Genomic DNA, 57,671 nt, shown 5'->3' on the forward strand with positions numbered 1-57,671 from the left:
CAGTGTGGACGAATCCCCTGCCGGAAGCCCGTCCAGGTGAAGATCGGCCTGGCCCGCGAAAGCGAAAGCGTTCATCTCCGCCTGCTTGTGCAGGGCGCCTTTGACGGCAGCCTTGGCAGCTTCGCGGTCCGAACAGCCGGATATGAGAACGGCGGGAATGGCAATGGCTATAGAAAGTGAAATGAGTGCTTTGAACATGATGGGAATCCCCTTCCTTTTCTACCTTTTCTATTATATCTATTCAGGTTCTATTTGTCTTTATCCCTACAATTTTCCTGGAGGCGAGAAAATGAGCGGATTTAACGGTCATAGGGGCATTCCTTCGGGAACCGGAGAAACTGCGGCGGATGCCGGTCATCCGGAAATCGTCGCGATTTTGAAAAGAAAAATAGAAGAAGAGGGACCTCTTCCTTTTCGGGATTATATGACGATTTGTCTGTATCACCCGGAGTTTGGATATTACCGCCGCGAAGAACCCAAAATCGGGCGGGACGGGGATTTTTACACGAGCTCCAATCTGGGAAGCATGATGGGAGAGATCATCGCCGGCGAGCTGCTGGCTTTTGCCGAGAGCGTGCCGTCCGGCAGTCCCGTCGAATTCGTCGAATTCGGCGGAGGCACGGGCCGGCTGGCCCGGCAGGCGCTGGACGCGCTGCGCAGCCGCAGCCCGGGGCAGTACGCGTCCGTTTCGATCACGGCGATCGAATCGAGCGCGTACCACCGCGCCCTGCAGCGGGAGACGCTGCGGGAGCATGCGGACCGCCTCCGGTTCCTGACGGAGGCGGAGTGGCTTGCCGAGCCGGCCGGCGGCGGAGTGTTCGCCGTCGCCAACGAGCTGGCGGATGCGATGCCGGTGCACCGCGTCCGCTGCCGGGACGGCCGGCTCGAGCTCGGTGCGGTCGGATGGGACGACCGCACGGGTTTTACCGAGCGGTGGCTGCCGCTCGGAGAAGACCACCCGGCCGCGCTGCATCTCGGCCGCGAGGGGATCCGCCTGGCCCACGGGCAGCAGGCGGAAGTGAATCTTGGCGCGGGGGAGTGGATCACCCGCGCCGCGCGGCGCATCCGCAGCGGACGGATGCTGCTGGTGGACTACGGCGATACCGCCGGAGAGCTCTATGCGTCCCATCGGATGAACGGGACGCTGATGTGCTACCGGCGGCATGTCGCCGATGACAATCCTTACGCCGCCGCGGGGCGTAAGGATATAACCGCGCACGTCGATTTCACGGCGTGCATGCGCGCGGCCCAGGCGGCGGGATGGACCGTCGCCCGATACGAGACGCAGCGCGAGTTCCTCGTGCGCGGCGGCATCCTCGGCCGGCTCGTGGAGCATGCCGGCCGAGATCCGTTCAGCCCGGAAGCGAAGGCGAACCGGGCGATCCGGCAGCTGCTCATCAGCGACGGGATGAGCGAGCTGTTCAAGGTGCTGACGCTTGAACGCGAAGAAAGCTGAATCCGCGATTGAAGTACGCGGAAGCCGATTTTCCCGGCGCCCGTTGCGGTGTCTTGATGCGGTAATCATCCGGCAGTTTTTGCTCGATCCCTTCGGAGTCAGACAATCGCCTACCGGAACGCCGGTCATGCCGGGTAGCCGTGACAAGCAAGGCTTTTGAGCCGGGAAATGAATGAGAAGGATATCCTATGACCGAGGCAGAGATAGATGAATGAGCCGATATGGGGAAATCAGGGAATTCCCGTTTCGATCATACATGTCATGGTTCTTGGGGCCCGGTTCTATGTGATGGTACGGAATGTACGCATACCAGCTTATTTTAAGGAGCAAATACCGGTTTAGCGGTGAACGGATGTAGGTGTCTCCAGCCCAACGAAAAAAAAGGTGATCCGCGAGTTCAATCGCGAATCACCTTTTTTGCTCAAGCGCCGTATGTAATTAGAGAGGCATTTTGAACACGGACCAGTACGTGAATCCGGTAAACGAAATAACCATATAGCCCCAGAACAATACGATGTAAGTACGTTCCGACAGCTTCAGATAGCCAAGTAGTACGAATACGACGGTTTGAAAAAAGAACAGCATGGACATGGGATACATTTCTCCCGCCAGACTCATCAGGGCGATCACCAGAGTCCAGAAACCCAGAACTCGGAACATGCGATCCATGAAAACTTCCCCCTCTCCTACCACGATGCGAAATAATCTAATCTTCATTATACCCAGCATACCCTGTAGTGTAAACATCCAATCGTCTGCCTTTGTTAAAAAGTTGTGACAAGCATTGCCAATTCCGGGCGAAGCTCCCTCGGTTGTCTCTTAACCGGTCTTCTTTTTAGGTATGAGTGTCATAAAAATTGGAAATACCAAATAGTATCAAATAGATTCTATGAAATCTGCCAGGGGCATAGAGATATTACGAGCGGAACCGTTCACGGATAAATCTCCTGCCCGGCTTATGAACGGTCCGGCCGATTGGGCATGAAAGTCGAATGCGCGGTAGGACGTGATCTATTTTGGACAATAGGTTAGGAGGATTGTAAAACATGACGGCAATCAGGCAGGATGCTTGGAGCGACGAAGATGATTTGATGCTCGCGGAGGTAACGCTGCGCCATATCCGGGAAGGCAGCACTCAACTCGCCGCGTTTGAAGAAGTGGGGGAGCGTATCGGGCGGACGGCCGCGGCATGCGGGTTCCGGTGGAACAGCTTCGTACGCAAGAAATACGAGGCTGCCATTTCCATTGCGAAATCCCAGCGGCAGAAAAGAGCGCAGCTGAAGAAGCATGCGGCCGTTTCTACTATTTCCGGGGGAGCCTCGCTAGCCGTTCTGGACATCTCGGACCCGTCGGGCCGTGAAGTGACGGAAGAGGCGCTTTCCATTGATGCGGTAATCCGGTTCCTGCGGCAGTGGAAGCAGACTTATCAGGATCTGATGCGCCATATCAAGCAGATGGAGCGCTCTTTGAACGACAAGGAAGAGGAGCTTTCCAAATACCGCAGAGAGAACGAGCAGCTCAACAAGCAGGTCAATGAAGTTGAAACCGATTATCGGGTTGTCAACGATGATTATAAGGCACTTATCCAAATTATGGACCGTGCCCGGAAAATGGCCTTTTTAGTAGAAGAAGAGGAAGAGAGCAAGCCGAGGTTCAAGATGGACGCAAACGGTAATTTAGAGAGAATAGATTAAAGATCTTCCTGGGAATCCTTCCGGTATACTGCCGGGGGGATATATTTTTTTGAAGCGTCAAGAAGGATTACGCCGTCCTTGGGGTGAATGGCTGAAAAATGGCGAATTATGCAAGCAAGGAATAAGGGGCCGAATGCAAAATAAGATAAAGGAGTGGGGGCCATGCGGGTAGAAGTCGTCGGAGGCGGCTCGCTGGGACTGCTGTTTGCGGCCAAACTGGCGGCAACCGGCTGCCGGGTAAAGCTGGTTACAAGGAGCAGGGAACAGGCGGAAGCCGTAAACAAGAAAGGAATCCGTGTGGAGGGCTGTACGGAGCTAACGGCTGAAGTCCCCGCACTTGCTTTTCCGGATGCCGTGAGCGGTTTGAATTCCGCGGATCGATCCGAAGCAAGGTTTATTCTCCTGGCAGTCAAACAGACGGCGTTTACGGAAGAATTGGCGTCTTATCTGATTTCTTCCATGGAGAAAGGCGTGGGGCTTGTTTCGCTTCAAAACGGGATCGGCCACTGGGAGAAGCTGGACAGCGAGAAAGCCCGTCCCTTCATGATCCAGGCGGTGACCACGGAGGGGGCAAGACGTTTGTCGCATTCGGAAGTGGCGCATACGGGCCGCGGCTGGACGCGGATCGGCCATATCCATGCCAAGGATACGGAACCGTATACAGAGAAGGTTCCGCAAATAAATTTGAAAACGGTTCAAGATTGTTTAAAGCAAGCAGGATTTGACGTTTTTGTGTCGAAGTGTATAGAGCGCCATATATGGAGCAAGCTTTTGATCAATGCGGTGATTAATCCGCTGACGGCTCTGCTCCGGATTCCTAACGGGAAGCTGCCTGAGACTTCGGACTCACTGTTGCTGATGAGGAAACTCTTCGAGGAAGGAAGGGACTTGGCGCTTACACAGCACGTAACGGTTGAAGAATCTTTATGGGACGAAATCCTGGAAGTTTGCCGGAAGACGGCTGTCAACCGATCTTCGATGCTGCAGGATATCGCGGCGGGCAGGATGACGGAAATTGAGGCGATCACGGGTGGTCTGCTCGCAAAAGCGGAGCGGGCCGGGATGTCTATGCCCACTCATGAAACCGTATACCGGCTGATTAAAGCTGCGGAGCAAAGTGGGTGACGATGGGATTGGATTCATTCATAGACGGATTGTCCAGCATATATGCGGTACTTGCTATGCTCCCTTTTCTTTCCTTTGTGCTGATATGGATAATCGTATATATTGTAACCAAAGAAAAGAAAAAATCTACCCGGATTACTATGGATCTCACGACCTTCCTGCTGCTCGGATCCGTCGCATCGCTGTGGAATTCTTTGTTCTCCAGCTCGTTCGGATTATGGTTTCTTCTGCTGGTCATTCTTATCGTTTTCGGTCTTATAGGCGGATACCAGAACGACAGGAAAGGGAAAATGGAACTGGGGAAATCGCTGCGCATCGTATGGCGGCTCAGTTTTATGGGACTTTCTCTTCTGTATGTCATGTTTATGGTGGTTCGCATGGGGACGGCTGTTCTCGGATAGCGGTCTCCCTTTTGTCGACATGAATTGACCGCAGTTCAACTAATTGCCGAATTAACGCTCTAAAGCAGTGCTGGCGCAGGTTAGGCGCGGTTCGGAAGTCTCAAATACTCGAACCTATGTAGAAAATTACAAGTAGATTTTATTGACCTTTGGTTGTATAATAGGTAATTAGTAACAGTTTAGCCTTTACAGCATTTTAACATTTTTGCAAGAGAAAGTTCTTTTTTATAAAAAGATTCTGGACTTCCTGACAAACTGTGTTATAAAATGTAACATGTAAGGGCGAAAGGCCGATATTGTCGCTTTAGCTCGGAGAAGTGCCTCGATTAGGGGAAGCGGTGTCATTGGAAAATTCGAAATTTTCCGTCAAACACCTTTAACCATAAGATTTATTATTAAAGGGAGGAATAATTACCGTATGAAAGCTAAAAAGTGGGTTTCCACAGCGGTTGCACTGACGCTTGTCGGCAGTATCGCAGCAGGTTGTGGCAGTGACGACAAGGCAGCAACGGGGGACAAAGGCGGTACAGACAAAGCAAATGCCGCTAAGCAAGAACTTCGCATTAACTTCAATGCTGAGCCACCGGTTCTAGACAGCTCCAAAGGTACTACAAATGCAGCATTTACGATGCTGAACGCACTGAATGAAGGCCTCTACCGTCTCGATAAAGACGGCAAACCGCAGCCTGGACTTGCAGCTGCCAAACCGGAAATTTCCAAAGACGGTCTCGTTTACACCATTAAGCTCCGTGACGCGAAATGGGCAGACGGCCAACCGGTTAAAGCAAACGATTTCGTTTATTCCTTCCAACGTACTCTCGATCCGAGCACTAAAGCGCAATACAACTTCATGACTGCCTGGATTAAAGGCGGAAATGACATCATCAAAGCAAAGCCTGAGGAAGTTGAAGCTAAGAAAAAAGCTCTAGGCGTTAAAGCGATTGATGAGAAAACACTCGAAATTACACTGGAAAAGCCAGTTACCTTCTTCGAAGATCTCCTTGCTTTCCCGATTTTCTTCCCGCAACGTGAAGATCTGGTTACCAAAAACGGTGAAAAATACGGCGGCGACGCTGACAAAATTATCGGTGCTGGTCCGTTCGTTCTGAAACAATGGAACCACGACCAAAACCTCGTATTCGAGAAAAACCCGAACTACTGGGATGCTGCCAACGTAAAACTGGAGAAACTGACGGTTAACATCGTGACGGAACCGAGCACTTCATTAAATTTGTATGAAACTGAAGAAACAGATGTTACTAATTTGAATGGTGATCAATTCAAAGCTAAATCCCAAACGGACAAAGAAAACATCAAAGTGAAAAACGAACTGACTTCGATGTATTTCATGTTCAACGAGAAAAACAAAGTATTGGCTAACGCGAACATTCGTAAAGCTCTGACCTTTGCTGTTGACCGTCAAGCATTTGTTGACACGATCCTTCCAAACGGAACAACTCCAGCAAGAGGACTTGTAGCGGATGGTACGCAGGACGGCAACAAGAACGAATTCCGTAAAACAGCCGGCGAAACGCTTCCGAAGGCAGATCCGGCCAAAGCGAAAGAGTACCTGGCAGCCGGTCTGAAAGAACTCGGCATTGACAAACTGCCTGAGCTGAAGCTCCTCGGCGACGAGCAGGGTTCCGGGAAGAAGACCATTGAGTTTCTGATGGGCGAGTGGGAGAAGAACCTCGGCTACAAAGCAGTTGGCGAGCCTGTTCCGCACAAACTTCGTGTAGAACGTCAAAACAAAGGCGACTACGATATCGTACTTGCACTTTGGGGCGCTGATTACAACGATCCGATGACTTTCCTCGATATGTGGGTAACGGGCAGCGAGTTCAACAACGTTTATTACAGCAACGCTACCTATGACGAGAAAATCAAAGCCGCTGACAAAGAAGCGGATCCTGCTAAACGTTCTCAACTGCTAGTAGATGCAGAGAAAATCCTGATGGAAGATATGGCTGTAGGACCTCTCTATTCCCGTAAAGTTCCTTACCTCGTTCGCAACACGGTACAAGGTCTTGTACTGCCGAATTACGGCATGGAGTGGGATGTTAAAGGGGTAACAATTACGGAAGCGAAGAAGTAATTCTTTATTCCGCAGCTAGCTTAATAAGCAGCTAAAGTCAGAAGGGGACGCACCTCGCGGGACGTCCCCTTCCGGCTTCATTTTTCCAAAAGGAGGACCCTATGTGTTCAGATATATCCTACAGCGGCTGTTCTATGCCATCATTACACTTTGGCTCGTCATCACGGTCACCTTCGTTCTGATGAAGCTGCTTCCGGGCGATCCGTTCGGAGAAGCTGTACTGAAGATGTCCAAAGAAAACTATCAGATTCTGCTAGCACAATACGGGCTCGATAAGCCGCAATGGCAGCAGTACCTGCTTTACCTGAAACATGTGATACAAGGTGATTTGGGGGTATCCTTCCAATTTCCGGCTCGTGATGTAACAAGTATGATCAGTTCCGGTTTCAAACCGTCTTTTGAACTAGGGATTTACTCCATTTGTGTCGCACTCGTGTTCGGTTTGCTGCTTGGTATTATCGCCGCGCTCAACCATAACAAATGGCAGGACCGCACGGCTATCTTTATCGCGGTTGTAGGCGTGTCCATTCCATCGTTCGTACTCGGACCGCTTCTTGCTTATTACGTCGGAAACAAGCTGGGCTGGCTGCCAGCCGCATTGTGGAAAGGTCCTTCCTACAAAGTTTTACCGACCCTGGCGCTTTCATTCGGTACGCTTGCTAACGTGGCCAGAATGATGCGTACGTCCATGCTGGATGTATTGAATCAGGATTATATCAAAACTGCGAAAGCAAAAGGTTTGGCGAGTCACACGGTTGTATGGCGTCACACGATTCGTAATGCCATCATGCCGGTTGTCACCATTATCGGACCGGTTTTTGCGGGATTGATTACCGGTACGCTTGTTGTGGAACAGGTTTTCTCCGTTCCGGGATTAGGTAAGCAATTGGTTAATGCGATATACTCTAATGACTATACCGTTATTTCAGGTATGACCATTTTCTACTCTGCGATTCTAATTATCGTAATTCTTATTACCGACATCCTCTATGGTTATATTGACCCGAGAATTCGTCTGGGGAAAGGCGGGAAGTAAACTATGCAAAATCCAGGACAATCGACTGTAAACGCATCCGGTAAATTTTCGCCCTTAATTAAGGACGAACATTTACAGGAGCAAATCGTCCGCCCGTCGCTGACCTACTGGAAGGATGCTTGGCGTCGACTTAAGAAAAATCGACTGGCTATGGCCGGCTTGTTTATACTCATTCTTCTCACTCTCGTTTCGATTGTGGCTCCATTCTTGTCGCATTTTGAGTATAGTGCGACGAATCCGTCCATCGCCAACCAGAAGCCGAATTCCGTGCACTGGTTCGGTACGGACGATCTGGGCCGTGATTTGTGGACCCGCGTATGGTGGGGAACTCGTATCTCCCTGTTCATCGGAATCGTGGCAGCTGTCATTGACTTGATCGTCGGTGTTATCTACGGCGGGATTTCCGGTTACTACGGCGGCAAAATCGATTCCGTCATGCAGCGCTTTATCGAAATTATTTATTCCATTCCGTTCCTGCTGATCGCCATCCTCCTTATGATGGTGCTGAAGCCGGGCATTACGTCCATTATCATCGCTTATTCGATCACCGGCTGGGTGCCGATGGCGCGGCTCGTCCGCGGACAGGTTCTTCAGCTTAAGGAACAGGAATACGTACTGGCTTCCCGCACACTGGGCGCCAACACGGGCCGGATTATTATGCGCCACCTGATTCCGAATGCGCTTGGTATTATCGTGGTTCAAATCACGTTCGTAGTTCCTTCGGCGATATTCGCGGAAGCCTTCCTGGGCTTCATCGGTATCGGTATCCGTCCGCCGCTCGCGTCGCTCGGATCCCTTCTGTCGGACGGAGCGGCTTCCATGCGTTATTATCCGTTCCGCCTGCTGTTCCCGACAGCTGTATTCAGTCTTATTCTGCTAAGCTTCAACGTGCTCGGTGACGGTCTTCGTGACGCGCTCGATCCGAAGATGCGTAAGTAAAGGGAGGGAGTACCTTGAGTAAGCCCAAAGAAAATATTTTGGAAGTAAAGGATTTGAAGGTCTCCTTTAACACCTACGCAGGTGAAGTTCAGGCGGTTCGCGGTGTCACATTCGATCTTAGAAAAGGCGAAGTGCTTGCAATCGTAGGGGAATCCGGCTGCGGTAAATCCGTAACCTCCCAAACGCTCATGCGTCTGATTCCTTCACCTCCCGGCGTTATTAAAGGAGGGTCCATCCTTTTTGAGGGTAAAAAAGGCAAGGTGGATATCACCAAGCTTTCCAATAGACAAATGGAATCCGTTCGCGGTTCCGAAATGGGTATGATTTTCCAGGATCCGATGACATCGCTCAATCCGACCATGACCGTGGGCAGACAGATCAGCGAAAGCTTGATTAAGCACCAGGGCATGACCAAGGAGCAGGCGCGTCAGCGTTCGATGGAACTGCTTCGTCTGGTCGGTCTCTCCAACGTGGAAGGCCGTATCAAGCAGTACCCGCATGAATTTTCGGGCGGTATGCGTCAGCGGGTTATGATTGCCATCGCCCTGGCCTGCAACCCGAAACTGCTCATCGCGGATGAGCCTACAACGGCTCTCGACGTTACCGTCCAAGCCCAGATCATCGATCTGATGAGAGAACTGTCCGTAAAAACGGGCTCCTCCATCATCCTGATTACGCATGACCTTGGCGTCGTTGCCGAAATGGCTGAACGCGTGGTCGTGATGTACGCGGGTAAAATCGTGGAGAAAGGGACCGTAGACGAAATTTTCTACGATCCGAGACATCCTTACACATGGGGACTTCTGAAGTCCGTTCCCCGTCTTGATACGCGGGCGGACGAAGAGCTTATCCCGATTCCGGGAACGCCGCCGGACTTGTTCGCTCCGCCGAAAGGTTGTGCGTTCGCGGCACGCTGTCCTTACGCCATGAAAGTGTGCGTAGAGGAAGATCCGGAACATACCCAGCTTTCGGCCGAGCACAGCGCAGCCTGCTGGCTGCTCCATCCGGATGCGCCTAAAGTCGAGCGTCCCGTTGAAGTAGGAGGGAAGCAGCATGTCTGATCAAACGATCTTATCCATCCGTAATATGAAGAAGCACTTCGACCTCGGTCAGGGCAAAATCCTGAAAGCGGTCGATAACTTCTCGATTGATATCAAACGCGGTGAAACTTTCGGTCTGGTCGGTGAATCCGGCTGTGGTAAATCCACGGCAGGACGTACGATCATCCGGCTCTACGAGGCGACGGACGGCGAAGTTATTTTTAACGGCGAGAACGTTCATAAACTGAGCGGCCGCAAAATGCGCGATTTCCACCGGAACATGCAAATGGTGTTTCAGGATCCGTACGCCTCGCTTAACCCGAGAATGACGGTCGGCAACATCATCGCGGAAGGTCTCGACATCCACGGTGTCGCTTCCGGCAGCAAACGCCGCGAACGCGTAGTCGAACTGCTGGATGCGGTAGGCCTGAACGCCGAGCACGCCAGCCGCTTCCCGCACGAATTTTCCGGCGGTCAGCGTCAGCGTATCGGGATCGCCCGCGCGCTCGCAATCGAACCGCAGTTCATTATTGCGGACGAGCCGATTTCCGCACTCGACGTGTCCGTACAGGCACAGGTCGTCAACCTGTTCAAGAAGCTGCAAAAAGACCGGGGTCTGACTTACTTGTTCATCGCGCATGACCTTGCGATGGTGAAGCACATCTCCGATCGTATCGGCGTTATGTACCTGGGGAATCTGGTGGAAGTCACCACTTCCAAAGAGCTTTATGCAAACCCGCTTCACCCGTACACCGAATCTCTGCTTTCCGCGATTCCGATTCCGGATCCGGAAATCGAGCGCAAGCGTGAACGCATCATCCTGAAAGGTGAGGTTCCGAGCCCGTTGAATCCGCCTAGCGGCTGTCCTTTCCGGACCCGCTGCCCTAAAGCTATGGATCAATGCGCGGTAACGATGCCTCCGATGAAAGAAGTGGAGCCGGGGCATTTCGTGTCCTGCCACTTGTACTAATCATTAATCGTTTCATCATAGAACCGCCCGTCCGCACTCCGGTTCAGGAGATGCGAGACGGGCGGTTTTTTTTATCGTGTTGCCGCATATATCTACGGTAGGCGTAACGCGTTAGCCCGATACGGACGCGGCCCCTTGCACGGGTTTCTCTTGAGACTCTTTCGAAGCGGACTCTTCCTCAGCAGCCTGTTTGGGAAGCTTGAGAGTGTAAAAGACGGCTACGACAAGCATAAGCGCGCCCAGTACTATGTAAATCCAGTCCAGCGAGATAAATCGCGGGTAGAACAAGGCGATAAGTCCGAGCGCAAGGGACTGAGCCCCCATCATTAGCGGATCGATCCACGCGTTTACCCTCCCCATCATTTTGCCATCCACAATTTGCGGCATCCAGCCGCCGATAGCTACATTGGCAGGTGCTATTAAAATTCCCGTAAGGAGGAAGCCGAATATAAACAGCCAGATGTCATTGACGTAATTGATTCCGATCACCATAAGTCCGCTGGAGACGACGCTGCCTATGATCATGACGTGCGGCTTTATTTTTTTGGCCAAAATGGTCCCGATAGCGCTGCCGACCAGTACTCCTACGCCCAGGCAAACGGATAAGAGCGAAGCGAATTTCTCATACTCATCGGCTGCGAGTTTGTATTTCAGCGAGAACAGGGGAAGGACGGTAAAGCCGCCGTTAACAAATCCGAAGAGGATAAAGCCGGTAATGATCGACAGCAAGAGAGGCTTCCTCCAGATATATTTCATGCCTTCGGAAAAATCTCCCCAAACGGTTTTAACGCTCATATCCCGCCATTTTCCGGGTCCGTTAGGCTGCTGTACCTTCTCTTCAAAGCTGCAGGAACGGATAAGGAGAGCCGAGAGGATAAATCCCAATCCGTCGATTACGACGGCGCCTTCTACTCCGATCCAGTGATACGCCAAAGCTCCAAGGGCCGTCCCGAAAAGCATGAACACGCCGAACACCGTCTGGTTCAAACCGGCAGCCTGCATATACTGCTCCTTGGATAAGATGCCCTGCAGAAGGCCGGTTTCGGCAGGAGCGAAAAATTTCGAAACCGCGCTCCGGAGGAACAGAATAACGAACGTGAGCGGCAGAATTTCCAGGAAAAGCGAGAGAAACAGCAGAACGGTCAGTCCGATGCGGATATAGTTGGAATATAAACAGATGGACTTCCGGTTCATCCGGTCGGCGGCAACTCCCACGATAAAGAACACCAATAAGGTCGGCAGAGAATACATCATTTCGGCTAGTGTCATATAGAAGGGCTGAGAACTGAACCGGTCGAGCAGGTAAAAGGCAAACGCCATATTTCCGATCATGGTGCCGAGCTGTGAGAAAAAGCTGGCGGTAAACAGTTTGACAAACATGCGGTTTTGGAACACGTTCATAAGTATCGATCCTTTCTTTTTTCGCGCGCTGCGTTCTTTATATAGGATAGAAGATTTTGGAAAATAAAGAAAGAGGCGCGCGAATGAATCTCTGTTGCAGCTGGAGGCGGTAGGGCATCTAGGTCTGCAGACCGAGACAAGGAACGATTTTTTTGGTACCTGATATAAAAAAATTAGCAACTTCCATTTTGACGTCAAGGTCAATGCCGTGTACAATCAATTAAGAGTAAAAATCCGACAGTGGTTACGGGGGAGGCGGCTGCAGAGAGATGCCGTGGAAAGCTTATCAATGGAAGAAGAGCCAACCTTTAACCGAGGATTACATCCATCATTTCGACCGTGTGTCGGCATTGTTTGATTATAATCCATGGGACAAAGGAAGTTTGCATCGCCGCGCCGAAGCTGTCCGACAAACGGAAGCGAACCGGGCGGACCGGAAGCGTCTGGCCGAGGTGCTGCTTGAATATAACCGCCGTATCGGCAACCGGGAGACGGCGCTGAGTGCGGCTGCCGGTCTGACCGAGGAGAATTCGCTTACCGTAGTGGGAGGCCAGCAGGCAGGCCTGTTCGGAGGGCCGCTGCTTGTCATCTACAAAGCGATTACCGTTCTTATCGCCGCGAGGCAAGCTCAGGCGGAGCTGGGTACGCCAGTCGTACCGGTATTCTGGATCGCCGGAGAGGATCACGACTTCGATGAGGTCGACCACATCCAGGTGCAGCGTCCGGAACTGGACGTACATAAACTATCGATCCGTCGTCCGTGGAATCTGCGGACATCCGTCAGCCGCTGGCAGGCGGATGAACAGACGTGGGAAGATGCGCTCCGCCGGCTGGATGAGTCGCTGCCGGACAGCCCGCATAAGACGGAGCTGCTGAGCCGCCTGCGTTCGTCCATGAACGGCCTGGCCACGCTCAGTGACACGTTCGCCGGCTGGATGGCTGCGCTGTTCGGCGACAGCGGGCTAGTCCTCCTCGACGCGGACGATCCCGCCCTGCGCAAGCTGGAGGCGCCGATGTTCACGCGTCTCATCGGCGCTAACGAGCTTCTCGCGGCCGCCCTGATGCGCGGCCGCCGCGAACTTGAGGCGCTCGGCTATACGCCTCAAGTGGACGTGACGGACGAACAGTCGCATCTGTTCGTCATCGACCCGAGCGGCGAGCGAGTCCTGCTGCAACGCAGCGGGGAAGGCTTCGCCGACAAGAAAGACCTGCGCGCCTACAGCAGGGAAGACTTGCTGGCCCTCGCGGAGAGGGAGCCGGAACGCCTCAGCAACGGCGTTCTTTCCCGCCCGCTCATGCAGGAATTCCTGCTTCCGGTGCTGGGCACCGTGCTCGGACCCGCGGAAGTGGCCTACTGGGCGATGACGCGGGACGCGTTCGCGCTGCACGGCATGACGATGCCGATTGTCCTGCCGCGGCTGGAGTTCACGCTCGTCGAAGATGCCGTAACGAAATGGATGGACCGGTACGACCTGTCCATGGATGACGTGAAGGCAGGCATTGACGAGCGTAGAGAAGCGTGGCTCCGCGCGCAGAGCCCTTTTCCGGTTCGGGAACGGTTTGAAGAAGCGCGCGGGCGCGTGAAAGAGGTGTACACCCCTCTCGTGGACTCGCTTGCCGCTATCGAAGCGGGACTGCCGGAGCTGGGGCATACCAATCTGGATAAGATCCTTCACCAGATCGAGTACCTGGAACGCAAGGCGGAGCAGGCGCTTGCCCGCCGGCATGACACGGCCTTATCCCAATGGAAGCGCATTGAGCTGGCTCTGATGCCGCTGGGCAAACCGCAGGAGCGGGTATATAACGTGTGCGCTTATTTGAACCGATACGGGGATAAATGGCTCCAAGAGCTGCTTGAGGCGGATTTACCGATGGACGGGGGCCACTACCTGGTTTATATTTAACTAGACAGCCTATATAGAAGATTTTAGCAATCGAGGAGGAATAGTTGAATGAACGCAGTAGAACGCAGCATCGTAGCGGATCAATCCCTGGCGCCCGAAGGGCATTTGAAAATCGATTGGGTTCAGGCGCATATGCCGGTATTAAACCGTATCCGCGAGCAGTTCGAGAAAGAGCAGCCGTTTCGCGGCCTTAAAGTAGCCATTTCTCTTCATTTGGAAGCGAAAACCGCCTATCTGGCGAAAGTCGTTCAAGCGGGCGGAGCGGAAGTGACGATTACGGGAAGCAACCCGCTGTCCACGCAGGATGACGTTTGCGCGGCTCTGGCCGAAGACGGCATCACCGTGTTCGCCAAGTATAATCCCGACCCGCAGGAATACAAAGAGCTCATGATCAAAGCGCTCGAAACGAAGCCGGATCTGATTATTGACGACGGCGGCGATCTGGTAACTATTCTTCACTCGGAGCGCAGAGACTTGCTGGCAGGCGTGCGCGGCGGATCGGAAGAAACGACGACCGGCATTCTGCGCCTGAAGGCGCTTGACAAGGAAGGCCGTCTGGAGTTCCCGATGGTGGCCGTAAACGATGCGTTCTGCAAGTATTTGTTCGACAACCGCTACGGAACCGGACAATCCGTATTCGACGGAATCAACCGTACGACCAACCTGGTGGTCGCCGGCAAAACCGTTGTCGTGGTCGGCTACGGCTGGTGCGGCAAAGGCGTTGCGATGCGTGCCAAAGGTCTGGGCGCTCAAGTCGTCGTTACGGAGATCGACGCGATTAAAGCGGTCGAGGCTTACATGGACGGATTTACCGTTCTTCCGATGTCCGAAGCGGCTAAAATCGGCGATTATTTCGTGACGGTGACGGGCAACCGCGACGTGATCCGCGGCGAGCATTTCGAAGTGATGAAGGACGGCGCGATTTTGTCCAATGCGGGGCACTTCGATGTGGAGGTCAACAAACCCGAACTGGCAGCCCAGTCTTCTTCCGTGCGTACGGTACGCCGTAACATCGAAGAATACCAGCTGAAAGACGGACGTAAGATTTATCTCCTGGCGGAAGGACGTCTGGTTAACCTGGCGGCGGGAGACGGCCATCCGGCGGAGATTATGGATATGACCTTCGCGCTTCAAGCGTTGTCGCTCAAGTACGTGAACGACCGTTACGAAGAGATCGGTAAAACCGTCGTGAATGTTCCTTATGAGCTTGATGAGCAGGTAGCGCGTTACAAGCTGGAGTCGCTCGGCATTTCCATCGACCGGCTTTCCGAGGAGCAGAAGGCTTATCTGCAAAGCTGGCAAGAGCATTAATCTATTGAATGGTTAGAAATCGCTTCTTGTTTCCGGTGTATAACCGGAAGCGGGAGGCGTTTTTTATTGGCTGTATTTGCGGCCGCAGATGGCTGCAAGGAGCGGGAAATTTCCCGAACGGATTTGCAACTTCCCCGATAAGGATGCGTCAAAAAGAATGAATAGAAAAATATGGAATAACCATAGGGGGGTCTTATGAAACACAACCATCCGGTAAGGGGAAGGAAGCAGGAAAGGGACGGAGACGGCAAACGGGACAGCTTTAGAATAGCAAGGCAGGGATTGATCGTCGCGCTGCTTATAGGTGCAAGCTTGACGGGTTGCAGCGCTGCCGATAAGGGAACTTCAACGGCCGATCAGAAATCGGGGGTCGCTGCAAATACTTCCGCGAATACGGAAATGATGAAGAAAGAAGGCGCGGACAAGCAAGCCGATGGAAATAGTGCCTCCCCGGCACCTGCCGCCGTTAATCCGTCCGCAACTCCGGCGGCCGCAGACGGATTTGACCGCAAGGTGATCTACAAGGGGAATCTCGCAGCCGAAGTGGAGGACTACGCCAAAGCGCAGAAGGCACTGCGTGAGCTGGTTACAGCGAGCGGCGCGTATATCCTGCAGTTTACCGAAGACAACACCGCCTCCGAAATTGGGGGCACGTTTACGATCAAAGTCGCAGCGGGAGGTTTTCCTTCGCTTCTCGACGGCATCGAGAAAATCAGCCCCACCCGGCAAAGAAATATAACGGGTCAGGACGTGACGGAGGAGTACGTGGACCTGACTTCCCGGCTTAAAGCGAAGGAGGTCGTGGAAGCCAGGCTGCTGGCGTTTATGGAGAAGGCGACGAAGTCCGACGAGTTGCTCGCTTTTTCCGCGGAGCTTGGCAAAGTCCAGGAAGAGATTGAACGGATCAAAGGCCGGATGCGTTTTCTGGATCAAAATGTAGAATATTCGACTGTAGAACTGAAGCTGTATCAACCGAAGGAAGGGGCTCTTCTAAAAGGGGCCGGAACGCCTTTCGGCAAGCAGATTGGAAGTACATTTACCAAAAGCGTGGACTTTATGGTTATGATTTTTAAAGGCCTTGTCATTTTTATAACGGCTTTGATTCCTGGCGCTGCTATCGTTCTGGTCATTGGGCTGCCCATTTATTTTTTCCTCCGGTCGAGAAACAAGCGCCGAATCAGGCAAGCGGAAGCACAGAAGCCGGCGCAAGCCTCCGATGATCAGCCGCTTGAGGACAATGCGGCCCCGGTGCCGCAAGCCGAACAACAAGATCCGGAAAAAGAGAAATAATCAAATTATCCACAGTCTGGTGCTCTGCGCCGGACTTTTTTTATTTTTTAGCCGACTTATCCACAAAATGAGAAAAATTAATTTTAACGATTTATGCTTAATAGAAGGATTTTGCGTGTAAATGAAGAAGTAAACATACTGAAGTGGAGAAAAGTGGTGCAAAGTGGGGCGAAAGGGGCGAGGGTCAATGTTTATGGGAGAATACCAGCATAACATTGACGAGAAGGGCCGGCTTATTATTCCGGCTAAGTTTCGCGAAGCCCTCGGATTATCCTTTGTCGTCACCCGCGGTTTGGACCAATGTTTGTTTGTGTACCCTAAGTCTGAGTGGAGCGTTCTGGAACAGAAGCTGAAAGCACTGCCGCTTATGAAAGCCGATGCGCGCGCTTTTACGCGTTTTTTCTTTTCCGGGGCCACGGAAAGCGAGCTGGACAAGCAGGGAAGGGTCAATATTCCGAACAACCTGGTGGAGCATGCCAAACTCGAGAAAGACTGCGTTGTGCTCGGCGTTTCCAATCGAGTCGAGATTTGGAGCAAGTCGGTTTGGGAAAGCTATTTTGAGCAGTCGGAACAGTCTTTTAACGAAATTGCCGAGAAGCTGGTTGATTTCGATTTTGACTTATAACATCACGAGTAAGCTCTGCGAGTTACTTAGGGAGGGAAATGGGTTTGTTTCATCACATCACCGTTTTAAAAGAAGAAGCAGTTGACGGTCTACACATACAACCTGACGGCGTATACGTGGATTGTACGCTGGGAGGGGCGGGACACAGTTCCTTAATCGCCTCCAGACTGGGTCCGGAAGGACTTCTGATAGCCCTGGATCAGGACGATGCGGCGCTTGCGAACGCCGAACACATACTCGCGCCCTACCGGGACCGAGTCAAAATTGTCAAAACGAACTTTCGACGAATTGAAGAAGTGCTCCGGGATGAGCCGAGAGCGTTCCGAGACGGGGCCCCGCAGGTAAACGGAATTTTGTTTGACCTTGGAGTTTCCTCGCCTCAGCTCGATGAGGCGGAACGAGGATTCAGCTACCACCAGGAAGCCGAATTGGATATGCGCATGGACCGCAGTACGGAGCTTACCGCCAAAATCATCGTGAACGAGTGGCCGGAAGCCGAAATCGCCCGCATCTTGTTCGTATACGGGGAGGAGAAATTTTCCCGCCGTATAGCAGGCGCTATCGTAAGAGCCAGGGCGGACGGCCCGATCGAAACGACAAGTCAACTGGTCGAGCTGATTAAGGAAGGCATCCCCGCAGCCGCGCGGAGAACAGGCGGACATCCCGCCAAAAGAAGCTTCCAGGCTTTGCGGATTGCCGTTAACGACGAACTCGGGGCTTTCGAGGACGCGCTGCATCAATCGGTGCGGTGCCTGGCTCCGGGCGGGCGGATTTCCGTCATCACGTTCCATTCGCTAGAGGATCGTATATGCAAACAAATTTTTAGCAGCTATGTGGGACGGTGCACCTGCCCTCCGGATTTCCCCATGTGCGTATGCGGAAACACCGGTGTGGTGAAGCTTGTGAACCGAAAGCCGATTACAGCAGGTTCTGCTGAACTCGAACACAATACCAGAGCCAGATCAGCCAAATTACGAATCGCAGAAAAGCTGTAATCAGGAGGAACTTATGCCCGGATATATCCAAGGAAATTTAGCCGAAAAGTCGACAGCAACCAGTCAACGCGTGACCGTTCGGGAAACGAAGAAAGTGATTGTCAAAAACAAGCCGCTGCCTGTCGGAGAGAAGCTCATGTATTTGCTTTTGGTTATAGTCTGCGTGCTCGTTGCGACCGGAATCGTATGGCGCTACACAACCATCTATCAGATCAACAGCGAGATTAAGACGACCAAGACCGAGATTACAACGCTCAAAGCGGAAAACGATGCCAACCAGCAGGAAGTTCAGAAGCTGAAAGACCCGGAAAGACTCGAAGCCATCGCGAAGGAAAAAGGGCTTAAGCCTGCCGGCGACGATCAGGTCAGACAAGTGACGCCTGGTTCGGGTAAAGCCTCCATAGATAAGAAAAGTTCCGTCGCGGCGGGTCGCTAGCGGGCAGGCAATTTCGATTTGAGGTGGGGACGTACATGGTTAAGAAAATGAAAATGCGCTCACTACTAATTGGAGGGTTTTTTACCCTTCTTTTTATTGTTTTTTTAGGCCGGATTTTATGGATCCAGGGAGTCAGCGCCAGCAAGCTTCTTAGTGAAGCGGAGAAAAGGTGGGAAACCGACCGGGTCGTGCCGGCCGAGAGGGGCAAGATTCTCGACCGGGAAGGCCGGATTCTGGCGGAAGAGGTTCCGGCCTACTCGGTTTCGCTGAATCCGAAAGTGATCTATCAGACAGGGCTTGCGGACGATATTACGGCCGGGCTGACGGAGATTCTAAAAGACAACTCGGATTCTCCAAACCTGTCCGATAAAATCAAAGGCCTGGCTACGAAGAAAAGAGCGGTAGATCCTGCGGCTGCCCAGTCAAATGCAGCCAATGCAGCCGAGGACGATAAGAAAGACAACAAAAAAGACGCGAAAAAAGAGCCGAAGCCCGAGGACGCCTATCTGGTCAATGTCGAATTGAACAACGAAGGCAAAAACATCGACAAGGCGAAAGCCGATCAGGTGCAGCAGCTCGTTAAGAAACTCCAGCAGCAATTGAACGATAAAGATAAAAAGAAATACGGTACTCAGGCCGATGTGGGCATTTATCTTACGACCGGGAAGAAGCGTTATTACCCGGGCAATTCTTTGGCCGCGCATATTCTTGGGTATACAAACCGTGAAGGCAAGGCGAGCATGGGCATCGAGGCGCAGCTGGACGAACAGCTCAAAGGAACGCCGGGCTCGCTCAGCTATAACAGCGACAAAAACGGTGTCGAGCTCGTTCAAAGCAAATCCGTGTATGTGCCTCCCGTTAACGGAAATTACGTCAAGCTGACGATTGACAAAAATATTCAATATTATATGGAGAATGCCCTCTCCAAAGTTATGGATCAATGGCACCCGAAAAGCCTGATGGCGATTGCGGCCGATCCGAAAACGATGGAAATTTTGGGGATGGCCAGCTACCCGAATTACAACCCGAATGAATTTTGGAAGGGCGGGGACCAGACCAATCACAACGTCCAGTCCCAGTACGAGCCGGGTTCCACGTTTAAGCTGGTTACGCTGGCGGCTGCGGTGGAGGAGGGGGTTTTTAATCCCGGGGCAACTTTTAAATCGGGTTCCGTCCAAGTTCCCGGTCGAAAACCGGTTTATGATCATAACAGAATCGGATGGGGGCCTATTTCGTACTTAGATGGACTGAAAAGATCCAGTAACGTGGCTTTTGTCAACTTGGGTTATAAAATGCTCGGTGTCGAGCGTTTGAAGGATTATATCGACCGGTTCGGTTTCGGTAAAAAGACAGGCATTGATTTGTACGGCGAGGTTGCCGGACAGACGAATCTTGCCTACGAGGTCGACTATGCGGCGGCTACGTATGGACAAGCATTGACGGCAACGGCCATTCAGGAAGCGGCCGCGTACGGAGCGATCGCAAACGGCGGCAAGCTGATGTGGCCGCATGTCGTGAAGGAAATCATTGACCCGAAGACCCAGCAGCCTATTCAGAAAATAGAACCTAAAGTCGTCGGACAGCCGGTTAGCGCCGCGACGGCCAAAAAAGTCGGCGAATATCTGGAGCAGGTCGTAGCGGATCAAGTGAAGGGGACCGGTAAAGACGCCTACATCGAAGGCTACCGGATCGCGGGCAAAACCGGTACCGCCAACAAAGTCGTGCCGGGACAAAAAGGATATGCCGCCAACAAGTGGGTCATTTCTTTTGCCGGTTTTGCGCCGGTGGAAGATCCGCAGTTCGTTCTCATTATCATCGCCGACGAGCCTGAGCTGGGAAATAACTACCTGCTCGGCCACTATGTGGCGGCTCCGGCTTTCAAAGAAATCATGCAGAACTCCCTTCGTTACCTGCGCATCCCGTCCAGCAAGCAGCAGACTGAGGTCACGCCGGTTCAGACGTCCACGCAGAAAGCCGTGGATTTCGGCAACATGACGGCGGCTCAGGCAAAAGCTGCGGCGGAACGCGCCGGAGTGGACATTGAAACCGTAGGCCAGGGCGCCAAGGTGGTAGCCCAGTATCCGAAAGCCGGCACCGAGATCGGCCCTTACCAGCGGGTATACCTTGCGATGCAGGCTCCCGCGGAGATCGCGGTACCGGATATGAAAGGCAAGGCGCTGCGGGACGCGCTCGAGCTTTGTACGCTGCTCGGCATCCGCACCGCGAGTACCGGCGAAGGCTACGTCGTCTCCCAGGCTTTGCAGGGCGAAGGAAGCGGCCGCGTGCTTACGCTGCAGCTCCAGCCTCTGGGAGGAGAAATCTTAACGCCGCCGGAAGAGAAGCAGGCTGTCCCGGAAAAGTCCGAATAAGTCGGACGTGCCTGTTCTATCCCCTGCTTGTTCGGAATAGTCATGAGAAGAACGGTCATGACTTGTCTGGAAGGGGAGCGAATCCATGCGAGTGTCCAGCTTTACCGTGCGGCGCCGGTTGTTTGCCGCACTCATTTTGGGAACGGTCTTGTTCGCCGCTCTGATCATCCGGCTGGCGTATGTGCAGCTTTGGCTCGGCCCGGGTTTATCGGCCAAAGCGGAGGACTCTTGGCGGCGGGAGATTCCTTTTATGGCCAACCGCGGCGAGATATGGGACCGCAACGGAGAGAAACTGGCGTATAACATCAGCACGCCGTCCATAATGGCCATTCCGGTCCAGCTTAAAGATCCGAATGCAACGGCGGCGAAGCTTGCGGAAGTTTTGCAGGCGCCCGTCGATTCGATTTACAAGCAGATTACGAAGCGGGAACGCATTAACGAGATCAAGCCCGCCGGACGGAAAATTACGCTGGAGAAGGCGCAGGAGATTAAAGCCCTGAACCTGCCCGGTATCGTGGTAGCCGGCGATAACCGCCGCTATTATCCGTTCGGCAGCCTCGCGGCGCATATTCTCGGTTTCACGGGAACGTACAACCAGGGGCTTACGGGTGTGGAGAGCAAGTATGACAAGCTGCTCACCGGCATCAAAGGCAATGTCTCTTATCTGGCAGATGCTGCCAATCGCAAAATGCCGGGTTCCACCGAACAGTATAGTGAGCCGAAAGACGGTCTGAACCTGCAACTGACGATCGACCAGCACTTGCAGGCGGTGCTTGAACGGGAGCTGGACCAGGCGATGGTGAAATACCAGCCGAAGCACGCCATCGCTATTATGATGGACCCGAACAATGGGGAAATTCTCGCCATGGGAAGCCGGCCGACTTATGAGCCCGGCAATTTTGGGAAATACCCGGTGGAGACGTATAACCGGAATCTTCCGATCTGGATGACGTACGAGCCCGGCTCAACGTTCAAGATCATTACGCTGGCCGCCGCGCTGGAAGAGAAGAAAGTCGATTTGAAAAACGAAAGATTCCATGATCCGGGAGCTATCGAAGTCGGCGGAGCGAGGCTGCGCTGCTGGAAGCGCGGCGGGCACGGGAGCGAGTCGTTTCTGGAAGTCGTGGAAAACTCCTGCAATCCCGGTTTTGTCGTTCTGGGACAGCGCCTGGGCAAGGAAACCCTTTTCGACTATATCAAGCGTTTCGGCTTCGGAAGAAAAACCGGAATCGACCTCGGCGGAGAAGAGAACGGAATTATGTTCAAACCTTCGCAAGTGGGTCCGGTCGAGCTTGCGACGACCGCTTTCGGACAGGGGGTATCCGTTACGCCGATTCAGCAGATCACAGCCGTTTCGGCGGCGATTAACGGGGGTAAGTTATTCAAGCCGCATGTCGCTAAATCATGGATAGAGCCCGAAACGGGGCGTGTGATCGAAACGGTCAAACCGGAGCTGGTGGATACGGTAATCTCGGAAGCGACGTCGAAGCAAGTCCGCGAGGCGCTGGAAAGCGTCGTGGCGAAAGGGACCGGCGGCAATGCGTTCATTGACGGCTACCGGGTCGGGGGCAAGACGGGGACCGCCCAGAAAGTCGTAAACGGCCGTTATTCGCCGAACGAACACATCGTATCCTTTATCGGATTCGCTCCGGCCGACAATCCCAAGGTGGTTGTCTATGCAGCGGTCGATGATCCCCAGGGCATTCAGTTCGGGGGATTGATTGCCGCTCCGCTTGTCAAGAACATCATGCAGGATGCGCTCCGGTACATGAAGGTGGAACCGGACAAAAACCAGTTGACCAAAAAATATAAATATGGCGAAACGCCGGTTGTAGAAGTGCCCGATCTGGTGGGAGCCACCGTTCAGGATATCTACGAAGACCTGAACTCCGACTTCCTGATTGCCAAGTCCGGCACGGGAAATACGGTGATCAGCCAGGCGCCGAAGCCGGGGACGAGAGTAGACCGGGGTTCAACAATTCGTGTATACTTATCTAATCCGCCGGAAGGCGCTATGGACAAAAAAGAGGGGCGCTGATTGTTTCGGCGCTTCTTTCTTGTCAGGCTTTTGTCCATACTGATAGAAAGAACACATAGAATAGCAAATGAAACGTGCCAATGGTGGGAGGCGATTTGACATGGAGCTGAAGGAATTGGCTTCTCAGCTTTTAATTTGTCAACTCATAGGTGAAGAGACAACAGAAATATCAGGCATCGCTACCGATTCCCGTCAAGTACGCCCCGGTGATTTATTCGTCTGTGTGCCCGGATTCGTGTCCGACGGCCACGACTTTGCTCCGAAAGCGATAGAGCTCGGGGCGGCAGCGCTTGTGACGGAACGGAAACTGGAGCTTGATGTTCCGCAGTTGATCGTAAAGGACGCCAGATACGCGATGTCGGTTTTATCGGCTTGCGTTTACGGATTCCCGAGCCGGAAGATGAAAGTGATCGGCATTACGGGGACGAACGGCAAAACGACGACAAGTTTTCTGGTCGAACATATTTTACGTGACCAGGGCTTCCGGACGGGGCTCATGGGCACGATTTCCGCCAAGATCGGTTCGGAGTTTATTCCTATGGAACGCACGACGATGGAAGCCTCAGATCTGCAGAGGACTTTCCGGCTTATGGCGGACGAAGGAACCGACTATTGTGTCATGGAAGTGTCTTCCCATGCGCTTGATCTGGGCCGGGTCAAAGGAGTCCGTTTCCGCGGAGGCGTTTTTACAAACCTGACGCAGGATCATCTGGATTATCACGAAACGATGGATAAATACGAGGCAGCCAAAGGACTTCTGTTCTCACGCATGGGGAACGAGTTTACAGGGGATGCCGGAGATAAACAGTATGCGGTTTTAAACGCGGATGACCCTTCGGCGGAGCGTCTGGCCAAATTGACCTCGGCGGAAGTCATTACATACGGAGTTACCCGGGATTGCGACGTCAAAGCGACCAACATACGCATTACGGCCAAAGGGACGGAATTCGACGTGGTTTCCTTTGCGGGAACGGAGCCGATGCGCATGAAGCTCGTAGGTTTGTTTAACGTTTATAATGCGCTGGCAGCCATTTCCGTATCCCTTGCCGAAGGGCTTTCTCTGTCCCGAATCCGGGAAAGCCTCGGCAGCATGCCGGGAGTGGACGGCCGCATGGAGATTGTCGATGAAGGCCAGGAATTTCTCGTCCTGGTGGATTACGCCCATACGCCGGACGGTCTCCGGAACGCGCTCGGTTCGATACGCGAATTTGCGCAGGGCCGGATCAAATGCGTGTTCGGATGCGGGGGAGACCGCGACCGGACGAAGCGTCCTCTCATGGGGAAAGTGACAGGGGAGCTGAGCGACGATGTGTACGTGACCTCGGACAATCCACGGACGGAAGATCCCGGCGCGATCCTGCTCGACATCGTTCCCGGGCTGGTCGAAGCGGGCGTCGACGAGAGCCGTTATAAGCTTCTTGTCGACAGACCGGAAGCGATCCAAAAGGCTATTGAAGAGGCAGGCCCTCAGGATGTAGTATTGATAGCGGGAAAAGGACATGAAACCTACCAGGATATCGCCGGAGTCAAGCACGATTTCGATGACAGGCTGATAGCCCGTGCCGCATTAAGGAGGTTACAGTCATGAGAAAACTTCCATTAACGACTATAGCCGAGCTGGCCGGTGCGAAGCTGCTGATGCCGCCGGGATCGGATAACGGCGCCGACGGAATCGTGATTGACGCGGTATCCACGGATACGCGTACGATCGCGCCCGGAAGCTTGTTCGTTCCTCTCGTCGGAGAACGCTTTGACGGGCACGAGTTCGCGCCGGATGCCGCCGCCAAAGGCGCTTCGGCCGCTTTGTGGCTGGAAAGCCGGCAGGAAGGCCGTCCGGAAGGACTGCCGCTTCTACTGGTCGACGATACGCTGACCGCCCTGCAGAAGCTTGCGCACGCGTACCGGAAATCATTGAACGTTAAAGTGGTCGGCATTACGGGCAGCAACGGGAAAACGACCACGAAGGATATGATGGGGGCCGTTCTCGGCACGGTATACAACGTACACAGAACTAAAGGCAACTTGAACAATCACATCGGTCTTCCGCTTACGCTGCTCCAGCTAGACGATACGACGGAAGTGGCCGTGGTCGAAATGGGGATGAGCGGCCGTTGGGAAATCGAGCTGCTCTCCGAGATTGCGGAGCCGGATATCGCGGTCATTACGATGATCGGTGACGCTCATCTGCTGCAGCTCGGCTCCCGCGAAGAGATTGCCCGCGCCAAGACGGAAATTCTCAGCGGTCTGAAAGACGGCGGCACCTACGTGTTCCACGGGGATGAGCCGCTGCTGCCGCTTGTGCTTCCGGAAATGAAGCAGCCGGCCCGTTTGAGCCAGATCCGCTTCGGGCGCGGTCATACGAACGATTTGTACCCCACTTTTATCCGAATGGACGGGGAAGGCACCCATTTTTCGATCAACCCGAGCGGTTCGGAAAGTGACAAGGATGCGCAGAAGTACTACATCCCGCTTCTTGGCGAGCACAATGTCGACAACGCTTTGGCGGCTATCGCAGTAGGCACCGCGCTGGGAGTTCCCGATGCGGACATACGCAGAGGACTGGCCGGCATGCAGATGACCGGCATGAGAATTGAGAAGCGTCTGACCCCTGGTGGGGTGACCGTGCTCAACGACGCTTACAACGCTTCGCCAAGCTCCATGAAAGCCTCCATCCGGCTCGTCGAGCAGTTGGAGGGATATCCGCGCAAATATGTGGTCCTTGCCGACATGCTGGAGCTGGGCGAGGATGAAATCCGGTATCACCGGGAAATCGGCTCCCTTCTGTCGCCGGACGCTTTGACGGGCGTATATGCCTACGGGCCGCTCGGCAGACAGATCGCGGAAGCAGCCGGGGAGTCGTTCGGTCCGGAACGCGTCCGCTGGTTCGAGGACAAAGCGGAATTAACCGCAGCGCTCCACGCTGCATTGAAATCGGGGGATCTCGTTCTGATCAAAGGGTCCCGGGGGATGAAGCTGGAGGAAGTGGCGGAGGAGCTCTTGGCAAAATAGGCGCTAGCGCCGCAACCTGGCGGCGTCTGCCGCCGTCAGAGAAGCATAAGAGCAAACTCATCCGGCTTGGACGGTAGCTGCTGAATCGGCAGGCTTAACCCGCTTGCCGTGTCTATACCCGAATCGAAACACGGAGCAGCTTTCCGGCAGGAGAGCTTGTAGGAGGATATCAAACGTGGAGTTAAAAGTGATCTTATTCACGATGGGAGTCGCATTTCTGCTCGCTCTTATCATGGGCCCTCTGTTCATTCCGCTACTTCGGAGACTGAAGTTCGGACAGACCATCCGTACGGAAGGCCCGCAAAGCCATCAGAAAAAACAAGGGACGCCGACCATGGGCGGCATTATCATATTGATCGCGCTCGCGATTGCGGCGCTCCGGTTTGCCGACAGCAATACCGAGCTTTGGATTCTGCTGATCGCGTCGCTCGGATACGGGCTCGTCGGTTTTCTCGATGACTATATCAAAATTGTGTTCAAGCGCTCTCTCGGCCTCACAGCCAAGCAGAAGCTTATCGGCCAACTGGTCGTATCCGCCGTAGTCTGCGTGCTGCTTGTTACGTCCAATCACAGCACGACTTTGTTCGTGCCGGTGCTGGATATTTCCTTTGATACAGGCTGGCTGTATTTCCCGCTGATGACGATTCTGATGCTTGGCGCATCCAACGCGGTTAACTTTACGGACGGCCTTGACGGTCTGCTTGCAGGCACGAGCGCGATCGCGTTCGGCGCTTTTACGATCATCGCGATGAACAATACTCAACCGGAAGCGGCTATCTTTTCGGCAGCTATGGTGGGTGGCGTTCTCGGATTTCTTGTGTTCAATGCGCATCCGGCGAAAGTATTCATGGGCGATACCGGCTCGCTGGGAATCGGCGGAGGTCTGGTAGCCGTGGCGATCATGACCAAAGCGGAGCTCCTGCTTGCGGTGATCGGCGGCGTTTTTCTGATTGAGATCTTATCGGTTGTCATCCAGGTTATTTCGTTTAAAACAACAGGCAAACGCGTCTTTAGAATGAGCCCGATTCACCATCACTTTGAACTGGTCGGCTGGTCCGAGTGGCGGGTTGTCACCACTTTCTGGGCAGCGGGTCTTGTTTTGGCGGCACTGGGACTATACATGAATGAGGTGTTGTAGCAAATGAAGCATCCGAGTGAGTACCGGGGTAAGAAAGTGGTCGTACTCGGCCTGGCCCGCAGCGGGGTTGCGGCGGCCAAGTTTTTTCATGAAATGGGAGCGGACGTAACGGTCAATGACCGGAAAACGCGTGAAACGAGTCCCGAGGCCGACGAATTGGAAGCCTTGGGAATTTCTGTTGTCTGCGGGGGGCACCCGCCTGAACTTGTGGGAGAAGACACGGCTCTGATCGTCAAAAATCCCGGCATCCCATACGGGGCGTCGCCGGTCGTCCAGGCTGCGGAGCGCGGAATCGAAGTGGTGACGGAAGTGGAAGTGGCGTACCATATCTGTGCGGCTCCGATGATCGGGATTACGGGAAGCAACGGCAAAACCACGACGACGACGCTCATCGGCCTGATGCTCGAAGCGGGCAAGCTGAACCCGATCGTTGCGGGCAACATCGGCCGGGCTTTGACGGAGGCGGCGGCGGAAGCGAAGCCGTCCGATTGGATGGTCGTAGAGCTGAGCAGCTTTCAGCTTAAAGGCACGAGGGAGTTCAGGCCGAAAATCGCCTGCCTGCTCAACGTGTACGAAACTCATCTGGATTATCACGGCTCCATGGAAGACTATGTGGCCTCGAAAGCCAAGCTGTTTGCGAATCAGAAGCAGGATGATATTGCGGTGCTGAACGCCGATGTCGAGGTATGCAGAAAGCTGGCCGGTGAAGTATCTTCGGAAGTCCTTTTGTTTTCCAGGCAGCGGGAGCTGGACAAAGGGGTTTATCTCTCCGGGGACGGCGTGCTGACTTACCGGGATGCAGAGGGCGGTACACACCCGATTTTACCTGCCAAAGAGCTGGGCATTCGCGGTTCTCATAATATCGAGAACGCCCTTGCGGCATCCGCGGTCGCTCTGAGCGCAGGCGTGCCGGTCGAGGCGATCGCAGACGTCCTGCGGACATTCCGCGGCGTGGAACACCGTCTCGAACTCGTGGGAGAGTTCGGCGGCGTGGCTTATTACAACGATTCGAAAGCGACGAACCCCGCCGCCACGACGAAGTCTGTCGAAGCGTTCGAACGGAGTGTCATTCTGATCGCAGGCGGCTTGGACCGCGGTTCGGACTACAAAGAAATGCTTCCGCTGCTTGCTTCGCGCGTGAAAGCCGTCGTAACGCTCGGCGAGACGAGGGAGAAAATAAACCGCGTTGCCCGTGAAGCCGGATTGGCCGACATCGAAACGGTCGATACTGCTAACAGCACGGAAGCAATCGGTGAGGCCGTTCGGGCTGCGAGCAAGCTGGCAGGGAAAGGGGACATCGTTCTGCTCTCTCCGGCATGCGCCAGCTGGGATATGTTTGCTTCTTACGAGGAACGGGGACGCATGTTTAAGGAGTCCGTGCATAATCTGTAAGGAACGGGTAGTCAAGCCTCCTTCGTCCGCTTCGAGATTGCGGCAGCGTCAGTCAGCTTAGTTTTCAGGCTATAGGCACCCGATATTCTTATTCGTAAGAGGTGTCCCTATGGCTAAAGCGCGTTCCGCTCCGGATGTATGGATTCTGGTTTCGACACTGCTCATTTTGACGATCGGCGTAATTATGGTGTACAGTGCCAGCGGAGTGCTGGCCTTCCGTGAATTTGGCGACTGGTTTTATTATTTGAAAAGGCAGCTGCTTTTCGCGGTGCTCGGTATCGTGGCCATGTTTTTTACGATGAACACCGACTACTGGGTGTGGAAAAAGTACGCGAAGGTCGGCCTGCTCATTTGTTTCGGCCTTCTGCTGGCGGTTCTGATCCCGGGGATAGGCGTGGTTCGCGGCGGTGCCCGGAGCTGGCTCGGAATCGGGTCGTTCGGGATTCAGCCTTCCGAATTTATGAAAATCGGCATGATTGTTTTTCTGGCCAAGCTTTTGTCTGACAGGCAGTCCCAGATCACGCTGTTTACGAAGGGGCTGCTGCCTCCTCTGGGGCTCGTGGGACTGGCCTTCGGCTTGATCATGCTTCAGCCTGATCTTGGCACCGGAGCGGTCCTGGTCGGCGCCTCCCTGCTCGTGATCTATACGGCGGGGGCCCGCATTCTTCATTTATCCTATCTTGCCATGGCCGGCGTCGCAGGCTTCGTCGGCCTGATTATTGCCGCCCCATACCGGCTGCAGCGGATTACGGCCTTTATGGACCCGTGGTCCGACCCGCTGGGAGCGGGCTATCAGTCCATCCAGTCGCTTTATGCGATCGGACCGGGCGGGCTGGCCGGGCTGGGGCTCGGAATGAGCAGGCAGAAGTACAGCTATCTGCCCGAGCCCCAGACGGATTTTATCTTCTCGATCATCGCCGAGGAGCTCGGTTTTATCGGCGGTGCGGCCGTTCTAATCCTCTTCACGATTCTCGTATGGAGAGGCATGCGCACCGCTATTACAGCACCCGACACGTTCGGCAGCCTTGTTGCCGTCGGTATTGTGGGAATGATCGCCGTTCAGGTGATTATCAACATCGGCGTCGTGATCGGAATGTTTCCGGTTACGGGGATTACGCTTCCGCTTATAAGCGCCGGAGGCTCGTCCCTTACCCTGATGCTGACGTCGATCGGCGTGCTGCTCAACATATCCCGCTATTCGAGGTGAAACGAATGCGTATCGTATTCAGCGGGGGAGGAACCGGCGGTCATGTTTACCCGGCTTTGGCCATTGGGGAACAATGTCTGCAGGACCACCCCGATTCGAAATTTTTATACATCGGCACAAGCTCCGGCCTGGAGCGTGACATTGTCGCGCGTTCCGGGCTGGATATGCCTTTTGAAGCCGTAGAAATTACAGGGTTCCGGCGTAAGCTGGCGTCCCTGGACAATGTCAAAACCGTGCTGCGCTTTCTGCGCGGTGTGGGCCGTGCCAAAAGCCTTCTCCGGGAGTTCAAGCCTGACGCGGTGGTAGGCACGGGGGGGTATGTCTGCGGCCCGGTCCTGTATGCGGCCGCCAAGCTGGGCATTCCTACGCTCGTGCATGAGCAGAATGCCATCGCGGGACTTACGAACCGTTTTCTGAGCCGATACGTGTCGACGGTAGCCGTCAGCTTCCGGGGAACGGAAGGAATCTTCCCTCAGGCCAAAAAAGTCGTCTACACGGGCAATCCGCGCGCGACTTCTATGGTAAATGCGGACGCGGCCCGCGGGTTCTCCTCGCTCGGATTAACGCCGGACGCGAGACTCGTTGTCGTTGTGGGAGGGAGCCGGGGCGCCAAAGCCATTAACGAAGCGATGGTCGAACTGGCTCCGCTCGTACATGAACTGCCCGGTGTGCAGTTTGTATTCGGAACGGGCCAGCCCTATTTCGAATCAACCGCGCAGCGGATTCAGGAGGAGGCGGGTTCGGTTCCGGCTAATCTTCAAGTCCTTCCGTATATTCATAACATGCCGGAGGTTTTGGCGGCGTCCAAGCTTGTCGTGAACCGTGCCGGAGCGTCTACTATGGCGGAGATTACCGCCCTTGGAATTCCTTCCATCTTAATCCCTTCGCCAAACGTAACGAACAACCACCAGGAGCACAACGCCCGCTCTCTTTCCGACGAGGGCGGCTCCGTAACGCTGCTTGAGAAAGATTTAAGCGGCCGGGTTCTTTTCGATCAGATCGGCAAAATCATGGAAGATTCCGTCCGCTGGGAACATATGGCGAAACAGTCTGCAAAGATGGGCCAGCGGGATTCCGCCGCACTTGTCGTCCGGGAGCTGGAACGGATTGTATCCGCCGGACAACGGAGGCGCTAAAAGGCCGCAGGATCAAGCTTTTACAGGGAACTAGATGGGCCATTGTCACACTCTATCCGATTTAACATAAACTACACTATAACCGTGGCAGACACCTAAGGCAAAGCCGCCCGTACCGACTCCCGCTCTTGCCGGTAACGAATAACCGGGAACCGAAGAATGCCGGGAAAGGGGCTTTTCAACCTTGAGTTCTGTGAAGGAGGTTTTCCCATGCACCAGTTAATTACAGACTTGCAAGCGGCTCAGGTGGGTGAGATCCTGAAGAACGAGAAGCTGGCACCGCACACAACCTGGAAAATCGGCGGTCCTGCCGATCTGCTCGTTATTCCGCAGGATAAACAGAAGCTGGTTGAGACGATCCGGCTGCTCGGGCAGCACAAAGTTCCCTGGACTGTCGTCGGGCGCGGATCCAACCTGCTTGTGGGGGATAAGGGGATCCGGGGCGTTGTCATCAAATTAAGCCGGGCTCTGGAAACGCTGCGTTTCGACGGCAGCACCGTCTACGCGGGAGGAGCCTACTCGTTTATCAAATTATCCGTCATGACCGGCAAGGAAGGATTAACGGGGCTCGAATTTGCCGGAGGTATTCCGGGATCGGTGGGAGGCGCCGTTTACATGAACGCGGGGGCTCATGGTTCTGATGTGTCACGCATTCTTAAACAGGCTGAAGTGCTGCTGGACACAGGGGAATTGATCATCATGCAGAACAGCGACCTGCAGTATGCTTACCGGCATTCGGTGCTGCATACGCTGCTGGGCATCGTAACGGAAGCGGTCTTCGAACTGCAGCCGGGCGACCGGAAGGAGATCGCGGGCGCAATGGCGGCGTACAAGGACCGCCGGCTCAGAACGCAGCCGCTGCAGCTCGCCTGCGCAGGCAGCGTGTTCCGCAATCCGCCGGGCAATCATGCCGCCAAGCTGATCGAAGAAGCAGGCCTGAAAGGCACGCGGGTAGGCGGGGCGGAGATTTCTCCGCTGCATGCCAATTTCATTGTGAATACCGGAAATGCATCGGCCGAGGATGTTCTGGCCCTCATTGCTTTGGCGCAGAAGACTGTACGGGAGAAATCCGGTGTGGAGCTGCAGCCTGAGGTACTGGTGGTGGGCGAGAGGTAATTCGGAGGTGAGACATTGGAGAAGTTGGTAATCGAAGGTGGCATTCCCCTCTCGGGAGCCGTTCGGATCCAAGGTGCCAAAAATGCGGCGCTTCCTATTCTTGCAGCCAGCATAATGGCGTCTGGAACCCACACGCTGCGCAATGTCCCGAAGCTGCTCGACATTGAAGTGATGCTCGGCATACTCCGTTCCCTGGGGTGCAGCGCCGAGCACAAAGAGGACGCGGTTGTGCTGGACACAACCGGTTTGAACAGCACGCACGTTCCGGAAGAACTGATGAAGCAGATGCGTTCGTCTATTTTTCTGATGGGTCCGCTGCTTTCGCGCTTCGGAACCGTCCAGGTCTATCAGCCCGGCGGCTGTGCGATCGGTGAACGCAAGATCGATCTGCATCTGAGAGGGCTGCAGGCGCTCGGAGTTACGATCGAGGAAACCGGCAGTACGATTATTTGCACCGCCGAGGACCTGAAGGGCGCCGATATAACGCTGGATTTTCCAAGCGTGGGGGCCACCGAGAACATCATGATGGCTGCCGTTCTAGCCGACGGGATCACAACCATCTCCAACGCCGCACGGGAGCCTGAAATCCAGGACCTCCAAAACTTCCTGAACGCGATGGGAGCGGACATAATCGGAGCGGGGACCGATACTATCACTATACGTGGCGTCCGCTCTTTACATGCCTGCACGTACCGGATCATTCCGGACCGTATCGTTGCCGGTACCTTTATGGTGGCGGCGGCCGCAACGAAGGGCAGCGTAACGCTGGAAGGAGTGTGTCCCCAGCATCTGAATGCCGCCATTCATGTGCTGAGACGTGCAGGTGTTCAAATTACGGTGCACGATGATATAATAAATGTGCACGCTCCAACAAGACCGCGGGCGGTCGAGCGTATCGTTACTGCACCTCATCCGTCTTTTCCGACAGACTTGCAGTCGCAAGTTATGGTGCTCCTTTCCCTAGCAGATGGAATCAGTATAATGAAAGAAACCATTTTTGAGAGCAGATTCAAGCATGTGGATGAACTCACCCGGATGGGAGCGGACATTCGCGTGGATTTCAACTCGGCATTTATACGCGGTGTACCGAGGCTCTACGGGGCTACGGTCGAGGCTACCGATCTCCGTGCCGGCGCTGCGCTTGTCATAGCGGGGCTGGCCGCTCACGGCACTACCGTCGTGGAACAAATCCACCATGTCGACAGAGGGTACGACCGGATTGAAGAAATGCTCACCCGGCTGGGTGCGCGCATTCGCCGGCAGGCTCCCGTACCGGATCAAGCGCCGGTCACCGGTGAATAATGCAGTGCCTCTAGTCCCTTCCTGCTTACAGGAGGGGATAAGAGGGTTTTACACGTTCACAAGGTTATGCACAAGGAAGCGGGGGTGTCAGGCTTGCCAGAAGAGAATAAAGTTCCGGTGCTGCCGAACCCTAAACCGAGAAGGACGCGCACCAACCGGAAGCTGCTTACGCTTTTGTTCCTGTTTTTCGTAACGATTCTCGCCGTTCTCTTTTTTCGCTCGTCCTTGAGCCGGATCAGTGAAATCAAGATCGAAGGCAACGAACTGCTTTCTTCCGAAGAAATCGGACAAGCCGCTGCCGTGCGGAAGGGCGATCATTTTTTTGCGGCCCGTTCGGAAAGCGTACGCGAGAGGGTTGCGGCCCTCCGTATGGTTCAGTCCGTTGATGTTTCCAAGCATTTTCCGGGACAAATCAGCATCGTGGTGCACGAGTATCCGCGCGTTGCGTTCCAGTTCGGGGCGGACGGCGTGAAGCAGGCGGTGCTTGCCGACGGTTCCACCGTTCCCGTTGTCAAAGAGGACATGCCGGTGGACAAACCCATTTTGACCGGATGGAAAGAGAGCGATCCCAACCGCATCGCTCTTTGCAAAGCGTTGGCAGCCATTCCGGCCGGGTATTTATCGGACATTTCGGAGATACGCCCGGACCCGTCGGAAGCCTACAAGGACAAGATCAAGATGTATACCCGCACCAAGTTCGAAGTCGTGACGACAGTCGGTTATCTGCCGAACAAAATTATGAATTTGTCCGCTTACATCACGAGCATGCAGGGAAGCGAAGTGAATTCCGGCGTGCTGGTGCTGCTGGAAACAGACGATCATTTGCCGCTGGATACGAGTGCCGCCGGAAACAAAGGCAAAGCCGGCACCGCCTCAACCAAAAAGCCCGATCCCACTCCGAAACCGGACGGCAGTGTGAAACCGACTTCCACTCCCAAAAAGGATACCACCCGCAAGTCCGATACGGGCGGTAAGGAAGGCAAAACGGACACACAAGGTACAACGAAGGGATCGCCTGCTCCTAACTAGGAGGGAATTCCGCCGGACAGGCCTCTTTATTTAAAGGAAGGGATTGGTAAGAGGCGCCCTTGCGCCCTGTAATCTATGAGACTTTCAAGGGAGGAATCGATAGGGGAGCTGCGAGCTTTTCGAATGGCCGAAAGGCTGGATGAAAGGCGCTTGATTCATGAATTTTTCAGGGTTTTCTCAGGAAAATATTACTATCGGCCCTATTAAATTAGTGTTAGAATTGATTTTATGGTATTCTATTTTTACCGGTTTAGGACCAAAAAAAGAGAAAATACAGCGTTCACAAAAAAAATACGGAAATAAAGAGGGAAACCAGCCGTCATGTTGAATAAGTAGAAAGCAGACGGGCTGTGCCCTGATTTCATTTAACAGGAGGTGCCAAAGCTTGAGCAACAATGACATCATTGTTAGTTTAGACATCGGTACATCCAAAGTTCGTGCTATTATTGGGGAAGTCGTAAACGGAACCATTAATATAATAGGGGTAGGATCAGCCGACTCGGAAGGCATCCGCAAAGGTGCCATCGTTGATATCGACCAGACCGTTCAATCGATCCGATCCGCGATCGATCATGCCGAACGTATGGTGGGCATACAAATTTCTGATGTTTACGTCGGGATTACGGGAAACCACATCGCGCTTCAGGACAGCCACGGTGTTGTGGCCGTATCCAATGAAGACCGCGAAATCGGCGAAGAAGACATCGAACGGGTTATACAAGCGGCTAGAGTCATAGCGCTGCCTCCTGAGCGCGAAATTATCGGAGTAGTACCTAACCAATACTTAGTGGACGGCCAGGAAGGCATACACGAACCAAGAGGAATGATCGGGGTCAGACTTGAAGTCGAATCCACGATTATTACCGGAGCCAAAACAGGCATACATAACCTGCTTCGCGTTGTTGAGAAATCCGGACTTAAGGTGGCAGGACTCATATTGATGTCTCTGGCTTCCGGACAGCTTGCGCTTTCCAAGGATGAGAAGTCGATAGGAACCGTATTGGTCGATATCGGAGCAGGTTCGACAACGATTGCCGTTTTCGATCAAGGCAATCTTGTCGCAACATCCACGCTGCCTATCGGCGGCGATTTCATTACCAACGACATATCAATCGGGCTCCGCACCCAAATGGATATTGCGGAAAAAATCAAGCTTAAATACGGCTGCGCGACGATTCAAGATTCCGCGCCGGATCAGGTGTTTAAAGTAAACCGGATCGGCAGTCAGGTGGATAAGGAATTTACCCAGGTCGATCTGGCGAATATCATTGAACCCCGTGTTCAGGAAATTTTCCATCTGATTCGCGCAGAAGCCAGCCGGTTAGGATACAGTGATCCCGCCGGAGGTTATGTCCTCACGGGAGGCACCGTGTCCTTGCCGGGGACTCTTGTCATTGCACAGGAAGAGCTGGCTGCTCCCGTACGTATCGCAGTGCCCGATTACATCGGTGTCCGCGACCCGGCTTATACGAGCGGAGTAGGGATCATCCAGTTTGTTTGCAAATTTTTGCGTAACCGCCCAGTTACGGCGCCCAAGAAGCAAACGGCCAACAAACCTGCCAGTGTCAAAACACCCCAGACTGAAGCGAGCCCTGGCTGGTTCGATAAAGTCAAAAATTTCCTTAAGGAATTTATCTAACGGGACGAGCTCTGCTGTTTCTGAATGCATCTTTCCCGGTTATGGATACAAGTGTCCCGTCACTGGCTCTGCAGCCTGCAACCAGGGGGGCACGCGCACAGACAAGCTTCAGAACCATGTTCGGGCCATGTGCGAGCTCTTACGATTACCGTGCCGACAGGCGCGTTACCCATTTTGAGCTTACAGCTCACGGAAAGTTAAGTTAGGGGGACATTGACTGCTATGTTTGAATTTGATCTGGATATGGAACAATTGGCCCAGATAAAAGTCATCGGTGTGGGCGGCGGCGGCAGTAATGCAGTTAACCGGATGATCGAGAATGGAGTGCAAGGTGTCGAGTTCATTACGGTCAACACCGATGCACAGGCACTTCATCTGGCCAAATCGGAGCACAAGCTCCAAATTGGTGATAAATTAACGCGCGGCTTGGGAGCCGGCGCCAACCCCGATGTGGGGAAGAAAGCCGCTGAAGAATCACGCGATTTAATTATGAACACGCTCAAAGGCGCGGACATGGTATTCGTAACCGCAGGTATGGGCGGGGGAACCGGTACGGGCGCCGCTCCGGTCATCGCGGAGATCGCGAAAGAGTGCGGCGCGCTGACGGTGGGTGTCGTAACCCGCCCGTTCACATTCGAAGGGCGCAAACGTGCCGCTCAGGCTGAACAGGGCATCGCAGCGCTCAAAGAAAAAGTGGACACGCTGATCGTTATTCCAAACGACCGTCTCCTTGAGATTGTAGACAAGAAGACGCCTATGCTGGAAGCGTTCCGCCAAGCGGATAACGTCCTTCGTCAAGGGGTACAGGGGATTTCCGACCTGATCGCCGTGCCGGGTCTTATCAACCTTGACTTTGCCGACGTAAAAACCATTATGACCGAGCGTGGTTCGGCTCTTATGGGTATCGGTATCGCGACAGGTGAGAACCGTGCCGCCGAAGCCGCCAAGAAAGCCATTATGAGTCCGCTGCTTGAAACCTCTATCGAGGGTGCTCGCGGGGTTTTGATGAACATCACGGGCGGTACAAATCTTAGCCTCTACGAAGTAAACGAAGCTGCAGACATCGTTGCTTCGGCTTCCGACATTGAGGTGAATATGATTTTCGGTGCGGTCATCAACGAGAATCTCAAAGAAGAGATTATGGTTACCGTTATCGCTACCGGATTCCAGGACAAGCCGCAACAGCAGCAGCCTGCACAACCGCAAAACCGCCGTCAAGGCGGTGTGCAGCAACAGCAGCAGCAGGAGACACCTGCCGAAACTCAGCAGCGTGTGAACAATCTGCGGCCGTTCGGCGGTCAACCGGGAGACCTGGAAGTACCGACGTTCCTGCGCAACCGCGGACGTAACAATCTCGACAAATAATTCCGTTAACGGAATGGTATAGGCGGAGAGCAGCAAAGACGGGCTCTCCCGGAAAAGCCGTCATAACTGACCTTAGGTCAGTTATGACGGCTTTTTTCTTTTCCCCACTATGCGACAAAAATAGTTGGCGGACTCCGGCACGTTTAGACAGACTTTGAATTCGTCTTTTAATATACTAATCTCATCCGCTTGGGGGTGAGGAAAATTGGTCGTATACGCGGATCTGATTTTCCTGGTGAATGTCGTCATGGATGCCGCCGTTTTACTAGTGACCGCAAGGACGCGACGATTATCCTTCAAACCTTGGAAACTGTTGATGGCCTCTGCGCTGGGCGGATCTTATGTACTGCTCATGTTCGTACCTTCCTTGTCGTTCTTGTTTACTTTTGCGGCAAAAATCATCATGTCTCTCTGTATGGTATGGATTGCTTTCGGCTATGGCAGCTTGCAGCACTTTTTGCGCAACACGGGCACCTTCTATGTAGTCAACTTTGTAGCGGCGGGGGGCGTTTTCGGCCTGAACTACGTGTTTCAAACATCGGGCGATGTGATGAACGGGCTTTTGTTCAGCCAAACGGGTGCGGCGAGGTTCAACATCCGGATCGAGACTTGGGCAGTCATCGTGTTAGGAGCGGGTTCTCTGGTGCTGCACAGACTGGTGATGGCGGGAGTAAAGAAGAAGGAAGAACTGGCCGTTCATCTGGCGGAAGTAAGTGTGATCGTGGACGGTGCGGATTTCCGGTGTACAGGCTTGATCGATACGGGCAACCAGCTCTACGATCCGCTGACGCGGACCCCGGTGATGGTCATGGAGGCTTCGCAGCTGGCGAGTATGCTGCCGGAATCGTGGTTGAGACGAATCCGTGCAGCCGAGGTGGAACAGATTATCACGGCGATAGGTACGGAAGAAGACTTCGTATGGCAGGATCGTCTGCGGCTGGTGCCTTACCGGGGAGTAAACCGGAATACACAGTTCATGCTGGCGATTAAACCCGACAAGGTGGTCATCACGTACAGCAGCGGTCAAGTGGAAACGACGAAAGTGCTTGTAGGACTGGACGGAGGTCAACTCTCCGGTGACGGGGCATATCATGCCATTATTCATCCGACGCTGGTTGCTGCCGGCTAAAGAAAGGTTATGAGTGGGAGGAAGCGGTTATGCGGGTCAAATGGAAATTGCAGATGCTAATTTTTTATTACAAGATTCTTATCTTTTTCGGTCTGAAAGGTGAAGAAATTTATTACATAGGAGGAAGCGAAGCACTGCCTCCTCCGCTGACACGGGAAGAAGAAGAATATTTGCTTGGAAAACTGCCCTCCGGGGACGCGGCCATCCGTGCCATGCTGATTGAACGCAACCTCCGGCTGGTTGTCTATATAGCCCGCAAATTTGAAAATACGGGCATTAACATCGAGGATCTGGTCTCCATAGGAGCGATCGGTCTGATTAAAGCGGTGAATACGTTCGACCCCGAGAAAAAAATCAAGCTGGCGACTTATGCGTCTCGCTGCATCGAGAATGAAATTCTGATGTATCTTCGCCGCAACAGTAAAATACGGACAGAAGTGTCGTTCGACGAACCGCTTAATATCGATTGGGACGGAAACGAGCTGTTATTGTCCGATGTGCTGGGCACCGAGAACGATACCATCTACCGCAACATCGAAGAGCAGGTGGACCGCAAGCTGCTGCATAAAGCGCTCGATAAGCTGACGGACCGGGAGCGGACGATCATGGAGCTTCGTTTCGGTCTCCAGGACGGTGAGGAGAAAACGCAGAAGGACGTTGCGGATCAGCTCGGCATTTCCCAGTCCTATATTTCCCGGCTGGAAAAGAGGATCATCAAACGGCTGCGCAAGGAGTTTAATAAAATGGTTTAAGCAAAAGCCTATCACCTGTGTGGTAGGCTTTTTAGTATGACTTTTCCATACGATTTTAAGGAGGTACCGGATAATCCTTCCGAACGGGAGACATATCTGCCTTCTTTTAAAAAAATTATCGGAAACTGAAAGCGAATACGGGCCAACAGCGGCAGGAGAGAGCAAGCATCCGGGCACTTGTCAAGGGGGGAGACACGCTCTTCACAGCGCATAAAAACACGGGTCGCGGAGATAATTAACAGTAATGTTTCTCCTTGGGAGGTAAATCACCGTGACCCGAAATAAAGTCGAAATATGTGGTGTCGATACCGCCAAACTTCCTGTTCTGACGAATGTGGAAATGCGTGAGCTGTTCACCAATCTGCAGACGAAAAACGATCGATCCGCAAGAGAGAAACTGGTCAATGGCAACCTGAGACTGGTACTCAGCGTGATTCAACGTTTCAACAACCGCGGCGAGTTTGTCGACGACCTTTTTCAAGTGGGCTGCATCGGCCTGATGAAAGCGATCGATAACTTCGATCTGGGCCAGAACGTGAAGTTTTCAACGTATGCGGTGCCGATGATCATCGGAGAAATACGCAGATACTTGCGGGATAACAATCCGATCCGTGTCTCCCGTTCTTTGCGGGATATTGCTTACAAAGCGCTTCAGGTCCGCGATAGTTTAACGAACAAGAACTCCCGTGAGCCTACGATTTACGAAATTTCCGAAGTGCTGAACGTGCCCAAAGAAGATGTCGTGTTTGCGCTTGACGCGATTCAAGACCCCGTTTCCCTGTTTGAGCCGATTTACCACGACGGCGGGGACCCGATCTATGTGATGGACCAGATCAGCGATGAACGCAACAAAGACATGTCGTGGATTGAAGGAATCGCGTTGAGAGAAGCGATGAGAAAGCTCGGCTCCCGCGAAAAAATGATTTTGTCGATGCGCTTTTTCGAAGGAAAAACCCAGATGGAAGTCGCCGATGAAATCGGAATTTCGCAGGCGCAGGTTTCAAGGCTGGAGAAATCGGCGATCACCCAGATGCAGAAACATGTCAAAAGCTGATTGATCACCGCCTGCCCGATTTACTTGCTCGCACATCTATCGAAAGCCCGGATTCCGGGCTTTTTGTTATGCTTGCTTTTCCGGTTGGACCCCGAGAGACGCTTTTCTTGGTTTTGCAGGACATTTTGGCCGTGTCCCTCATATACTAGAACAAACGGGCGAATAACCTGAAAGCGTGGGGTAAGCAGATGAAAATATCCGACTTTCAAACGAAAGACGTTATTAATATTGTGGATGGTAAAAAACTGGGCCAGATCAGTGATTTGGAGCTTGAACTCCGTCAAGGCCGGATCGATTCCATTGTCGTTCCGAACAGCAGCAAGTTTTTCGGCTTGTTTGGGGGAGGAACGGATCTTATCATTCCCTGGAAAAATATCGTCAAAATCGGAACCGATGTCGTTCTGGTCAAACTGGATGAAGCGAAAACCTACCGGGCCGTCGAGGAGAGCGATTCCGCTGATTACAACCGCAGCTCACGGGGGTAATAGAAGTAGATATGAGGATGGCCGTACTTACGGGCGCTTCGTTATAAAGCAGCCGCTATAAAACGGAGACGCCCCTTTTTCATACCTGCCGAACCGCCAATTTTTGTCGTCTTATGACCGATATGGTAAACTTGAACAAGCAGAGAAGGCCGCTGTAGGCCGGGGATACGGAGGGGACAAGCAGTGGAACCGTTTGTATACAAGAAATCATATTCCAGTGAACCGGAGCTTTTTGTGCTGGAAAGGCTTCAGGAACGTTTTCCTTTCGTTCAGGCGGGATTTACATCGCGTCACGGAGGAGTGAGTTCGGCTCCTTTCGATTCGCTTAATCTGGGCCTGCACGTAAACGATGCGGACGAGGATGTCGTCGAGAACCGGAGGAGACTTGCCGCAGCGCTCGGAGTGCCCTTTGAAGCGCTCACGTTCGGCGAACAGGTGCACGGCAAAGAGGTAGCGGTCATCGAAAAGGAGCAAATGGGAAGCGGACGCATATCGCGTGCCGATGCGATTCAGGACAAGGACGCGTTTATTACCGCCGGAAAAGGGATCATGCTCTGCGCCTTGTACGCGGACTGCGTTCCGCTTTATCTGATCGATCCGGTAAACCGGGTCGTAGGAATCGCCCACGCCGGCTGGAAAGGAACGGTCCAGAATATCGGAGCGGCTGCGCTTGCTTCGATGACCCGCTCCTTCGGAAGCAGGCCGGAAGACGTGTATGCCGTAATCGGCCCTTCCATAGGCGGCTGTTGTTACGAAGTGGATGATTATGTCGCGGGCCGCGTTTACGAGAGCCATCTGGATACCGGCATTTCCAAAAAACAGACGGAAACTGTCGTTATCCCCCGTAAAGAAGGCAAATATCAGTTGAATTTGCAGGAATGCAACCGACAATTTCTTGAGAAAGCAGGAATTTTGTCGTCGCATATAGAAGTAACAGAGTTATGTACGAGTTGTTCGACCGATCTGTTCTTTTCCCATCGTAAAGAAGGGGGTTCGACCGGGCGTATGGCAGCCTGGATTGGTCTCAGAAACGACTAATCCGGCCTCGACAACATACAGACAGCATGGAGGGAGTGAACCGCTGCTGATGAATTTGCAGGCGCGTATTGAAGATGTGCACCACCGCATTGAGGCGGCTTGCCGGCGGTCCGGCCGCAGCCCTGAAGACATAAACGTGATCGCGGTTACGAAATATGTATCTCTGGACGCCACGCGCGAAGCTCTTGACCATGGGTTAACACAGGTGGGAGAGAACCGCTGGCAGGATGCCAAAGAAAAATGGGAAGCACTCGGAGACCGGGGAGACTGGCATTTTATCGGGCATTTGCAAACGAACAAGGTGAAGGACATTATAGGGAAATTCGCGTATATCCATTCTCTGGATCGTGCTTCGCTGGCCAAAGAGCTGGAGAAAGAGGCCGCCAAACGGGATCTTTCCGTCAAATGTTTTATACAAGTGAACGTATCCGGCGAGGAATCCAAATACGGACTGCCCCCGCAAGAGCTGGAATCCTTCGCGAAGGATTTGAAGCAGTACCCCCATCTTCAGATCGTCGGCTTGATGACGATGGCTCCGCTGGAGGCCGAAGCGGAAGCGACCCGGCCCGTATTCAGGAAGCTGCGCGAGTTGAGGGACGCGCTTAACGCCGAGCAGATTCTGCCGGAACCTTTGCGGCATTTGTCCATGGGAATGTCGGGAGATTTTGAAGTGGCAATCGAAGAAGGCGCAACTTGGGTGCGTTTAGGTACCGTACTTGTCGGAAAGTCTTGAATCAATACCATCTTTTCCACAGAGGAGGAGCGTCGGATGGGCGTTATGAATAAATTTATGAATTTTATCGGACTGCAGGAAGAAGAAGAGGTTGTAGAACGGGAAAGAATTGTAGAAACTCCCGAAGAACCTGAAACCCCGGTGCAGGAACAACGTACGAAACAGAGTAAAAATAACATTGTGAGCATTCATTCGCAGAAAAACAGCCGCGTAGTGCTTCACGAGCCTCATTCTTTCGACGATTCCCAGGAGATTGCGGATCATCTGCGTTCCCGCCGGACCGTCGTCGTGAATTTGCAGCGGGTTCGTCCTGAACAAGCGGTACGTATTTTCGATTTCCTGAACGGGACCGTTTATGCGCTGAACGGATCGATCTCCAAGATCGGACCGAATATTTTCCTGTGCGCCCCGGATTCCGTAGAAATTCAGGGATCGATCTCGGATTTTTTGCATGAAGCTTAGCAGTGGACAAAAAGGTTGAGGTGAAAGCGGTTGGTCATGAACATTTACGGGTTGATTGATACATTGGCCCAAATTTACTTTTATATGATTTTCGGTTACGTGCTGCTTTCCTGGTTCCCGAATGCTCGCGAGAGCTTTATCGGCGAACTGCTGGCGAAACTCGTGGAGCCATATCTGAGCGCATTCCGCCGTTTTATCCCGCCGATCGGCCCGCTTGATATTTCTCCGATCGTTGCCATGGGCGTATTCTGGCTCGTCGTCGCAGGCCTTAAAGTCGTGGTCGGCTACATTTTGAGGATATTCTAGTGGCTAAAGATATCTACGGGCATTTTCATCCCGATGAGCATGTTTTCGTGGACCGGGCCCAGGAGTGGGTCGAGAACGCCGCCCATCACAAAGTGAAGCGGACGGACTTTCTCGATCCCCGGCAAGCTTTTATCCTGCGTACACTGGTTAACCGCAACCCCGACGTGAACTGCAGATTGGATGGCGGGTATCCGGATGCGGAACGCCAGAGAGCGATTCTCGGGCCGGATTACCTGGATCTCTCGGGCGAAGATATGGGGCTGAGAGTCCTGTCCGTAGAATCCGGTGACAGCAAGTTCCAGGCGCTTAGTCACGGCGATTATATGGGAGCGATTCTGGCGCTCGGCATGAAAAGGGACAAGGTAGGGGATATTAACGTATCCGAACAGGGCTGCCATTTCGTCGTGGCGGAAGAAGCGGCCGATTATCTTCATCTCAATCTTAGCCAAGTGCATCGCGTCCATGTGACGACCGAGATTTTGCCGATCGATAAGTTGAGACCGTCCGCCGTCAAACTGGAGGAGATGTCGCTGTCCGTAGCTTCTCTCCGTCTGGATGGAATTGTAAGCGATGTATTCCGATTAAGCCGGGCCAAAGTTCTCATTCCGATCGGAGCCGGCAAATGCAAAGTGAACTGGAAGCCCGAAGAGAATCCGAGCGTCCCCCTGCAGGAAGGCGACGTCGTTTCTTTGCAGGGCTTTGGGCGTTTTCGTGTCCTGGAAATAGAAGGAGTGACGAAGAAAGGCAGAACCCGCATGAAAGTGGGCAAATACGTTTAACCTATTTTTAAGTGCGAGGAATAAAGGATTTTTCGCTTTTCTGTCGAAATTCTATTTCTTAACTGAACCGTACAAACTCTCCACCGGTTAACATTCTAGGAGGTGCACCATGCCCTTAACACCACTCGATATACATAATAAAGAATTTGCGCGCTCTTTCCGCGGCTATGACGAAGATGACGTGAACGAATTTCTGGACCAGGTCATCAAGGACTACGAGGCCGTTATCCGTGAAAACAAAGAGCTTCAAAACCAAATTCTGGCGCTGCAGGAACGGCTGGATCACTTCTCCAATATTGAAGAAACGTTGAGCAAAACGATTATTGTCGCGCAGGAAGCCGCCGACGAAGTGAAGAACAACGCGAAGAAAGAAGCACAGCTTGTACTCAAGGAAGCGGAGAAGAACGCCGACCGGATTATCAACGAATCGTTGACGCGTTCCCGTAAAGTTTCGATGGAAACCGAAGAGCTAAAGAAGCAGGCGAGCATCTACCGCACACGTTTCCGCACTCTGCTCGAAGCGCAGCTGGAGCTCCTTCAGGATGAAGGCTGGAAGACGCTCGATCACGATAAGGTGCTTGAACTCGAGAAGTAATCGGCTTCCAAGAACGGGTTTCATTGACTACCAGACCCGGATTAGATATACTTCGGGTAACTGAATCTTTCGTAAAGCGATGACTGGGCCAAGTATTCCGTACAGCAGTGTCAGCGAGTTAGGGTGGGTGTGAGCCTAATCTCTGCAGCGGACGAAAATCCCCCAGGAGCGTCTCTTGAAAAGCGAAGTAGAGAGCATCGGGTAATTCCGTTATCGATTCGTCGAGTGAGACTGACAACCGGTCGTCATTTCTTTCATGCGGGAACCGGATTTCTGTTTGAGGGGATGGCAGCGGACCGGAACGGTCTAACAAGGGTGGTACCGCGAGCTTAACTTCTCGTCCCTTTTGGGATGGAGAAGTTTTTTGTATTTTAGAGAGCTAGAAGGAATTGTCCCGGAAGGGATAATCAGCGTACTAAGACTAGGGAGTGAATCATTTTGGATTACGGAAAAACATTGCAGCTGCTGAAAACGGACTTTCCGATGAGAGGTAACCTGCCCCAGGCGGAGCCCAAAATGCAGGCGCATTGGGAAGAAAACGATATTTACGCGAAAGTGCAGGAAAGCCGCAAAGGGCGGGAGAAGTTCATTTTGCACGACGGGCCTCCGTACGCCAACGGGGACATTCATATCGGCCATGCGCTGAACAAGATTCTTAAGGATATTATCGTCCGTTTCAAAACGATGCAGGGCTATGATGCGCCGTATGTTCCGGGCTGGGATACGCACGGACTGCCGATCGAGCAGGCTATCGCCAATAGCGGCAAAGTGGACCGCAAAAAGATGTCCGTTGCCGAATTCCGTAAATACTGCGAAGAATACGCGCTCCAGTGGGTGGAGCGGCAGAAGGAACAGTTCAAGCGTCTCGGAATCCGAGGAGACTGGGATCATCCTTATATCACCCTGCAGCCGGAATATGAAGCCGAGCAAATCCGGCTTTTCGGTGAAATGGTCAAAAAAGGCTACATCTACAAAGGCCTGAAGCCGGTGTATTGGTCTCCTTCTTCGGAGAGCGCTCTGGCTGAAGCCGAGATCGAATACAAAGAAAAAACGTCTCCGTCCATTTATGTCGCTTTCGATGTAGCGGACGGCAAAGGCAAGCTTCCTCAGGAAGCGGCTTTCGTCATTTGGACGACGACACCTTGGACGCTCCCGGCGAATCTGGGCATCTCCGTTCACCCGGACTTTACGTACGCTGTCGTGGAAGTGAGCGGCAAAAAATACGTGCTGGCCGAAGGTTTGCTGGAATCGGCTGCGAAGGCAATCGGCTGGACGGACTATAGCATCGTGTCCACGGTTAAAGGCAGCGAGCTGGAGAACGTGACCTGCAAGCATCCGTTCTACGACCGGGAGTCGCTTGTCATGCTGGGCGAGCACGTTACGCTGGAGGCCGGTACAGGTTGCGTTCATACCGCTCCCGGCCACGGTGAGGACGACTTTATCGTCGGGCAAAAATACAAGATCGGCGTCCTTTGTCCGGTGGACGATCAAGGACATTTCACGGCGGAAGCGCCGGGGCTGGAAGGCGTTTTCTACGAAAAAGGAAACAAAACGATTCTGGAATGGCTGGAAAACAGCGGACACCTGCTTCACGCTTCCTCCATCAATCACCAATACGCGCATGACTGGCGTACGAAAAAGCCGGTTATTTACCGGGCGACGGAGCAGTGGTTTGCTTCCATCGATAAATTCCGCGATGAAATGCTGGAAGAAATCAAAAAAATCAAATGGACGCCTAATTGGGGGGAGATCCGTCTTCACAACATGATCGCGGACCGCGGAGACTGGTGTATTTCCCGCCAGCGCGTGTGGGGTGTACCGATTCCGATTTTCTACTGCCGCAGCTGCAATCATCCGATCGTAAACGATGAGACCATCGAGCATGTGGCCCAACTGTTCGAAAAGGAAGGCTCCAACGCGTGGTTCACGATGACGGAGAAGGAGCTTCTGCCGGAAGGCCTTTCCTGTCCGGAATGCGGCCATGGCGAGTTCCGCAAAGAAACGGACATCATGGACGTCTGGTTCGATTCGGGTTCCTCCCATGCGGGAGTGCTGGCCAAGCGTCCCGAACTGCAGTGGCCGGCCGATCTGTACCTGGAAGGTTCCGACCAGTACCGCGGCTGGTACAACTCCTCCCTGATCACGGGCGTGGCGGTAAAAGGCCAGTCCCCGTACAAGGGAATTTTGAGCCACGGCTTTACTCTGGACGGAGAAGGCCGCAAAATGTCCAAGTCGCTCGGCAACACTGTCGATCCGAGTCAAGTGTGCAACAAGCTTGGCGCCGACATTTTGCGTCTGTGGGTATCTTCGGTGGATTATCAGTCCGACGTGCGGATTTCCGACAACATCCTGAGCCAGATTACGGAAGTGTACCGTAAAATCCGCAACACGCTCCGTTTCCTGCTGGGCAATTTGAGCCATTTCGATCCGGTGAAGGACCGTGTGGATTTCGCTCAAATGAGCGAGCTGGACCAGTATGCCGTTATCCGCCTCAACAGAATGACGGAAAAAGTAACCAAAGCTTATGACGCATATGAGTTCCATGTCGTTTATCAAGCGGTTCATCACTTCTGCGCCGTGGAGATGAGTTCGTTCTATCTGGATATCATCAAAGACCGCCTGTACGCGGACGCGGCCGACGATTCCGCCCGCAAAGCTTCGCAGACGGTTCTCTACGACGCATTGCTTGCTATCACGAAGCTCATTGCGCCGATCCTGCCTCATACGGCTGACGAAGTGTGGAAATACATCCCCGGCGTGGAGCTGGACAGCGTACAGATCAGCGAACTACCGGAGATCCGCACGGATGTGTATAATCAGGAGCTGGAACAGAAGTGGGACGGCTTCCTGAATATCCGCGACGAGGTGCTTAAAGCGCTGGAAGAAGCGCGCAAGAACAAAACAATCGGCAACTCGTTGAGCGCCGCGGTTGATTTGTACCCGAGCGATGCGGCGTTCAAGCTGCTCAGCGGTTTCGACAAGCTCGACACGCTCTTCATCGTCTCGGCCGCCACCCTGCATAATCCGTCCGAGAAAGCGCCGGAAGGAAGCTATGAGGCTCAGGATCTTGCTGTGCAGGTGTCCGTCGCCGAGGGAGAGAAATGCGAACGCTGCTGGATAGTCACGCCGGAAGTTGGGCAGAACAAAGAACACCCGACTCTGTGCGCAAGATGTGCGGAAGTAGTTTCCCGCCTCGAATAACGCAGCCCAGGTAATGAAATTCGCCGCCGTGTGGAGATAGGGGATACCAAATCTGCAGGAGCGATTTTCTTGGATAACCTGAACGAAGAACGGAACGAACGGAACAAACCCGTTAAGGCCCAAGCTCCGGAGGAACATGCGGAGCTTGAGCACCGGGATTTGCCAACCAATGCCGCCCTTACGGGCGATGAGGAAAAACGGCTCATTCATCATATCCATGAGAAAGTAACCGAATTAGCGGCCAATATCGAACGGACGCAAATTGCCGATTACGTGACGCTGATGAACAAGCCGCGCAGACTCATTTTCGCGAATCTCATAGCGGGGATTTCCAGAGGAGTGGGGCTCGGTCTCGGCATTACCGTATTCGCCGGTACCATTCTCTACGCACTGAAAGCTCTGGGCGCTTTGAACCTGCCCATTATCGGCACCTACATTGCGGACCTTGTGGAGTATGTCCAGTTTCAACTGGAAGGGCGCCGGTTTTATTAACCGGGTGCGTTACAAAGGAAAACGCAGAGCCGCTTGTTCAGCTCTGCGTTTCTTCCGATGTATAATCCGGCTCAAGAAGAGGATCTCCTTCTTGATTATCCATATAAGAGCGATAGGCTTTATTGCGAATAACGGATACATGATTGCCGTAAATATCGGTGGCAAGGAAGCTTTCGAACGGTTCCACGTAGCCGTCAAGCTCGTCTGCCTCGACGTACATGGCATTATAATCGCCTATGTTCGGATCTTCCGCCATGGCGGGAGAGTCGGAATTGCCCCAGCTCTCCACGATCTGCCAGGCGTCTTCGCCGTCAAACTGATTTTGGTCGGAGCGTTCGTCCAGACTGGTCCGTCCGAAAGGCGGGGCAAGAAATTCCTCTTCCACCGGTCTTCTGTCGGATGCGTGCCGGTTCGGCACATGCTCCAGGCAGTACTGGGTTGTCGGAATAGCGCTTAAACGCTCGTAGGGAATGGTTCTGCCGCACTCGATGCAAATTCCGTAGGTGCCGGCAGCCAGCCTTTCCAATGCGAGATTGACCTGATCGAGATGACGTTCGGCATTTTCAAGCAGAGCGATGTCTTTTTCCCGCTCGAACATTTCCGTTCCCAGATCGGCGGGATGATTGTCGTACGTGGACAACTCTCCGGTGTTCTCGCCCATGGCCTGGGACATTCCGAAGTGTTCGTCGAGCTCCAACTGCTCTTTAAGTTCTTTTTTTTCAATTAAAAGCTGCTGTCTGAGTTGATCCGTTTGATTGGAAGTCAGTATACGCATGGGGGTACATCTCCCTTCGGAAGGTGGCCTGCAGCAATAGGGTTTACGAAGGCTCCCTTTTTTAGTGTGGAAAATGAAAGCACCGCAGCCAAACGTTTAACGGGCGACACGCGACAAGCCGTCGTCAGAGGAGGAATCCCGTTGTATTATTATTTACTTGCACTTATCGTCTTTTTGATTGACCAGGGGACCAAATGGCTCGTGGTTAAAAACATTCCGCTGCATGACTCCATTCCGGTGATTGGCGAGTTCTTCCAGCTGACTTCGCACCGCAACCGCGGCGCCGCCTTCGGAATTTTGCAGGACCAGCGCTGGTTCTTCATCCTGGCTACTTTGATAATCGTCGTTGGAGTCGTTTTGTATCTCAACAGGACCCGTAAAGCCGGGCAGAAGCTGATGTCGCTGGCGCTCGCTCTGCTTTTGGGAGGCGCGGTAGGGAATTTCTTGGACCGTCTTCTTTTCGGCGAGGTTGTCGATTTCCTTCAACTGCATTTTCAGTTTTCCTTTTTCGGCAAAGCGGTCGACTACATTTACCCGATTTTCAACGTGGCGGACTCCGCGATCGTCATCGGCGTCATTCTGATTTTTATCGATTCGATCATCAGTTGGAAAAATGAAAAAAGAGGGACGGCATCATGAGCGAACAAAACAACAATGAGTTGGAACAAAACGGCATGGATGAAACGGAAAGCGAACCGACGCGCTGGCAGGTCGAGGCCGGGCAAAACGGCGAAAGAATCGACAAGCTTCTGTCCGATGCCTTGGACGGAGTGTCGCGTACGCAAATTCAGCAGTGGATTAAAGACGGTCATGCCCGGGTGGACGGCCGGAACGTAAAGCCTAACTACAAGCTGTCCGAAGGGCAGGTCGTCGATCTTGCCATTCCGGATCCCGAACCGCTGGATATCGCCGCGGAAAACATCCCCCTGGATGTCGTTTACGAAGACGGGGACGTCATCGTGATCAACAAGCCGCGCGGACTGGTGGTGCATCCGGCTCCCGGTCATTACAGCGGTACGCTGGTGAATGCGCTGATGCATCACTGCAAAGACTTGTCGGGCATCAACGGGGTTATGAGACCCGGCATCGTTCACCGCATCGACAAGGACACTTCCGGATTGCTGATGATCGCCAAAAACGATCAGGCCCATGCAAGTCTGGCCGAGCAGCTTAAGGAGCACAGCGTGACCCGCAAATATGTGGCGCTCGTCCACGGGAATTTGCAGCACGACCACGGAACGATTGACGCCCCGATCGGTCGGGACAGCTATGACCGCAAGCTGTACACCGTGACGGACAAAAACTCTAAACACGCGGTCACGCATTTTGCCGTATTGGAGCGGTTTGACGGGTATACGCTGGTGGAGCTTAAACTTGAAACGGGCCGGACTCATCAGATCCGGGTCCATCTCAAGTTCATCGGGCATCCGCTCGTCGGAGACCCGTCCTATGGCCGCAGCAAGGGGATGACCATGGACGGTCAAGCGCTTCACGCGCAGATTCTCGGTTTTACCCATCCGCGGACAGGAGAACGGCTCGAATTCGAGGCGCCGATTCCGGAGGATATGGCGGATCTTTTACACCGTCTGCGCAATCTGTAAGGACAATCAGGGACAGGCGGAAGCCGGTCCCTCTTTTTTAAAACTAAGCGAACCTTTGGAGAGGGGAAGCAGTCGGTATGCAACCAATCATTAATCCGCAGGTAAAAGAAATTCAAATTTCGGGTATCCGTAAAATTGCGAATAAAGTCGCGGCAATGCCGGACGCACTGGCTTTAACGATGGGACAGCCGGATTTTCCGACGCCCGCCCATATTGTGGAGGCCGCGCAGAAAGCGCTCCAGGCAGGCAGGACGGTGTACACGCCCAATGCCGGACTTCCGGAGCTTAGAAAAGCCGCGGCGGACTTTGTCGGCTCCAAATACGGGCTGTCCTATGACGGGGGCAGCGAAGTCATCGTGACGACGGGGGCAAGCGAGGCGCTCGACATTACGCTAAGAACCATTCTGACGCCGGGAGCGGAAGTTATTTTGCCCGGGCCGATTTATCCGGGCTACGAACCGCTGATCCGGCTGTGCGGCGGAGTCCCCGTTTATGTGGACACGCGGCCTTACGAGTTCAAGATGACCGCAGCCGCTCTGGAGCCTCATTTGACGGAGCGAACACGCTGCGTCGTTCTCGGCTATCCGAGCAATCCGACGGGGCAGATCATGACCAACGCGGAACTGGCCGAGCTGGCAGCTCTTCTGGGAAGCCGGAACCTCTACGTCATTTCCGATGAGATTTACAGCGAGCTGGTGTACGGATCCGAGCACGCTTCGATTGCCGCCCTGCCGGGCATGAGAGAGAAGACGATCGTAATCAACGGTTTGTCGAAATCCCATTCCATGACCGGCTGGCGGATCGGCTTTACGTTTGCCCCGGAAGCCTTGACGCAGCACATGGTCAAGGTGCATCAGTACAACGTCACCTGCGCGAGCTCCATCTCGCAGTATGCGGCTGTCGCGGCGCTCACCGCAGGCCGTGACGATGCTCTTCCGATGCGCCAGGCCTACGAGAACAGGCTGGAGCACGTGTACGGCCGGCTCCAGTCGATGGGACTGGAAGCCGTTAAACCGCAGGGAGCTTTCTACCTGTTCCCTTCAATTGCCCGGTTCGGGCTCGGATCGGAACAGTTCGCTTACAGGCTGCTGGAAGAGCAGCGGGTCGCGGTCGTTCCGGGAGACGCGTTCTCACCGCTGGGCGAAGGTTACATCCGGCTGTCGTACGCGTATTCGCAGGAGGTACTCGACGGAGCGCTGGACCGGCTGGAGGCCTTCATCCGCAAACTCGACCGGAGCTGATCTCCCGCCGCGTGCCTATAAAAAAATCCCCTTTATCCGACCCGCTGCCTGGCAGAGGGGAGATAAAGGGGATTTTTTTAACCGGACTGTGCGGATTTCCAGCGGAGGTAGCTGTCCACTGTCCGGATGGCTACACCGATGGCTCTTTCATCGGGTTCAATGCGGGCATGATGGAGGCCGTAAGGCGTTTCGGCGCCCAGCCAGAACATAAAGCCCGGGATTTTCTCCAGGAAATAACCGAAATCCTCACCCGTCATCGCCTCTGTGCATTCGTACAGACGGACGGGGATCTGCGGCTCGGACCAGGAGGAAGGGCTGTCTGCTTGCGCCTGGCCAGCTTCGGCAGATTCCGAGCCGTAAACGGTGCCGGTTGCGGATTTGTCAGCTAAGGAACCGCCAGACACGCCGGCTCCAGCGGCTGTATCCGTTTTTTGCAGCCAGTCCATAAATTCCAGCGTCAGCGTTTCATTGTTATACACTTGAAGGTAATTGGAGCCCCAATCAATGGACGCCGTGCAGTCGAATGAAGATTCGATACCGTGAACGACTCCTTCGATTCTCGCTTTAATCAGCTGCATGGATTCGGCGGAGAGCGTGCGGATCGTGCCTTCCAGCCGGGCGTTCTCGGCGATGATGTTCTGCTTGGTGCCCGCACTCATTTTGCCGATCGTGACAACGGCCGAGTCGAGAGGATTGATGTTGCGGGACACAATCGTGTGAAGCTGCCCGACAAGCTGGGAAGCGGCGACCACCATGTCGTTGGAGAGATGCGGATACGCCGCGTGGCCTCCCTTGCCCTTAAGGTCGATAAACAGTTCGGACGTATTGGCGAACAAGATGCCGGGCTTGACCGCGATGGTGCCGACGGGATATTCCGGCGCGATATGAAGGCCGACCATCTGCTCCGGCATCCAGTCGCTTAGTTCGGCGGAGTCCAGCATAGGGAGCGCTCCCCCGGGACCTTCTTCCGCGGGCTGGAACACGACGACGAGGTCGTCTTTCATCGGGCGCTGAGCGAACTGCGTCACAAGGCCGGCGCCGATGGACATGTGCACATCGTGCCCGCAGGCATGCATATATCCCGGGTGCTCGGACTGAAACGGATAGCCGGTTTCTTCCGGAATCGGCAGGCCGTCCATATCGGCCCGGTATCCGAAGCGTTTGGAAGGATTCGTCCCTTTGATATACACCAGAATGCCGGTGCGCCACGTGCGGATTTCCATCCGTTCCTGGGGCAGAGTTTGCAAATAATCGAGCAGCATGCGCTGGGTTTTAAATTCCTGGAAACCCGGCTCGGGTATCCGGTGAAGCTGGCGCCGCAGTTCAATAAACGGGCTGGTCACAGTCGTTCTCTCCTTCTTTCGTTTGAATTTACATCCGCTAGATTGAAAAAAGGGCCCGGCGCCGGAAGCGCTGGGCCAAACAGCAGCGGCAGTCCGCCTGCCTTCAGGAAGGATGCGCGCATGCCGGTGTTGTTCTTTTTATGTACAAGCGGAACGTGAACGGAAAACCCGCAGGGTTTACAGCTCGCGAAGCTCTTTCAAAATTTCCGTTTTGGATTTCGTTTTGTCGTCGACTTTCTTGATGACACGGGCAGGCGTACCGGCTACAACCGTGAATTCAGGCACATCTTCCACTACAACGGCACCCGCGGCCACGACGGAACCTTGACCGATGCGTACGCCTTCGAGAATAACGGCGTTAGCGCCGACAAGAACATCGTCTTCGACTACGCAAGGCTGTGCGGAAGGAGGCTCGATCACTCCGGCTACAACCGCTCCGGCACCGATGTGGCACATGTTGCCGATTTGAGCGCGTCCGCCGAGGATGGCGTTCATGTCGATCATCGTGCCTTCGCCGATGGAAGCGCCGATATTGATAACCGCTCCCATCATAATAACGGCGTTGTTGCCGATGGAGACTTTGTCGCGGATGATGGAGCCAGGCTCGATACGCGCGTTAATGCCTTTCAGGTCAAGAAGAGGAATGGCGGAGTTGCGGCGGTCGGACTCGACTACGTAATCTTCTATGTTCTGCTGATTGGATTCGATAATGGCTTGGATATCCGTCCACTCGCCGAACAGGACACCGCTTTTACCGGAAATGAAGGATTGGATGCCCGTTCCGAAATCAACGGCTTCCAGGTTTCCTTTTACATATACTTTCACGGGTGTCTTCTTTTGGCTGGTTTTAATAAACTGGATAATTTCTTCGGTATTCATCTGTGTCATACTTCCACTCCTCCTGGGGTACGTTATCTTTATCATCATAGCAGATGAAAAGCGCTTACGCGATAGATTGTCCGAAAAAACGACAGGATACGCAGGACAGAGTCAAAATAACGGGGGTAAACACGCGGAGAAATGCGTAAAAGTATGTTTTTTTACGGTTGACTTCTTTTGTCGAAAATGGGATAATGGGCTTCAAGTGAATAGGGTACCTTTAAAATCAGTCCAGAGAGGCTGGCAAGGTCAACGTTTAAGCAGGAGCAGACTCCGGGGGAGAGCGTATTGCGGCGGTTAGCTGCAACTTCCTTCGGTTCCAAGCACCCGTCTGTTTCTGCACATGCGCTAACCTTCTTGCCTTCGGAGCAAGGAGGTTTTTTTATGGCCGAAATTCGAGAAACGCGTACCCGACAGAAGGAGGCAGTCGACATGAGCGAACATATGCATGTGCTGCTGGATGAAATGGCAGTAAGAAGGGCTTTGACCCGGATTGCCCACGAAATACTGGAGAAAAACAAAGGGGTCGGCAACTGTATGCTGATCGGAATCCGTACACGGGGCATCTACCTCGCCCAGAGGGTGGCGGAGAGGATTCAGGAAATCGAAGGCGTTCCGGTTCCGGTCGGGGAGATCGATATTACTTCCTACCGCGACGACCGGGTGAAAGTGCGGTCCGTGGATACGGTGCCGGGCGGAGACAATCTGAACATTCAGAGCAAGAAAGTCATCCTGTTCGACGATGTGCTCTTTACGGGACGCACGGTGCGGGCTGCTCTGGACGCCCTGATTGACCTCGGAAGACCGGAGATGATCCAGCTTGCCGTACTCGTAGACCGGGGACACCGGGAACTGCCTATCCGGCCCGATTATGTGGGCAAGAACGTGCCGACATCAAAGCTTGAGAAAATCGAAGTTCACCTGACAGAAGTAGACGAACATGACCGAGTGGTCATTATCCAGCAGCAGAGGGGGAACGAATGATGGGAGCCGTTAAATCACGCACAGCGAACCATTTCATCGGTCTGAAAGGGGTCAGCGCTTCTGAAATTAAAGCAATCCTGGATCGGGCGGATTTCTGGGAAAATCATCCGGATAAAGTGACGAACCGGTTAAAGGGGACCTTTGTTTCGAATCTCTTTTTTGAAAACAGCACACGGACCCGCTTTTCCTTTGAAATGGCGGAGAAAAGACTGGGAGCTCAGGTGCTGAATTTCTCCGCGGCGGAATCGAGCGTACAGAAAGGCGAGTCGATTTACGACACGGTCCGGACCCTCGAATCGATGGGAATCGACGCGGGAGTGATCCGGCTGAAGCCGGTCGGTCTGCTGGCCGAGCTCGCGGAGAAAATCAGCGTCCCCCTGATTAACGCCGGGGACGGAAACAACGAGCATCCGACGCAGGCGCTGCTCGACCTGTACACCATGCGCAGCCACTTCGGCGAATTGCGGGGGCTCACCGTCTCCATCATCGGAGACATTCTGCACAGCCGCGTGGCCCGCTCCAATCTGTGGGCGCTCCGTGAGATGGGAGCGAACGTCAAGTTCTGCGCACCGGCCAACATGCAGGCGCCCGAGCTGTCTGCTTACGCTCCATATGTATCGATGGAAGAAGCGCTGCAGGCTGACGTGGTCATGATGCTCCGGGTCCAGCTGGAACGGCACGAGAAGGGCATGATCTCTTCGGCCGAAGAATACCGCGCCAAGTACGGGCTTACGATGAACCGGCTGCAGCAGATGCCGGCGCACGCGATCATCATGCATCCGGCTCCGGTCAACCGGAACGTGGAGCTTGACGACGAGCTGGTGGAACACGCCCGCTCCAAGATTTTTACCCAGATTCATAACGGCGTACCTATCCGCATGGCTGTAATCGAACGGACACTCAGCTAAAGCAGGCCGGCAGGGAACGGTAAGAGCAGCCGGCAAACGGAAACGACTTGGACAAGTTGAACATATAAATTCAGAAGCGGCAACGGCGAGAGCGAATAACCGCTTTTCTATAGAGGAGAGGACAACGGCATGGGAATGTGGATCTTAAACGGAAAAATGCTGGACGCCTCCGGTAAGGAAACGACGGGGCATGTGCTGGTGGAAAACGGCAAAATCGCGGCGGTCACAGCCGGACAGGAGCAGCCGGACACAACCGGACATGAGGTTATAGAAGCGGCGGGCAAGCTGGTTTCTCCGGGCTTTATCGATATGCACGTGCATTTGCGCGAACCGGGTTTCGAACACAAAGAAACGATAGCAAGCGGAACGCGGTCGGCAGCACGGGGCGGTTACACCACGATCGCCTGCATGCCGAATACGAAGCCGGTTATCGATACCGTCGAAACGGTTAAGCTCATCCAGGGCAAAGCGGAGAACGAAGGAAACGGCGTGAAAGTTCTTCCTTATGGATGCATCAGCCGTAACCAGCTCGGCCGCGAACTCACCGATTTCGAAGCCTTGAAAGACGCCGGAGTCGTGGCGTTTACGGATGACGGAGTCGGGGTGCAGAGCGCCCAGATGATGAAAGACGCGATGAAGCGGGCGGCTGAACTCGGCATGCCGATCGTCGCTCACTGCGAGGACGAGACGCTGGTAGCCGGAGCGCCGGTTTCCGAAGGGACGTTCGCCGACAAGAACGGGCTTAAAGGAATACCGAACGAGTCGGAGGCGATCCATGTAGGCCGCGATATCCTGCTGGCGGAAACGACGGGCGTGCACTACCACATCTGCCATGTGAGCACGGAGCAATCCGTACGGCTGATCCGGCTGGGCAAGCAAATCGGCGTCAAGGTGACGGCGGAAGTTTGCCCGCATCACCTGCTCCTTTCCGAAGAAGATATTCCGGGCATGGATGCCAACTGGAAAATGAACCCGCCCCTGCGCTCCAAGCGGGACGTGGAAGCGGTGATCGAGGCGCTGGAGGACGGCACCATCGATATCATCGTGACCGATCACGCGCCGCACAGCGAGGAAGAGAAAGCCAAGGGCATGCAGCTTGCGCCTTTCGGGATCGTAGGCTTCGAAACGGCCTTCCCGCTCTTGTATACAAAGTTTGTCGCGACGGGCAAATGGTCGCTGGGCTTCCTGATCGAGCGGATGACTTCCAAACCGGCCGAAGTGTTCGGACTGGAATCCGGACGGCTGCAGGTTGGAAGCGACGCGGACCTTACGCTGGTTGATCTGGAAACCGAAAAAGAAGTGGATCCGGCGGCATTTTTGTCCAAGAGTCGCAACACGCCGTTCACGGGCTGGAAGCTGAAAGGCTGGCCGGTGCTGACGATGGCAGGCGGCAAAATCGCCTGGACGGAAACAAACGAATAGACAACACGAAACATATAGAGAAGGAGCTGAGGGG

At 53.8% G+C, this 57,671-nt stretch carries 53 protein-coding genes and 1 other annotated feature (1 of these 54 only partly in view); of the genes, 47 read left to right on the forward strand and 6 right to left on the reverse strand.

The window, feature by feature from the left end; translation table 11 throughout:
- Positions 1-198 carry the 5' end (the start) of a hypothetical protein gene (locus AC2TF6_RS08935; protein ID WP_491310741.1) on the reverse strand. The gene continues 798 nt to the left of window position 1, outside the view, so only the first 198 of its 996 coding nucleotides appear in the window; the start codon lies at positions 196-198; the stop codon falls past the left edge of the window.
- Positions 199-289: 91 nt separating this feature from the next.
- Here AC2TF6_RS08935 and AC2TF6_RS08940 point away from each other — a divergent pair, with 91 nt between their 5' ends.
- Positions 290-1,456, forward strand: coding sequence for a class I SAM-dependent methyltransferase (locus tag AC2TF6_RS08940; protein WP_491310742.1), 1,167 nt, complete (start codon positions 290-292; stop codon positions 1,454-1,456).
- A gap of 438 nt (positions 1,457-1,894) precedes the next feature.
- On the opposite strand, the gene AC2TF6_RS08945 is transcribed toward AC2TF6_RS08940, so the two are convergent.
- Complete coding sequence (locus AC2TF6_RS08945) at positions 1,895-2,125, reverse strand: DUF2626 domain-containing protein (protein WP_009671348.1); 231 nt, start codon at positions 2,123-2,125, stop codon at positions 1,895-1,897.
- Between the two features lie 377 nt (positions 2,126-2,502).
- Between AC2TF6_RS08945 and AC2TF6_RS08950 the strand changes: the two genes are divergently transcribed.
- The 8 genes from AC2TF6_RS08950 to AC2TF6_RS08985 all read left to right on the forward strand — a co-directional run bounded on the left by AC2TF6_RS08950 (position 2,503) and on the right by AC2TF6_RS08985 (position 10,756).
- Complete coding sequence (locus AC2TF6_RS08950; RefSeq protein WP_491310743.1) at positions 2,503-3,150, forward strand: RsfA family transcriptional regulator; 648 nt, start codon at positions 2,503-2,505, stop codon at positions 3,148-3,150.
- A 162-nt stretch (positions 3,151-3,312) separates the two neighbouring features.
- Positions 3,313-4,275 carry a ketopantoate reductase family protein gene (locus AC2TF6_RS08955; RefSeq protein ID WP_491310744.1) on the forward strand — a complete coding sequence of 321 codons (963 nt, stop codon included), beginning with the start codon at positions 3,313-3,315 and terminating at the stop codon, positions 4,273-4,275.
- A 2-nt stretch (positions 4,276-4,277) separates the two neighbouring features.
- Complete coding sequence (locus AC2TF6_RS08960; protein ID WP_326052885.1) at positions 4,278-4,676, forward strand: DUF3397 domain-containing protein; 399 nt, start codon at positions 4,278-4,280, stop codon at positions 4,674-4,676.
- A gap of 418 nt (positions 4,677-5,094) precedes the next feature.
- Complete coding sequence (locus AC2TF6_RS08965) at positions 5,095-6,771, forward strand: peptide ABC transporter substrate-binding protein (protein WP_491310745.1); 1,677 nt, start codon at positions 5,095-5,097, stop codon at positions 6,769-6,771.
- A gap of 103 nt (positions 6,772-6,874) precedes the next feature.
- A complete protein-coding gene (locus AC2TF6_RS08970; RefSeq protein WP_103993601.1) occupies positions 6,875-7,807 on the forward strand; it encodes an ABC transporter permease in 933 nt (310 codons plus the stop codon).
- A 3-nt stretch (positions 7,808-7,810) separates the two neighbouring features.
- Positions 7,811-8,746 (forward strand): ABC transporter permease, encoded by a 936-nt coding sequence (locus AC2TF6_RS08975; RefSeq protein WP_491310746.1) that lies wholly within the window; start codon positions 7,811-7,813, stop codon positions 8,744-8,746.
- A gap of 14 nt (positions 8,747-8,760) precedes the next feature.
- Positions 8,761-9,807, forward strand: a complete 1,047-nt coding sequence (locus tag AC2TF6_RS08980) for an ABC transporter ATP-binding protein (RefSeq protein WP_491310747.1) — start codon at positions 8,761-8,763, stop codon at positions 9,805-9,807.
- Positions 9,800-10,756, forward strand: a complete 957-nt coding sequence (locus tag AC2TF6_RS08985; protein WP_491310748.1) for an ABC transporter ATP-binding protein — start codon at positions 9,800-9,802, stop codon at positions 10,754-10,756. Before AC2TF6_RS08980 ends, AC2TF6_RS08985 begins: the two co-directional genes overlap by 8 nt.
- A 111-nt stretch (positions 10,757-10,867) precedes the next feature.
- Here AC2TF6_RS08985 and AC2TF6_RS08990 read toward each other — a convergent pair whose 3' ends face one another.
- Complete coding sequence (locus AC2TF6_RS08990) at positions 10,868-12,157, reverse strand: MFS transporter (RefSeq protein WP_491310749.1); 1,290 nt, start codon at positions 12,155-12,157, stop codon at positions 10,868-10,870.
- 269 nt (positions 12,158-12,426) lie between these two features.
- On the opposite strand from AC2TF6_RS08990, the gene bshC reads away from it, so the two are divergent.
- The 32 genes from bshC to AC2TF6_RS09150 all read left to right on the forward strand — a co-directional run bounded on the left by bshC (position 12,427) and on the right by AC2TF6_RS09150 (position 48,484).
- On the forward strand, positions 12,427-14,061 hold the full coding sequence (bshC, locus tag AC2TF6_RS08995) for a bacillithiol biosynthesis cysteine-adding enzyme BshC (RefSeq protein ID WP_491310750.1): 1,635 nt from the start codon (positions 12,427-12,429) through the stop codon (positions 14,059-14,061).
- 48 nt (positions 14,062-14,109) lie between these two features.
- Positions 14,110-15,372: an adenosylhomocysteinase gene (locus AC2TF6_RS09000; RefSeq protein ID WP_491310751.1), complete on the forward strand. Its 1,263-nt coding sequence runs from the start codon at positions 14,110-14,112 to the stop codon at positions 15,370-15,372.
- 195 nt (positions 15,373-15,567) lie between these two features.
- Entirely contained in the window at positions 15,568-16,662 is a 1,095-nt protein-coding gene (locus tag AC2TF6_RS09005) for a DUF4349 domain-containing protein (protein ID WP_491310752.1), read from the forward strand.
- A gap of 187 nt (positions 16,663-16,849) precedes the next feature.
- The gene (gene mraZ, locus AC2TF6_RS09010; protein ID WP_326052825.1) at positions 16,850-17,287 is read left to right on the forward strand and encodes a division/cell wall cluster transcriptional repressor MraZ; all 438 of its coding nucleotides are present in this window, start codon (positions 16,850-16,852) and stop codon (positions 17,285-17,287) included.
- Between the two features lie 44 nt (positions 17,288-17,331).
- Entirely contained in the window at positions 17,332-18,282 is a 951-nt protein-coding gene (rsmH, locus tag AC2TF6_RS09015; RefSeq protein WP_016423472.1) for a 16S rRNA (cytosine(1402)-N(4))-methyltransferase RsmH, read from the forward strand.
- A gap of 13 nt (positions 18,283-18,295) precedes the next feature.
- Entirely contained in the window at positions 18,296-18,718 is a 423-nt protein-coding gene (ftsL, locus tag AC2TF6_RS09020; RefSeq protein ID WP_491310753.1) for a cell division protein FtsL, read from the forward strand.
- A gap of 35 nt (positions 18,719-18,753) precedes the next feature.
- The gene (locus AC2TF6_RS09025) at positions 18,754-21,087 is read left to right on the forward strand and encodes a penicillin-binding transpeptidase domain-containing protein (RefSeq protein ID WP_491310754.1); all 2,334 of its coding nucleotides are present in this window, start codon (positions 18,754-18,756) and stop codon (positions 21,085-21,087) included.
- An 85-nt stretch (positions 21,088-21,172) separates the two neighbouring features.
- A complete protein-coding gene (locus tag AC2TF6_RS09030; protein ID WP_218228403.1) occupies positions 21,173-23,125 on the forward strand; it encodes a stage V sporulation protein D in 1,953 nt (650 codons plus the stop codon).
- Positions 23,126-23,225: 100 nt separating this feature from the next.
- Positions 23,226-24,713: a UDP-N-acetylmuramoyl-L-alanyl-D-glutamate--2,6-diaminopimelate ligase gene (locus AC2TF6_RS09035; protein WP_491310755.1), complete on the forward strand. Its 1,488-nt coding sequence runs from the start codon at positions 23,226-23,228 to the stop codon at positions 24,711-24,713.
- A complete protein-coding gene (locus tag AC2TF6_RS09040; RefSeq protein ID WP_491310756.1) occupies positions 24,710-26,134 on the forward strand; it encodes a UDP-N-acetylmuramoyl-tripeptide--D-alanyl-D-alanine ligase in 1,425 nt (474 codons plus the stop codon). Before AC2TF6_RS09035 ends, AC2TF6_RS09040 begins: the two co-directional genes overlap by 4 nt.
- A 175-nt stretch (positions 26,135-26,309) precedes the next feature.
- Entirely contained in the window at positions 26,310-27,272 is a 963-nt protein-coding gene (gene mraY / locus AC2TF6_RS09045; RefSeq protein ID WP_491310757.1) for a phospho-N-acetylmuramoyl-pentapeptide-transferase, read from the forward strand.
- Between the two features lie 3 nt (positions 27,273-27,275).
- Entirely contained in the window at positions 27,276-28,664 is a 1,389-nt protein-coding gene (murD, locus tag AC2TF6_RS09050) for a UDP-N-acetylmuramoyl-L-alanine--D-glutamate ligase (RefSeq protein ID WP_491310758.1), read from the forward strand.
- A 109-nt stretch (positions 28,665-28,773) separates the two neighbouring features.
- Positions 28,774-29,871, forward strand: coding sequence for a stage V sporulation protein E (gene spoVE, locus AC2TF6_RS09055; RefSeq protein WP_103993618.1), 1,098 nt, complete (start codon positions 28,774-28,776; stop codon positions 29,869-29,871).
- A gap of 5 nt (positions 29,872-29,876) precedes the next feature.
- A complete protein-coding gene (gene murG, locus AC2TF6_RS09060) occupies positions 29,877-31,007 on the forward strand; it encodes an undecaprenyldiphospho-muramoylpentapeptide beta-N-acetylglucosaminyltransferase (protein ID WP_218228407.1) in 1,131 nt (376 codons plus the stop codon).
- Positions 31,008-31,217: 210 nt separating this feature from the next.
- The gene (gene murB, locus AC2TF6_RS09065) at positions 31,218-32,123 is read left to right on the forward strand and encodes a UDP-N-acetylmuramate dehydrogenase (protein ID WP_491310759.1); all 906 of its coding nucleotides are present in this window, start codon (positions 31,218-31,220) and stop codon (positions 32,121-32,123) included.
- A 15-nt stretch (positions 32,124-32,138) separates the two neighbouring features.
- Positions 32,139-33,425, forward strand: coding sequence for a UDP-N-acetylglucosamine 1-carboxyvinyltransferase (murA, locus tag AC2TF6_RS09070; protein ID WP_009671778.1), 1,287 nt, complete (start codon positions 32,139-32,141; stop codon positions 33,423-33,425).
- A gap of 84 nt (positions 33,426-33,509) precedes the next feature.
- Positions 33,510-34,454 carry a cell division protein FtsQ/DivIB gene (locus tag AC2TF6_RS09075; protein WP_491310760.1) on the forward strand — a complete coding sequence of 315 codons (945 nt, stop codon included), beginning with the start codon at positions 33,510-33,512 and terminating at the stop codon, positions 34,452-34,454.
- Between the two features lie 157 nt (positions 34,455-34,611).
- Positions 34,612-34,782 (forward strand): hypothetical protein, encoded by a 171-nt coding sequence (locus AC2TF6_RS09080; protein WP_491310761.1) that lies wholly within the window; start codon positions 34,612-34,614, stop codon positions 34,780-34,782.
- A 57-nt stretch (positions 34,783-34,839) separates the two neighbouring features.
- Complete coding sequence (gene ftsA / locus AC2TF6_RS09085; RefSeq protein ID WP_491310762.1) at positions 34,840-36,093, forward strand: cell division protein FtsA; 1,254 nt, start codon at positions 34,840-34,842, stop codon at positions 36,091-36,093.
- Positions 36,094-36,315: 222 nt separating this feature from the next.
- Positions 36,316-37,458 carry a cell division protein FtsZ gene (gene ftsZ, locus AC2TF6_RS09090; RefSeq protein WP_491310763.1) on the forward strand — a complete coding sequence of 381 codons (1,143 nt, stop codon included), beginning with the start codon at positions 36,316-36,318 and terminating at the stop codon, positions 37,456-37,458.
- A 205-nt stretch (positions 37,459-37,663) separates the two neighbouring features.
- Entirely contained in the window at positions 37,664-38,587 is a 924-nt protein-coding gene (gene spoIIGA / locus AC2TF6_RS09095; protein ID WP_491310764.1) for a sigma-E processing peptidase SpoIIGA, read from the forward strand.
- 29 nt (positions 38,588-38,616) lie between these two features.
- Positions 38,617-39,339, forward strand: coding sequence for an RNA polymerase sporulation sigma factor SigE (gene sigE / locus AC2TF6_RS09100; protein WP_217557866.1), 723 nt, complete (start codon positions 38,617-38,619; stop codon positions 39,337-39,339).
- A 271-nt stretch (positions 39,340-39,610) separates the two neighbouring features.
- Positions 39,611-40,393, forward strand: coding sequence for an RNA polymerase sporulation sigma factor SigG (sigG, locus tag AC2TF6_RS09105; protein WP_009671832.1), 783 nt, complete (start codon positions 39,611-39,613; stop codon positions 40,391-40,393).
- A 188-nt stretch (positions 40,394-40,581) separates the two neighbouring features.
- Positions 40,582-40,878 carry a YlmC/YmxH family sporulation protein gene (locus AC2TF6_RS09110; protein WP_491310765.1) on the forward strand — a complete coding sequence of 99 codons (297 nt, stop codon included), beginning with the start codon at positions 40,582-40,584 and terminating at the stop codon, positions 40,876-40,878.
- A gap of 183 nt (positions 40,879-41,061) precedes the next feature.
- Entirely contained in the window at positions 41,062-41,916 is an 855-nt protein-coding gene (gene pgeF / locus AC2TF6_RS09115; protein ID WP_491310766.1) for a peptidoglycan editing factor PgeF, read from the forward strand.
- A gap of 49 nt (positions 41,917-41,965) precedes the next feature.
- Positions 41,966-42,649, forward strand: a complete 684-nt coding sequence (locus AC2TF6_RS09120; RefSeq protein WP_491310767.1) for a YggS family pyridoxal phosphate-dependent enzyme — start codon at positions 41,966-41,968, stop codon at positions 42,647-42,649.
- A 36-nt stretch (positions 42,650-42,685) separates the two neighbouring features.
- The gene (locus AC2TF6_RS09125) at positions 42,686-43,111 is read left to right on the forward strand and encodes a cell division protein SepF (RefSeq protein WP_009671786.1); all 426 of its coding nucleotides are present in this window, start codon (positions 42,686-42,688) and stop codon (positions 43,109-43,111) included.
- A 30-nt stretch (positions 43,112-43,141) separates the two neighbouring features.
- The gene (locus AC2TF6_RS09130) at positions 43,142-43,417 is read left to right on the forward strand and encodes a YggT family protein (protein ID WP_009671841.1); all 276 of its coding nucleotides are present in this window, start codon (positions 43,142-43,144) and stop codon (positions 43,415-43,417) included.
- Positions 43,417-44,196 (forward strand): YlmH family RNA-binding protein, encoded by a 780-nt coding sequence (locus AC2TF6_RS09135; protein ID WP_491310768.1) that lies wholly within the window; start codon positions 43,417-43,419, stop codon positions 44,194-44,196. Before AC2TF6_RS09130 ends, AC2TF6_RS09135 begins: the two co-directional genes overlap by 1 nt.
- Positions 44,197-44,305: 109 nt before the next feature.
- Positions 44,306-44,791 carry a DivIVA domain-containing protein gene (locus AC2TF6_RS09140; protein WP_009671797.1) on the forward strand — a complete coding sequence of 162 codons (486 nt, stop codon included), beginning with the start codon at positions 44,306-44,308 and terminating at the stop codon, positions 44,789-44,791.
- A 70-nt stretch (positions 44,792-44,861) separates the two neighbouring features.
- Positions 44,862-45,139: a binding site (T-box leader), on the forward strand.
- 90 nt (positions 45,140-45,229) lie between these two features.
- Positions 45,230-47,992 carry an isoleucine--tRNA ligase gene (gene ileS, locus AC2TF6_RS09145; protein ID WP_491310769.1) on the forward strand — a complete coding sequence of 921 codons (2,763 nt, stop codon included), beginning with the start codon at positions 45,230-45,232 and terminating at the stop codon, positions 47,990-47,992.
- Positions 47,993-48,061: 69 nt separating this feature from the next.
- Positions 48,062-48,484 (forward strand): DUF5665 domain-containing protein, encoded by a 423-nt coding sequence (locus AC2TF6_RS09150; RefSeq protein WP_491310770.1) that lies wholly within the window; start codon positions 48,062-48,064, stop codon positions 48,482-48,484.
- Between the two features lie 37 nt (positions 48,485-48,521).
- On the opposite strand, the gene AC2TF6_RS09155 is transcribed toward AC2TF6_RS09150, so the two are convergent.
- Positions 48,522-49,259 carry a TraR/DksA C4-type zinc finger protein gene (locus tag AC2TF6_RS09155; RefSeq protein WP_326052845.1) on the reverse strand — a complete coding sequence of 246 codons (738 nt, stop codon included), beginning with the start codon at positions 49,257-49,259 and terminating at the stop codon, positions 48,522-48,524.
- Positions 49,260-49,400: 141 nt separating this feature from the next.
- Between AC2TF6_RS09155 and lspA the strand changes: the two genes are divergently transcribed.
- The 3 genes from lspA to AC2TF6_RS09170 all read left to right on the forward strand — a co-directional run bounded on the left by lspA (position 49,401) and on the right by AC2TF6_RS09170 (position 52,101).
- A complete protein-coding gene (lspA, locus tag AC2TF6_RS09160; RefSeq protein ID WP_009671789.1) occupies positions 49,401-49,898 on the forward strand; it encodes a signal peptidase II in 498 nt (165 codons plus the stop codon).
- Complete coding sequence (locus AC2TF6_RS09165) at positions 49,895-50,860, forward strand: RluA family pseudouridine synthase (RefSeq protein WP_491310771.1); 966 nt, start codon at positions 49,895-49,897, stop codon at positions 50,858-50,860. Before lspA ends, AC2TF6_RS09165 begins: the two co-directional genes overlap by 4 nt.
- Before the next feature lie 77 nt (positions 50,861-50,937).
- On the forward strand, positions 50,938-52,101 hold the full coding sequence (locus tag AC2TF6_RS09170; protein WP_491310772.1) for an aminotransferase A: 1,164 nt from the start codon (positions 50,938-50,940) through the stop codon (positions 52,099-52,101).
- 77 nt (positions 52,102-52,178) lie between these two features.
- Here the strand turns inward: AC2TF6_RS09170 and AC2TF6_RS09175 are convergent, their stop codons facing one another.
- Both AC2TF6_RS09175 and dapD read right to left on the reverse strand, forming a co-directional pair.
- Positions 52,179-53,444: an N-acetyldiaminopimelate deacetylase gene (locus AC2TF6_RS09175; RefSeq protein WP_491310773.1), complete on the reverse strand. Its 1,266-nt coding sequence runs from the start codon at positions 53,442-53,444 to the stop codon at positions 52,179-52,181.
- 177 nt (positions 53,445-53,621) lie between these two features.
- Positions 53,622-54,332 carry a 2,3,4,5-tetrahydropyridine-2,6-dicarboxylate N-acetyltransferase gene (gene dapD / locus AC2TF6_RS09180; RefSeq protein WP_009671804.1) on the reverse strand — a complete coding sequence of 237 codons (711 nt, stop codon included), beginning with the start codon at positions 54,330-54,332 and terminating at the stop codon, positions 53,622-53,624.
- A gap of 423 nt (positions 54,333-54,755) precedes the next feature.
- On the opposite strand from dapD, the gene pyrR reads away from it, so the two are divergent.
- The 3 genes from pyrR to pyrC all read left to right on the forward strand — a co-directional run bounded on the left by pyrR (position 54,756) and on the right by pyrC (position 57,637).
- Positions 54,756-55,307: a bifunctional pyr operon transcriptional regulator/uracil phosphoribosyltransferase PyrR gene (gene pyrR, locus AC2TF6_RS09185; protein ID WP_218228420.1), complete on the forward strand. Its 552-nt coding sequence runs from the start codon at positions 54,756-54,758 to the stop codon at positions 55,305-55,307.
- Positions 55,304-56,215, forward strand: a complete 912-nt coding sequence (locus tag AC2TF6_RS09190; RefSeq protein ID WP_218228421.1) for an aspartate carbamoyltransferase catalytic subunit — start codon at positions 55,304-55,306, stop codon at positions 56,213-56,215. The genes pyrR and AC2TF6_RS09190 overlap by 4 nt, the downstream gene beginning before the upstream one ends.
- 129 nt (positions 56,216-56,344) lie before the next feature.
- A complete protein-coding gene (gene pyrC, locus AC2TF6_RS09195) occupies positions 56,345-57,637 on the forward strand; it encodes a dihydroorotase (protein ID WP_491310774.1) in 1,293 nt (430 codons plus the stop codon).
- Positions 57,638-57,671 lie beyond the last annotated feature (34 nt).

The organism is Paenibacillus sp. JNUCC 35, from assembly GCF_058269095.1.

What these genes read in the sequence shown, in the direction of transcription:
- sigE (WP_217557866.1), top strand. Translation starts at nt 38,617, where the DNA reads ATGCGGGTCAAATGGAAATTGCAGATGCTAATTTTTTATTACAAGATT.
- AC2TF6_RS09170 (WP_491310772.1), top strand. Translation starts at nt 50,938, where the DNA reads ATGCAACCAATCATTAATCCGCAGGTAAAAGAAATTCAAATTTCGGGT.
- bshC (WP_491310750.1), top strand. Translation starts at nt 12,427, where the DNA reads ATGCCGTGGAAAGCTTATCAATGGAAGAAGAGCCAACCTTTAACCGAG.
- AC2TF6_RS09005 (WP_491310752.1), top strand. Translation starts at nt 15,568, where the DNA reads ATGAAACACAACCATCCGGTAAGGGGAAGGAAGCAGGAAAGGGACGGA.
- AC2TF6_RS08965 (WP_491310745.1), top strand. Translation starts at nt 5,095, where the DNA reads ATGAAAGCTAAAAAGTGGGTTTCCACAGCGGTTGCACTGACGCTTGTC.
- ftsZ (WP_491310763.1), top strand. Translation starts at nt 36,316, where the DNA reads ATGTTTGAATTTGATCTGGATATGGAACAATTGGCCCAGATAAAAGTC.
- AC2TF6_RS08950 (WP_491310743.1), top strand. Translation starts at nt 2,503, where the DNA reads ATGACGGCAATCAGGCAGGATGCTTGGAGCGACGAAGATGATTTGATG.
- AC2TF6_RS09120 (WP_491310767.1), top strand. Translation starts at nt 41,966, where the DNA reads ATGAATTTGCAGGCGCGTATTGAAGATGTGCACCACCGCATTGAGGCG.
- AC2TF6_RS09025 (WP_491310754.1), top strand. Translation starts at nt 18,754, where the DNA reads ATGGTTAAGAAAATGAAAATGCGCTCACTACTAATTGGAGGGTTTTTT.
- ftsL (WP_491310753.1), top strand. Translation starts at nt 18,296, where the DNA reads ATGCCCGGATATATCCAAGGAAATTTAGCCGAAAAGTCGACAGCAACC.
- murB (WP_491310759.1), top strand. Translation starts at nt 31,218, where the DNA reads ATGCACCAGTTAATTACAGACTTGCAAGCGGCTCAGGTGGGTGAGATC.
- AC2TF6_RS09190 (WP_218228421.1), top strand. Translation starts at nt 55,304, where the DNA reads ATGATGGGAGCCGTTAAATCACGCACAGCGAACCATTTCATCGGTCTG.
- AC2TF6_RS09165 (WP_491310771.1), top strand. Translation starts at nt 49,895, where the DNA reads ATGAGCGAACAAAACAACAATGAGTTGGAACAAAACGGCATGGATGAA.
- pyrR (WP_218228420.1), top strand. Translation starts at nt 54,756, where the DNA reads ATGAGCGAACATATGCATGTGCTGCTGGATGAAATGGCAGTAAGAAGG.
- AC2TF6_RS09110 (WP_491310765.1), top strand. Translation starts at nt 40,582, where the DNA reads ATGAAAATATCCGACTTTCAAACGAAAGACGTTATTAATATTGTGGAT.
- murG (WP_218228407.1), top strand. Translation starts at nt 29,877, where the DNA reads ATGCGTATCGTATTCAGCGGGGGAGGAACCGGCGGTCATGTTTACCCG.
- AC2TF6_RS08990 (WP_491310749.1), bottom strand. Translation starts at nt 12,157, where the DNA reads ATGAACGTGTTCCAAAACCGCATGTTTGTCAAACTGTTTACCGCCAGC.
- murD (WP_491310758.1), top strand. Translation starts at nt 27,276, where the DNA reads ATGAAGCATCCGAGTGAGTACCGGGGTAAGAAAGTGGTCGTACTCGGC.
- AC2TF6_RS09125 (WP_009671786.1), top strand. Translation starts at nt 42,686, where the DNA reads ATGGGCGTTATGAATAAATTTATGAATTTTATCGGACTGCAGGAAGAA.
- AC2TF6_RS08960 (WP_326052885.1), top strand. Translation starts at nt 4,278, where the DNA reads ATGGGATTGGATTCATTCATAGACGGATTGTCCAGCATATATGCGGTA.
- mraZ (WP_326052825.1), top strand. Translation starts at nt 16,850, where the DNA reads ATGTTTATGGGAGAATACCAGCATAACATTGACGAGAAGGGCCGGCTT.
- AC2TF6_RS09040 (WP_491310756.1), top strand. Translation starts at nt 24,710, where the DNA reads ATGAGAAAACTTCCATTAACGACTATAGCCGAGCTGGCCGGTGCGAAG.
- AC2TF6_RS08955 (WP_491310744.1), top strand. Translation starts at nt 3,313, where the DNA reads ATGCGGGTAGAAGTCGTCGGAGGCGGCTCGCTGGGACTGCTGTTTGCG.
- AC2TF6_RS08985 (WP_491310748.1), top strand. Translation starts at nt 9,800, where the DNA reads ATGTCTGATCAAACGATCTTATCCATCCGTAATATGAAGAAGCACTTC.
- AC2TF6_RS09140 (WP_009671797.1), top strand. Translation starts at nt 44,306, where the DNA reads ATGCCCTTAACACCACTCGATATACATAATAAAGAATTTGCGCGCTCT.
- AC2TF6_RS09030 (WP_218228403.1), top strand. Translation starts at nt 21,173, where the DNA reads ATGCGAGTGTCCAGCTTTACCGTGCGGCGCCGGTTGTTTGCCGCACTC.
- pyrC (WP_491310774.1), top strand. Translation starts at nt 56,345, where the DNA reads ATGGGAATGTGGATCTTAAACGGAAAAATGCTGGACGCCTCCGGTAAG.
- spoVE (WP_103993618.1), top strand. Translation starts at nt 28,774, where the DNA reads ATGGCTAAAGCGCGTTCCGCTCCGGATGTATGGATTCTGGTTTCGACA.
- AC2TF6_RS08975 (WP_491310746.1), top strand. Translation starts at nt 7,811, where the DNA reads ATGCAAAATCCAGGACAATCGACTGTAAACGCATCCGGTAAATTTTCG.
- dapD (WP_009671804.1), bottom strand. Translation starts at nt 54,332, where the DNA reads ATGACACAGATGAATACCGAAGAAATTATCCAGTTTATTAAAACCAGC.
- AC2TF6_RS09080 (WP_491310761.1), top strand. Translation starts at nt 34,612, where the DNA reads ATGAATTTTTCAGGGTTTTCTCAGGAAAATATTACTATCGGCCCTATT.
- AC2TF6_RS08945 (WP_009671348.1), bottom strand. Translation starts at nt 2,125, where the DNA reads ATGGATCGCATGTTCCGAGTTCTGGGTTTCTGGACTCTGGTGATCGCC.
- AC2TF6_RS09035 (WP_491310755.1), top strand. Translation starts at nt 23,226, where the DNA reads ATGGAGCTGAAGGAATTGGCTTCTCAGCTTTTAATTTGTCAACTCATA.
- AC2TF6_RS09155 (WP_326052845.1), bottom strand. Translation starts at nt 49,259, where the DNA reads ATGCGTATACTGACTTCCAATCAAACGGATCAACTCAGACAGCAGCTT.
- AC2TF6_RS08940 (WP_491310742.1), top strand. Translation starts at nt 290, where the DNA reads ATGAGCGGATTTAACGGTCATAGGGGCATTCCTTCGGGAACCGGAGAA.
- AC2TF6_RS09000 (WP_491310751.1), top strand. Translation starts at nt 14,110, where the DNA reads ATGAACGCAGTAGAACGCAGCATCGTAGCGGATCAATCCCTGGCGCCC.